The organism is Clostridiales bacterium, assembly GCA_015243575.1.
Classification (GTDB): domain Bacteria; phylum Bacillota; class Clostridia; order Peptostreptococcales; family Anaerovoracaceae; genus Anoxybacterium; species Anoxybacterium hadale.
The window spans coordinates 4,786,314-4,843,984 of the sequence record CP042469.1; the positions used below are offsets into that span (position 1 = coordinate 4,786,314).

Sequence of the window (57,671 nt, forward strand, 5' to 3'; positions counted from 1 at the left end):
CGGAAAATCCTGCCGTAGCAAGGCATTTCAAAAAATTGATCAGAGCTTATTTCGGAACCAATGCTGGGCTGGTCATCGCCAAGACCAACATTCTGAAAAAAAGCCATTATTATGAGCTGACCATCGATTCCGCAATGAATGCAGAACAGATCCTAAGAGAGACGGGAATCCTCATGGTTAGAGAGGGCTGCAACTATATCAGTGACGGAATTTATTCTGACTTAATCAAAACAAAGTGCTGCCGAAAAGCTTATCTGAGAGGGGTTTTTCTGGGAGCAGGAACCATCAGCGATCCTGAGAAAGCATATCATCTGGAAATCGTATGCAACAGCGAAATTCTGAGCAATGATGTGAAAAAGCTGGTCAACAGCTTCGGACTTCATTCCAAATCAGTGGTTCGCAAGAACAGCCATGTTGTCTATCTGAAGGAGGCCGAACAAATTATCGACTTTCTGAATATCCTTGGAGCCCATGGGCAGCTGCTGGATTTTGAAAACGTGCGGATCATGAAGGAAATGCGAAATAAAACCAATCGAATTAACAATTGCGATAGTGCAAATTTAGATAAAACCATAAACGCTTCTGCCAGGCAGATGGATAATATCAGGCTTATAGAAAGCGTCAGAGGACTTGCCTCGCTGCCGGAGAAGCTGCAGGCTGCTGCAGAGCTTCGATTGGAAAACCCGGAGGCATCGCTTATCGAATTAGCGGAGATGATGGACCCTCCCATCGGCAAATCAGGAATCAACCACCGATTTAAAAAACTGGAAGAAATTGCGGAGAAAATACGAGCTGTCCAATCATAATTGCTATGACATACATATTTTCTGCTGGAAAGGAATACTGTAGTTAGGGGTAGTCCGTTTTTTAATATGGTAGTAATATCGTTTTCTATCTATAAAATGGGGCGTGCATTTGCTGTAGACATGTCTCGGATATTCCCTGATTACTATCTATGATATTAGGAGGAAACGTGTATGAGAAAACAAAAGTACAAGGTCATATTGTCTCTTATTGTTATCTTGCTCCTGATTTGCAGTACTCTTACGGCTTTCGCCGCACCGGAAGGCGATGAGTACCCACTGCCTCGGAATGCGGTGCTGTATTCCGAGCTGAAGGATCGGCTGGAGCTGCTAACGGCAAAGAATCCGGCACTTATGAACTATGAGGTAATCGGCCGTTCCTTGGAAGGCAGGGAGCTCTACTTGGTCACAATTTCCGACGAAGAGGGAATGAAAAATCTGGACAAATACAAGGACTTTATGCAGGGTGCTGTCAATTCTCCTGAAAAAGCAAGGCAAGCGCTGAAAAACAGTGATATGCGGATTCCTGTATTCTTTAATGCGAGCATTCACGGCAATGAGACAACTGGAACGGATGGCGTACTGAAGTTGATTGAAAAACTTCTGACGGACAACAGCGCTGAAACAAAACAAATTCTGAAGAACTGTGTGGTTCTGATTAACGTTTGTCAAAACCCCGATGGAAGAGCCTCCGGACATCGTGAGAACGGGTCAGGAACCGACCTGAATCGGGACTATATCACCCAGAGTCAGCCAGAGGTCAAGGCTGTGGTAGATAACATCGCAACCCAGTGGTTTCCGACAGCAATGCTGGATCTGCATGGCTTCATGGGCAGTGACAACGTGCTGCTGGAACCATGTACCATTCCTCATAATCCGAATTATGAATATGATCTTGCTTTAAAATATGCCCTTCCTCATGCAGAGGCCATCGCTTCGGCCATCACAGCTCTGACGAAACGGGATGTGGATATCCCTCTCAAGGTGTGGGAAGATGGCTGGGACGATTATCCTCCGATTTTTACACCTCAGTATTTCATGTACCTCGGTGCCATCGGACATACTCTGGAGGTGAAATTCCCGAACCAGCAGGGCATTAATACCGCATATACTGCATGTTATGCATCTTTAAAATATCTATCGGACAATAAGAACAGTCTGTTGGACAATCAATTCCAGATTTACGAAAGAGGTGTAAAAGGGCTCTCGGTAGAAACGGATATCACGTTCCCAGAGGCTTACGTCATCCCCATGGATGCGGCCATGCAGCAGGATTCTCTGGAAGCGGCAAACATGATCACCCATCTTCTGAACAATAAGGTGGTGGTGAAAAAGGCGGATCAGCCATTTACCGCTGACGGCAGAGAATATCCGGCGGGAACCTATGTCGTTCCCATGAAGCAGGGACTGCGCGGCCTTGCAAATACAATGCTATGGAAGGGTGAAGATGTCAGCGTGCTGGTTGATGCGATGTACGACATTTCTGCCTACTCCTTCCCGCAGCTTTGCGGCTTTGATGCGATTGTTGTCAACAAACCGTTTGCGGCTAATCTGACAGCGGTTAAGGAGGCTGCTGCACCAGCAGGTTCCATGGCAGAGGGGAGCGCTGCTAACTATGCAATTGCGGTTGAAAACAACGATGCATACCGTGCCGTCAATACTCTTGTTAAGGATGGTATTCCGGTTTACAGAATGAGTGCTGCCAGCGGTTCCTATCCAACCGGTACTTTTGTCATTCCGGCAAAGAAAGAAGCAGCTGTGATGCTGCGCCAGCTGGCAGGTCAATACGCAATCAATGTTCAGGGTGTGGATAAGATCGAAGGAAAACTCCTCCCTGTGAAGCTTTCCAAAACAGCAGTTCTGGGAAATGACGGAGGCGTTGCAACCATGATGAAGGAACTCGGTTTTAATGTGACCGCTGTGCCTTATTACAAAATTAACAACGGCTATGACCTTGAAGCGAACGGCTTTACCAATCTGGTCATCAGTGGTACCCAGAGCTATTGGGATGACAGCTATGAGGCGACTGGTGTTACCTGGTCCCTGGACGAAGTCGGGCAGAAGGAGATCATTAATTTTGCCAAGGCTCATGATTTTATCGGCGTAGGCTATGCAGGAGCCAAAGTCAACGAAGCTGCAGGAAAGCTGCAGGCGAAATACAAATTTACCGGCTCAGAGCATGACGGACAGACAGCGGAAAACGGGATCTGCATCATAAATGGAAATCCAGACGATCCAATTACTTATGGATATGGAAATGGCAAGACGGTATTTGCTTATGGTCCGATTTGGTTTGATTCCGTTTCGGATAAGGCTGCGGTAGCGGCAAGCTTCAGCAAAGAGAATCTGTATCTGGCAGGGTTCTGGAAGGATCCAGCGGCAGCTTCGGGCGCTCCTGTCATTCTGCGGGATACAAATGCTGATTACGATGCAGTACTTTTTGGTATTGAACCCACCTTCCGCAGTTACACCCCATCGAGCTTCGGACTCATGGCAAACGCGATGTACTATCTCGGATATGATGAATAGATGCCTATCATAATTAGGCGATTTGATAGAAATGAAAAAAGGTTTGTTGCCGGGCGGTTCTTCTGAACCACCCGGTTTTTTATTGATATACAGCATATTTTTATTGATAAACGATAAAAATATATTGACATACAATAACCTGCTAGATATAATAATCCTGAAATCAGAATCTGATATAAAATCTTTTGATCAAAGGAAAGGAATCTTTAGAATGTGGAATCCCAATAAATCAGTGATTGCTTCATCCGTTTGCACGAAAATTACCATCGGCATTGTCATTGGCATCATACTGACCGCTCCGTATCTGGTAAACGGATATGTGGGCTATGCGGCGAAAGATCCGGCGGTGGTACGGCCGCTGATCGTTACCATCTATGCCTGTGCTGTGCCTGGGCTGATTGCCATGCTGTCTCTCAATAAGCTTCTTGCCAACATCAAGAAGAAAGAGGTTTTCATTGAAAAGAATGTCAAGCTGCTCCGTATGATCTCCTGGTGTAGTTTTGCAGTTTCGGGAATCTTGCTTGCATCGGGTTTCTACTATTTAATGTTTGTGTTTATTGCTTTTGCGGCAGCATTCTTCGGGCTGATTCTCAGGGTTGTGAAGAATGTCATTGAGCAGGCGGTGGCCATCAAAAATGAAAATGATTTTACGATATAGAGAGGGGGACTGGGCATGGCCATTGGGGTAAACCTCGACGTCATCATGGCGAAGAGAAAAATTTCGGCAGGGGAGCTTTCCGATAAAATCGGAATTACGCCGGCAAACCTCTCCATATTGAAAAACAATAAAGCAAAAGCCATCCGGTTTTCCACACTGGAGGAGCTTTGCAAGGTGCTGGACTGCCAGCCGGGGGATATTTTAGAGTATATCAAGGAGGATTAGAAATGAACGGGGAATTATCAGGGGGAACGAACGGAGTTATGAACGAAACAAAGCCGGGGCCAGAGGAGCCCATAAATGGAGAAAAGACGGGGGAAATGAAAGAGCCCCATACGTATTATGGGATTCGAAAGCCCGAGCCCATGCATTTTGAGACAGCGGATATCGTGCTGGCCTTCGGGATGCTTATCATCGGTTTTCTGTATTGGAATCTCATCCGGATTGACAGCCTGGGGCTTGGTGTAACCTTGTTTGCCGCAGTTTTATGGGGGGCGGCATCAGTATACTTCCGGATCAGCGGCATCAAGCAGACGCGAGCAGGTCTTCTGGCTTCCGGTGTCTTTCTCTTGTCTGCTGTGAATTTTGTTCTATTTGATATCACATTGATCAAGGGGCTTAACTTTATTTTTATATCGCTGGCCTTTGTGTTTTGGGTGCTGGTCACAGCGGGAAAACGCCTGGAAGAAAAGATATCACTGTATGCCATCAGTGATATGTTCTATCAGCTTCTTGTGATTCCCTTCACCAATTTTTCGGGCTGCTTTTCCGGAATCCGGCAGGTGTTTGCAAAGAGCAAAAGAGGAAAAGGGGTTTTGAGCGGCATTCTAGGAATTCTGATCTTTCTGCCTGTTCTGGTGATGGTAATTACCTTGCTGAGCAGCGCAGATGCTGCATTTGAGGGCATTATTGATCATATTCGGTTTTCTGTTTCGGAGAATCTATTTGAATATCTGTTTCAGATCATTCTGGGATTGCCGGTGGCCTGCTATCTTTATGGTATGCTCTATGGAAACCGCTATCAGAGAAATACCGGGAACGTTACACTGGAATCCGTTAACAAAAATCTGGATTTTTTCCGGTTTGCGCCAGGTGTTACCGTCTATTCTGCAATGACAGCATTGAATCTAATTTACCTTGTTTTCTTTCTGGCCCAGGCGTCCTATCTATTCTCTGCATTTGAAGGCAGCCTGCCTCAAACAATGACTTACGCAGAATATGCCCGGAGGGGATTTTTTGAACTCTGCGCAGTCTCCGCCATCAATCTGGCGGTCATTGCCGGGGCTCACTTGATCGCAAAGCGTGACAGGGTCAAGGTCTTGCGGGGAGAGACCATCGCTTTATGTATCTTTACCATTGCACTTCTTGCTACTGCAATGAGTAAAATGGGGATGTACATCAGCTATTACGGGCTGACGCAGCTGCGCGTTTACACCAGCTGGTTTATGGTTCTGCTGCTTGCATTCTTTATCATCATTCTGCTGCGCCAGTTCAAAAGTTTTCAGGGCACCCAGGCAGCGCTTGTCAGCTTTCTGATATTATTCATGGTGCTATGCTATGGGAATATTGACGGCCTCATTGCAAAATATAATATTGAACGGTATCAGGCGGGTACACTGGAGTCTGTTGATTTGGAATCGATGTCATATCTGTCGGATGCGGCAGTACCGGAACTTTATAGGCTCTATCAGGAAACTGAGGATGAGGGTTTCAAGAAGGACATTAAAGCTGCAATCCTGGGGAATCTGTATGAGGAGCACAGCGGATCGGTGGCTGCAGTCTCCTTCCGGGATTTTAATCTTCAGTCATACCAGGCTGACGCGATTAGAAACACACTGACTGAGGCAGGAGCAAATTAGAGCGTGTCTGAAAATAACGATTGAATACAGCATCGGTTGACTATGGTACTACTGGTCTTTTCCAGGCTCGCTTCTACGGGCAGCCGATGCGATAAGGAGAACGATATTATGAATGCATTATGGAATCCTGGAAGCTTGGTTTTCGGTCTGATCGCTTGGGGACTGCCAGTTTTCGCTCTGTTGCGGGACAACAAGGCAGGACGCAAGAATTGGTCTATGCTTTGTGCATTGAGTATCAGTGCCTGTTCACTGGCGATGAAACTGCAGCTGAATGAAGTGAAATACAGGGTGGATATGGAGGACTGGTCTGCGCTTGCAGACACATCCGGCGCTGTAGCCACGGTATCCTCCATTCTTTTTACCGTCACCATTGTTCTGAATGCCATCGTCTTTTTCGTATATTACGAAGCAAATAGGAAAAAGGATTATCCTTAGGCTCTTCCTTTTTTCTCTTTTTTTATCCGGACAAGGGGTATATAATGGAGATGAATCAGTACGTTAAGAGCGGCTGAAACCGGAAGTTGCGGTCTATGGCCGCGATGGAAATTCCGGTAGAGAGGAGTCTTCATGATTGAGCATAAAAATTTAATCCGGGTCATCTATGCGGACACTGACGCAATGGGCGTTGTGTATCATACAAATTATATCAAGTGGTTTGAGGCAGGCAGGTCAGAGCTTCTGCGCAGTATCGGTTATCCTTATTCCCAGCTGGAGGAGGAGGGCGTCATGCTTCCCGTGGCAGAATGCAGCTGCAAGTATAAGCTGCCTGCGGTCTATGATGATCTGCTTGAAGTCACATCAAGGATCTCTGAGCTAAAAGCCGCTACGATTACGCTGGATTATGAGATAAGAAGAGCGGCCACCGGCGAGTTGCTGGTGACAGGATGGACAAAGCATGCAATTACGGATCATTCCTTCAAACCGGTACGGCTGAGAAATAAGAACCGGGCACTGTACGATAGAATTATAGAGGGATAGATTCGGGAAAATTAGCAAGATAGATTGAAAAAATATAGCAAGGTAGATTGGCAAAATATAACGAGATAGATGGGCAAACAGCAAGATAGATTGGCAATTTATTAGGAAGGGCAGAATCAGCATAATTTTGGGAAGGTAGGTTCTGAAGATGGATATCCTAACACTTTTTGACAAAAGCGTCGAATTTCACGGACATCGGTGTCCCGGTCTTGCAATCGGCGTCAGAGCGGCGGCAGAAGCCCGGCGCATTCTTGAGATGGAACATTCCAAAGATGAGGAAATCGTCTGCGTAACGGAAAACGACGCCTGCGGTGTGGATGGGATTCAGGTAATCCTTGGCTGCAGCGCCGGAAAGGGTAATCTGATCTTCCGCATCAGAGGAAAGCAAGCCTTTTCCTTTTTCAACAGAAAAACAGGAAAGCATACGCGTCTTGTTTTGAAGCAGCTGCCTCAGATGGAAAACAGAGAAGAAAAACAAAATTATATTCTGACGGCACCATTTGAAGAGGTATTCGAGATGAAAGAGCCGCATTATTCTTTGCCGGAGGAAGCAAGGCTGTTCCAATCCATTGCCTGTGAGCGCTGCGGCGAGAAGACCGCCGAACCGTATATCCGCCTGGAAGAAGGGGAGAAGGTCTGTTTGGACTGCTTCCGGGAGTATCACAGAATGTAAGCTATAAGAATAAAAAGGTCAAGAAATGAGTATATAAATATTTGCAGGAAGGGAATGTGGGCTGCGATCATAAAATTGATTGCTTGAAAAGATGAGGATAAAGATATGAAATTGATAGATTCGAAAGGATGGGGGATAAGGATATGAAATTGATTGCTGTGAACGGAAGTCCGAGAAAAAACGGAAATACGGCAGTGCTTCTTCGAAATGCAATGCGTGGTGCTGAGGAAAATGGGGCAGAGACAGAACTTATTCATCTGTATGATCTGAATTTCAAGGGATGTATAAGCTGCTTCGCCTGCAAACGAAAAGGAAACCAATGCAACGGGGTCTGTGCGGTGAAGGATGGACTAAGAGAAGTACTTGAGAAAATCATTAATTGTGATGCCTTGCTGCTGGGATCTCCGATTTATTTTAGTAATGTTACGGGTGAGATGCGATCCTTTCTGGAACGGCTGTTCTTTCCGAATCTCTCTTATGATGAGGGGAAACTATCCGTATGTCCCAGTTCGATCAACTCAGCCTTTCTTTACACCATGAATGTCCCTGAGGAGCAAATGAAGCAGATAAATTACGAAGCCCTGTTCAAGCAGAATCAATTTCTGCTGCAGGTTTTAAATGGCAGCTCGGAGATCTTGCTTAGCCATGATACGTATCAATTTGATGACTATTCCAAGTATGATGCATCAAAATTTCATGAACCCCACAAGGCTAAGGTCAAAGAAGAGCAGTTTCCTGCTGATTGCCGGAACGCCTTTGAATTAGGGCTTCGGCTGACAAAGTAACGCTGATCCAGAAAAGTTGGAGTTTATCACAAATCAATTTTGTAATAAGGATCATCACAAAAAAGCACACGTCAGGGATTTTCAATCATCCCAGATGTGTGCTTTCTTGATTGCATATGCTCGATGGTACTGAGCGGCTAGCACAGTAAACTAATTCTCCCTGCCAACCGTGTATGCGCTTGAGATCCAGGCTAGATGGTTTAAGGGGTTGCGCTATCGTGCTTATCTAAATAAAAGGTATGAGCTCCCCAGGATTCGATTCAGCGCTGCCAAAGGCTGCTGCTTCGATCAATGTCTTTGTATAACTATTTTTCGCTGATTCAAAAATTTGGCGGGTAGTACCGTGTTCCACCACACGGCCCTCATTCATAACGTATACCCTCCCTGCAATCATTCGCAAAACAGATAAATCATGGGTGATAAAAAGTATCGCAAGACAGCGCTCCCGGCGGAGTTTCTCCAGCATATTCAAGATCTGATTTTGAACGACGACATCCAGTGCTGATACCGATTCATCGCAGATCAGCAAATCTGGGCGGGGGGCTAACGCCCGTGCAATTGCTACTCTTTGCCGCTGGCCTCCTGATAATTTTGCAGGCTTTCGGTCCAGGAGCTCTTTGGGCACTTCTGCTAAGGAAATCAATGCTTCAAGCTCGCTGAGAGGCCGATTGGAAGCTTTCAACGCAGATTCTAAAATATATCGGATGGTATGGGCAGGGTTTAGGGATGCATAGGGATCCTGAAAGACGATCTGGGCACGATTCGTTCCAAAGTATTTCACGGAGCCGGAATCAGCCTTCGTTAAGCCTACAAGACATCGTGCCAGCGTTGTTTTGCCTGAGCCGGACTGCCCGACGATGCCTACGCATTCGCCTGCGCACACGTCAATACTGACATCCGTCAGAGCGTTAACGGAGCCGAACTGCTTATTCAGGTTTATTGCCCTAAGCAGGGTATCACCGCCTGAATGAGAATCGGAGAAGGATTTCACCTGCAGAAATCGATCTGCTTCGATGAGCTCTTTTGCAGCTTCCGAACGGGGCTGTTCCGTTATCTTGAGAGCAGAACCCTCTTCTACGATTTTTCCATTCTCCATAACCAGAACGCGGTCGCATCTTGTTTTTGCAAGCCTAATATTGTGTGTGATGATGATCAGAGGCATTGCGCGAACGCTGCGGATGGAATCAATCAGGTCGAGAATTTCCTTTTGGGTGATCACATCCAGTGCGGTGGTTGCCTCATCTGCGATCAGAAGCCGAGGCTGGGTGGCAAGGGATGCAGCGATTACGATTCTCTGACGCTGACCGCCCGACAATTCGAACGGATATCTGTCTGCGGCATCTGCCGGCAAGCCAACTTCTTTTAGGGCAGATACAATATCAAAAGCAGCTTTTTTCTGTTTTGGTACGCCGTCCAAAATTTGTTTGCCGCATTTTTTCAATGGATCAAGGGCCGTGAATGGATCTTGCATTACCATACTGATGGCACTGCCTCTTATTTTTGCCCACTGCTTTTCTCGAGCATCGAGTGGAATGCTTTGTTCGTCTATTCGGTAATCTCCCAATGGCTTAGCCTGATTTGGAAGCAGACCGATCAGGGAGCGCATCATCATCGTTTTGCCGGAGCCTGATTGTCCGACGATACCGACACTTTCGCTGCCTCCCAGCTTGAAGTCAATGCCTTTTAATACCTCGTTTCCGCTGATTTGCACCCGTAAGCCGCTGATCTCTATTTTAATTGTCATCGAAACCGCCCCTTTCAAGAAGATAGCTGCCAATCAGATTAATGGAAACAGCAGTTACAATAATGATGATACCAGCAGAGAGGGACATTGCGGGGTTTTGTGATAGCAGCTCACGTCCGTCGGAGAGCTGACGTCCCCAATCCGCTTCTTTCGGGCCAACTCCAAGCCCTAAGAACGACAGGGAGGACATACTCATCAAGCCGTAAGCGATGTTTAGAAAGAAATTTACAAGGATCACCATCGCTATATTCGGGAAAATATGCTTTGCTAAAATATTAATGGTGCTTAGATTCAGCATTTTTGTCGATTCAATATAAGGTTTGGATTTTTGCTGTATCACCGCCGAGCGCACCAAACGAATATCAAAGGGGGAATACAGGATAATCATAACCAGGACGCTGACCCAGTATCCTCCGCCGATAATGGCTGCGGCAACAATGGCCAGTAGCATGGATGGCATAGACAGTGTTAAATCAGCATAGGCGGATACGATTTTATCCCAAAAGCCGCCGAACCAACCTGCGGTACTTCCCAGGACGAGGCCGATGATCAAAGAACCTGCTGCTATGCATAACGGCCCTATCATTGCGCTGTCAGTGCCTGCAATGAGCAGTTTCAAAACATCACGACCCAGGGCATCGGTGCCCAGAAGATGCCCCGCCGAACCGGCGGGCAGCTTGGCGTTTTGAATATCCAGGCTTAAAGCATCCGGCGCAAAAAGTGAGGGGAAAGCCATCCAAAGGACGATGATCAGCAAAACCAAGACCGATAACATGATCCTGACTGGCGGAAGCTTGAATTTTTCTACATTGATTGTGTTTTCCATTTCAGCTTACCCCCTTTGCTTTTTTATCGTTGCTCTGTGTCCTGTGGATTGTTGGATTAAAGAAATAAACTAAAATATCAACAAACGCGGATGTCAGGCAGATGATTCCCCCCAGCATGAGGGCGATAAACTGCACGACAGGAACATCCCGGAAGGTAACCGATGTGGTTAGCAGCACACCAAGCCCCGGGATTGAAAAGACATTTTCAATCAGAACAGTTGCGCCGAAAAGACTTGCCAGGACAAGCCCTGTGCTTGTTAAAACAGGTGCCGAGGCATTTTTCAGCTGAGAAAACACGATCTTCCTTGTGGGGATTGCCCGTGCACGCATAAATACAGCATAATCACTGGACACTTCCTTCAGCATGGCAGAGCGGGTGATTTTAATCAGCAGTGCAGAAACTCCTATGGTCAATGTGATTGCAGGCAAAATTAAGTGCCACAAAACATCGATCAAATTGCCCTCCTCACCGATGCCGTACATAGGAAAGATCCCAAACTGATAAGAGAAGACATAGAGCAGCACAAGCCCCAACGCAAAGCTGGGCGAGCAGGTGCCTACGATCGATGAAATGTCGATGATTCTATCAGTGAGTCTGCCCTTTGTGCGCGCTGACACCACACCCAGTCCAACACCGATGATGATGCTAAGCAGCAGGGATAACCCAACAAGCTGAAACGTAACAGCGGCATGAGGCGCGATATAGTCTACAACAGGGTAGCCCGCCTTAATAGAGTTGCCAAACTCAAGGGAAACCGCATCATGAACCCATCTTGTGTACTGGGTTAAAAATGGATCGTTTAGATGGTACTGTTCACGGATTTTACTCAGCAGCTCAGGGGTAACTTTTTTTGCACCCACAAGGGAGCGGGCAGGATCGCCGGGAGCGATATACAGCAGTGAAAAAATCACAAAAGACATAACCACCAACGAAACAAGGCACTCGAACAGACGTTTTGCTATAAATCTTGTTTTACTCATATACTGTCATCCTAGTTCATCTTCTTATAGGAACACACTTCCCGGCAGTTTTATTTTCTGCCAGGAAGTGCATCGGTTGATTCTAGTTCTATTATGTAGCCAATATCGTAAACGATATTGGCTGAGGTTACTTTTATTATGTGTTATTTTGCAAAGCGAAAGTTTTTGGGCCAGTTTTGGGACAGGAAGGTGTATGACGTGAAATTGTCAACTTCAATGGAGCTGTTGTAGGCAACTGCGGCTTCGCCCCACCAAATGGGTGCGTAAATTGCCTGTTCCTGTGCGATGTCAATGCCCTTCAACAAATCGTCAAGACCTTCCTCGGAGGATTTTTCATAAACCGCCTGCAAGTAAGGCTGAACGGATTGATCTGTCCAGTTTGCGGGGTTTGTGCCTTGGCCGGTTGTATCGAGAAACCATATTGCGATTTCCGCTGGGTCCAGCGTCGGCGGGCGGTAATCCATCCAGTCAATTCCCTTTGTACCAGAACCCATTTCGTTCAGCCACTGTTCCACAGGAATTTCCTGAACATCAACTGTAATACCAATTTCTTTCAGGGAATCGGCAATGACTAAGGAAGCTTTGCCCAAATCCTGATTGCTGTCGGGATAATAGATCGTAGTAGAGAAGGGTGCTGCGCCTGATAGGGCGAACTCCTCTTTGGCTTTTTCCATGTTATAGTCATAATGGGTAAGCGCTTTCAGCTTTTCTCTTGCATCATCTGCAGAGAGAACCGTTGCAAACTGCTCGGGCGCTGTGAATGCTGTTGCTTTTTCGGGGTAGCCGTCTTTGATGCTGTCGATAATTCCCTGGGAATCAATGGCGTAGGCAACCGCTTTACGAACGTGCTCGTTATCAAAGGGTTTTACGGTTAAATCAAAGGTCAAACCCACGTAGGAACGATCTTTATAGGTTTGGACTTTCGCACCGCTTACCGACTGATAATCACCGACCTGGCTGATGGGGATATCAAAGGCAAAGTCAACGTCGCCCTGCTTGAAGGCAAGAAGACGGGTTTGGTTGTCAGAGATGAAGTCGATTCTTACTTTTTTTACTTCCGGTGTGCCGCCCCACCAGGTGTCGGTGGCTTCCAATGTTACATGGGAGCCGGGAGAGAACTCAGCAACTTTATATGGACCTGATCCGAGCAGAAGATCCTTAGCAGAGCCAATTGCTTCTGCTTGTTCCGCCCATTCTTTCTTCGTTACAAACAAGCCGCCGTTATTGGATATGGACCAGATAAAGTTTGACTGCGCATGGGGCAGTGTGATCTTTAAAGTGGATTCATCAACCTTTTCTGTCGTAAAGCCTTCCGGATAGAAATAAGCGATGGAAGGAGACTGCTCAGGGTCGGCGCTGCGCTCAATTGAATATATAATGTCATCAATTGTAACGGGTGAGCCGTCGGAGAATTTAGCGTCTTTTCTCAGCTTGAAGGTCCAAACGGTGGAATTCTCATCCTCCCAGCTTTCCGCCAGCGCGGGATGAATTTTTCCATCCTCACCAATGGCCACTAGCCCTTCGTTGACGATCTGCTGAATGTAATACTGGATGACTGAGCCCTCCTGTCCTGCTTCCAGCAGGTTGATGGAGTCTGGTACGGCAATGACCAGTGTTTTATCTTTTGCCGCATCAGTGCCTGGAGCGTCTGAATTTCCGCAAGCAGAGAGGCTGATGAGCGTGAAGATTAAAACGATCACCGCAACCGTGCGAGTAAGTGATCTGAGGGTAAGTAATTTGTTTTGTCTTTTCATTTCTATTACCGTCCTTTTCTATGAATTCTTGTACGCAGTGCTTTTCATTGTTGCTGCAACATCGCTATGTAGTGGAATAAGTTCATATACACCAGTAAAAACATAGTATTCATATATGATATAATATATTGTTTTATTATATGGCTCGAATACCGAATTTGTCAAGTGGTTTGCAAGTATTTTTGAGAGGCAGCCCGACTTTTGTAAAACCTTTTCATAAGGTATTTATATTGTATTTATGTTTGGAAAGTGATGATTATTTCCTTGCGCACCATCTGGTCAGCTATTTTTTTCATTAAGCGGTGCCGTGTTTCTTGACAACGCCTCGCCATAATGCTACAATTCATATAAACATATATGATAACTATGATATTTATGAGGTAACATATCTATGAATGATCGTATCTTTAATACCTTTAAAGCCCTTACTGCCATTGATAGCCCATCCCGCGGAGAACGGAATCTGTGCGATGAATTAAAACAACGCTTAACCCTTCTAGGTGCAGAGCTTTATGAGGACCGTGCCGGTGAGCAGGTCGGCGGTGACTGTGGTAATTTATACGCATTCATAAAGGGTGCAGGGGAGCCGGTGCTGCTTTCAGCGCATATGGACACTGTCGAGCCCTCAAGGGGGAAAAGAGCGATTCTGCACGAAGATGGTTCTATCACCTCCGCTGGAGATACGGTTTTGGGCGCAGATGATATCGCGGGTGTTACAATCATTCTTGAAGCGATTACAAGGATAAAGGAGCAGGGAATTCCCCATCGCTCCGTTGAACTGCTTTTTCCTGTCGCAGAGGAAATTTACTGCGGCGGATCAAAATATGCCGAATATGACAGGATTACCGCAAAACAAGCATATATTCTCGATCTAAATGGTGAAATTGGGGAGGCAGCCTACGCAGCTCCCACTATATTATCTTTTGACATTCAAATTACGGGCAGGGCAGCCCACGCGGGCTTTGCTCCAGCTGATGGGATAAACGCCATTGCCGCTGCAGCGTCGGCTATTTCTGAAATAAAGCAGGGGACGCGAAGCGATAAAGCGACCCTCAACATCGGTAAAATTTCAGGAGGTATCCAGGGCAATATTGTTCCTGATTTGTGCGAGATAACTGGTGAAATCAGGAGTTTATCTCACGAAAATGCACTTTCCTTGTGGAGTGAGACTCAAAAAATATTTGTCCACCATGCGAAAGCCATTGGAGCTGAGATAAAAACTGACCATCGGTGTACCATTACTGCATATGAAACGCCCATGGAAAGCAGAACCGTTTTGGATTTCCAGAAAGCGTGCAATGCCGTAAATATAAAGAGCAGCATTCATTCAACAATGGGTGGTTCGGACAACAATAACTTCGCTCTTCATGGTATTGAGGGGCTTGTGATAGCCAATGCAATGAGAAACATTCACTCTACCAGCGAGAGTACCAGCATTCATGACATGGAAACGTGTGTTGAACTGATCATGGAAATTTTGAAAATCAATCATTGGAAAGAATAGGTGATATCATGAAAAATCCGTTGCACTACCAGCTTACCGAATACGATTGCGGACCCACTGCTATTTTAAATGCCATCAGCTTTTTATTTTCCAGGGAGGAAATTCATCCCGATATTCTGCGTTACTGCTATACATATACCCTGGATTGTTATAATTCAAAAGGAGAGCACGGAAAAAAGGGTACATCGAAAATGGCAATGATTTTTTTATCCAGCTGGCTCACCCAATACGGTAAGGTGAAGAATATGCCTATTGAATGCGAATTTCTAGCCGGTGATGATGTCCGTATCGACCAGAACAGCCGTATCGTCGAAGCGCTTCGGCAGGGCGGTGCGGTGGTTGTTCGGCTTCACTATGATGTGGGACATTATGTAACCTTAACCGGAATTGAGGGTGACTCGGTACTGATGTTTGATCCATACTACCGAAAGCGGCCCTTTGTAAAAGCGGGTATCAAGATGATTGATGGGAAGCCATGCGAATACAACCGTGTGGTGGATCTTTCGGTTTTCAGCAGCGGAAACCGCCAGCCCTATTCTCTCGAAATTCCGGCAAAGCGTGAGGCGGTGCTGATGTTTAACTCCAAGACCCGCAAGCCCGGCAAGCCAATTGAAAACCCCATAGAGTATTACTTATAATACAATTCTTAGCGCCAAAGTCTAAACACGGATGAAAGACGTCAACCGGTGCGTGCGCATGTACCGCGGCCAGTGGATTCAAGGTGATAAAAAACGGCTAACCCTATCACAGGGCTTAGCCGTTTTCTTAATCATATCCGCAAATCTTATTTGTATGATCCTTAACATAATATAATATGAGTTTTGGGATCGAAAGGTTCCAGTTTAGTTTTCTAAGATTTCTCCATTGGTGGTGAGGGTGACAACCTGCCATGGAATCATCTTGCCGCTGTTTCTCAGTGCAGTCACTGCTGCATTTTGAATGCCTCCGCAGCATGGAACTTCCATTCTGACTACAGTGAGACTCTTGATGTTGTTGTTCGCAAGAATCGCAGTCAGCTTTTCGGAGTAGTCTCCTTCATCCAGCTTCGGGCAACCGATGATGGTGATTTTGTTCTTCATAAACTGGTTATGGAAGTTTGCGTAAGCATAAGCTGCACAGTCTGCTGCAATCAGAAGGTTGGCTCCGTCAAAATATGGTGCGTTGACAGGAACCAGCTTAATCTGTACCGGCCACTGCTGCAGCTGAGATTCCAGCTGAGCCGGAGCTGCTGCTCCGTGGCTTGCTGATGCTGATCCATGTGCTGCCGCTGGTGCTGATGCGTGAGCGGCAGGGGTTGCCTGTGAAGCTCCGCTGGCTGAACCTGCATGTTGCGCGCCGTTGGCTGCTGAACCTGCTTCTGCGCTTCTTTTCAGCATTCTTGACATACTTCCCGGGCAGCCTGCGAAGGGTACTTCCGGTTTGTGCTGCGGATGATCATGATGAGGCGTATGTGCTTGCATTTTTTTCATGTTTTCTGCAACGGCAGCTTCATCAAAGGCAGCAGCTTCCCGTTCTACGAAGGTGATAGCTCCTGTGGGACAGGCAGGAAGACAATTGCCCAGACCGTCACAGTAGTCATCTCTTATCAGCTCCGCTTTTCCGTCGATCATAGCGATTGCTCCTTCGTGGCATGCACTGACACAAAGTCCGCAGCCGTTACATTTTTCTTTTTCAATATTTATAATAGTTCTGATCATCTTTCATTCCTCCATTATTTCACGATCTGCGTATCATTTCGCTGCAGATTTCTTTGAATCCGTCACTGCAATGCAGATGCTTTCCAATCTATCGTTTCATGTTTTCTTTGCTTTTATGGTTTAAGTATAGTAGAATCATACTATAAGTATCGTTGCATTTGCAACAGAGAGGTGATTTTTTTGAAACATAATATAAAAATTTTGATGAATTCCTCTTTATTTCAGGGGGTTTCCGAACAGGATCTTGAGGCAATGCTCAGCTGTCTCGGCGCCAACGAGCGCAAATACAAGAAGAACGATATTATCCTTCTTGCAGGAACCAGAGTAACTTCTGTCGGTATCGTTGCAGAAGGAAACGCGCAGATTACCCGTGAAGACGCAGAGGGAAACAGAGCAATCCTGTCAGAGCTTATGAAAGCAGATCTCTTTGCGGAAGCCTATGTGGCAGCGGGTTCGGCGGAAATTCCGGTAACGGTCATCGCAACCTCAGACTGCCGTATTATTTGGATTCCATTTCATAAAATCGTCGGAGCCTGCAGCACGGCCTGCGGTTTTCACCGCACCCTCATTGAGAACATGATGCGGGTCATTGCGGTAAAAAATATAATGATGAATGAAAAGATGCGGGTTCTCGCCTGCAAAACAACAAAGGAAAAGCTGATGACCTATCTTTCCGATTATTCGGAGCGAACAGGGAAGAATAAATTTAAAATTCCTTTCTCCAGAAATGAGCTGGCGGACTATCTCAGCGTAGACCGCAGCGCCATGTCCCGTGAACTGAGCAGACTCAGGGACGAGGGGTATTTGGAATACCATAAAAACGAATTTATTTTAACGAACCGCTGATTCATTCTGTGCGCCCATCTGCGCACAGAATATTAAATCAGGGATTCCGAAAGAAAGAGAGCTAGAGAAAATGATTGAACAGGGAAAAGAATATGAAATAACAATAGAAGATATGAGTCACGAAGGGCAGGGCATCGGCAGAATCGAAGGACTTGCCGTATTTGTAGACGGAGCCGTGGTTGGGGATGTGGTGAAAGCCGAGCTGACCAAGCTGAAGAAGAGCTATGCCTTCGGAAGACTTACGGAAATTCTTACACCTTCGGAATACCGGGTGTCGGCTGCTTGTGAGTATTTTGGCAGCTGCGGTGGCTGTTCCCTTCAGTCCATGAGCTATGAGGGGCAGCTGAAGCTGAAACAGAAGCTGGTTAAGGACAAGCTGACCCGAATCGGAGGGCTGGAAAATCCATTGGTTCGTGATACCATCGGAATGGACGTCCCAGAAAACTATCGGAACAAGGCCCAGTTTCCCGTAGGCATGCGCCAGCGCGGAACGCAATTGGGAAACATCTCAGGAAAACAGACAGGAAAGTATACAGAAAAACATGCGGGAAAACACGTAGGGAAAAACCTTGCAAAAGGCATGACTGGGGAAGCTGCGGTAGGGTTCTACCAGGCAAAGAGTCATCAGATCATCAATTGTGAAACCTGCATGATTCAATCGGCTCCTGCGGAAAAGATCGCGCAGGCACTGCGGGAATATATGAAATCCGATCATATTCCTGCTTATGACGAGAAAACCGGAAAAGGACTGATACGACACCTCATTGTAAAGACCGCCTTTGGAACCGGCGAGGTCATGGCGATTTTGGTGATCAACGGAAAAGGTATGCCCAACGGGGAGAAGCTGGTTCTCATGATGGATGATGCAATCAATGAGCTTCCACCGGACCCGCAGACCGGGATTGAGTACTCTCTGGAAAGCGTGGTTCTGAACATTAATAAAAAGAATACCTCAGAAATCATGGGGTCAGAATGTGTGACCCTTGCAGGTAAGCCGAACATCCTTGAAGAGGCCGGAGGCCTGAGTTTTGAAATTTCACCTATGTCCTTTTATCAGATCAACCCGGTACAGATGGTAAAGCTCTATGACAAAGCCCTTGAATATGCTGCGCTGACGGGAGCAGAGACGGTGCTGGATCTCTACTGCGGTGTGGGTACCATCGGACTGTACTGTGCATCCAAAGCCAAAAAGGTCATCGGAATCGAGTCGGTGAAAGCGGCTGTACTGGACGCAAATCGAAATGCTGTCATCAACGGCATCGTCAACGCGGAATATATCTGCGGCAAAGCAGAAGAGGAACTGCCGAGGCTTTTGAAGGAAGGCGTTCAAGCGGACGTAGTCATCCTTGACCCGCCCCGAGCAGGCTGTGATCCAGCTCTTTTGGATGCTGTGGCACAGGTCTGTCCGAAGCGCATCGTCTATGTGTCCTGCGATCCGGCGACTTTGGCCAGGGATGTAAAGATCCTTGGGGAACTGGGGTATGGGTTTGTTGAAGCCCAGCCAGTGGATATGTTTCCGCATACGGGGCATGTTGAGACGGTAATAAAGATGCGGAAATGTGGTTTGGGGGAAGAAAGGTAGCGTTTTGCCACAAGATGTTGTGGTTTTGAGGCAAAAAAAGAGCGAAAATCGAGCAAAAAAATGACCGTTTTTTATCCCGGAAAAAGGGCAAACCTGTAGATGCCAAAGAGAATTTCCGGGAAATGACTTAAAATAAGAGGTTTAATTCAGGCTGATAATATGATGCTGGAACTAAGCCTCTTTTTAGTATATTAATGGAAATATTTTGTCAGAACGTATATAATATAAGAAAAAGATGTAAGGGGTGAAGTTATGAACTCTGAAATTGTAATCTACCAGACCGAAGATGGTTTAACAAAAGTAGAAACTAACTTCGATAACGATACCGTCTGGCTCTCAATAGACCAAATGGCAAACTTATTTCAGCGTGTTAAGTCCACCATTTCTCGTCATATAAGAAATATCTTTGATGAAGGTGAGCTGATAAGAAATTCAGTTGTTGCAAAATATGCAACAACTGCGGCGGATGAAAAAACAAGTCCACTAAGCAAGGTGTTTATATGAAATCGTTTCGAAATTCAACAACAATTAAATATAGTTTGGAAATTGACGGAAAAACAAAAAAAGGAAAGATAAGGGCTTACATCCCACCGATGAACGAATTATCGAATTTTACGCGTGTGATTTTTTCTCAAACAGAACTTGAAGAATTGCTTTATTTGTTAAAGATGATAAAATTTTCAACTATGTTTCCAATTGAGAAAAATGAGTATGTCGACTATCAAGAAATGATGAGATGTGGTTTAATATCGAATAACAACCATACTTCTCCCCTAGATAATAGTGATGTGAAGACGCTATTTTATAATGCGGTTAAAAATAGTTTTTTAAAGGTAAATATGTCTGAACAAGGTTATTATTCATTTCGCGATATGGTTTTGGAAGAATTTGATGAATTCGATAATGAACTAGACGATATGTTTAAGAGAGAATATCGGAAAAGAGTCAGAAAACTGAGTTTGGACAAAAGACTCCGAATCCTTTTTACTCGAAAAAAGCTTGATAAATTGAAAGAAGAATTCAGAAAAGAAACATGGTTGATGCTTATTTCTTCCGCAAATTCCAATAGTAATGAAATTGCAGAAAAAGATTTTCCACAGAGGGCGGTAGCGTTATTAGAGAGTTTTGACCAAAAAAAATATGAAGAACTAATTCATGAAGTCACTAACGAACTAAATTTACAGTCCCCCAAGGTGTATAAAGAAGTCATTGAGTTTTTAAACGACGTTGATATTCAAAAAAACAGCGAAAATATCTTGGGATGGATAATTGATAATACTTGCTCCACTGAAACGGCATTTGAAAACATGAAAAGGGAGGCCGATTACATTACAAAGGAACTATTCTATAAATTCAGTATACATTTTTATCAAACGCACAGGAAAGCGATGAGTAGAGAAGAAAAAAGATTATTTCAGCTATGCTATTTTAGAAGAGAAGCTTTTCAATATCGTATTCCTGCATTGGATGATTTCATGCGCAGCTTTTGGAGTGGAAATATGCAACTTATTTTTTCTGGATTAATTATGAAAGACACCAATCCAGACTATGATAAAGATAATAAGATTTTAGAAGAAAAGTGGAAAGAGTTTTTAACTCTCTATCCACATGCTTTAAGCAATCAAAATCTGTTTAATCACCTCAAAGATGCAAAGAAAATAAAAGAAATGATAAACAGAAATTATTATGGCAAGGATCTGCAAATTCTTCATGCCTTTGTTGACGGGCATGAGATTGATACAATTATAGCCAAATTTGGATGTTCTAAAAAGTATTGTGTTGAGCTTATTGAAAGGTACAAAGAAGATGCAAAGGTTCAAAATGAAGCTCCTGCTATTATTGAATAAAGGCAAAACCCCTATCACTTTTGCCACAATTGTACTGTTATTTTTTTATGTGATGTCTTTGGTTTTTTGGATCGATAAGTTTGACTGGGAAACGGCCTCCTATATAACAGTCTTCTATGGTGTAATAGGTGTTTTCTTTTCGCTCTGGCAGGCAAATGCACAGAAGGCTGCGCAGAAAAAAGATATTGTTATATTGGAGCTTTCGCTTAGTGAAGAAATAGCGAATAACAGTATGCTTCAATATAGCATAGATGAAATTGATGGTAATTCTCCTGAAACACTGCATCAATTGCGGGAATGCATGCATCTTATAAATAAGATCTCACTTTTTACAAGGAAAGAATTAATAAATTTTGAAGAACTATATTTAATTTGTGGAAATGACTTAAAAGGAGTTGTATTAAGATGCATAAAAGTTATTGCAGATTTTGATTATGAAATTGAATTTATATCAAAAGATTACATATTAAGATACAGAGATGGCTTGATTGATCTATATAATAGAATAAGTAAAATTGATGATGACATTCTTTTGGTGCAAGACAAAGTAGACCATTTACTTAAATTAAACCCGAACCGGCTCACTGTTAAGTCGATCTAAAATTTATTACCTTGTAGGATTAAATCTGATATCAATTAAGCGTTTTGATCTAGCTATCTTAGTAAAACGGAAGCGTCTACATTATTTTTTAAAGCAGTGCAGAATAAAATGCATTGGGCAGCTCATGGAAAGACTGAAGCAGAAAAGATTTATATTCGGCAGATGCGGACAAGCCTTATATGGGGATGCTAAGCTTTAAAGGAGAAATTCCAACACAAGGGGACGCCCTGGTTGCTAAAAACTATTGTACTGAAGAAGAATTATCTGCTTTAAACAGTGTGGTTTCTGCTATTTAAAATTTACCGATTTGCAGGCCCGAAGAAGAATCCCTATGTGTATGGCGGATTGGATTGAAACGCTGGATGGATTTTTGAAATTGTCCAAGCATGAAATCCTGACCCATGCCGGAACAATCAGTGCTAAGACCGCTGAACTTAAGGCAAAGGATGAATAGAAGAAATATAAAGCTCTGCATTTGGCGGATGTTTCCAAAGCCGAAAAAGATTATATAAAGGCTTTGGAAGATATGGAAATGAAATTGCTGGGCGTGGGGAAAGTAAAATAAGATCGCATTAATGTGATTTTTGAAAAAGCAATTAAAAGGTATATACCATAAGAAATGGGGGCGATTTAATGCTAAATTGGCAATCGATAAATGAATTAGTGGACGGAGAGTATCTAGATAATGAATTAGGCATAATTCCACGTCACAACTATATCGTAGGGCTAAAAAACTATGTACTTGCGACATTAGAACAATTAATCGGAAATTTGAGTAGATCAAATATCAATGATGATATGATAAAGTTTTTGTGTGCGTCATTATATTCCGTTGCTCAAAAAGGTAATGAGCGTTATTTTGAAGTTTTAAGAGAGGTTCATGAAGTTACTGGTATAGAAGGAAATGTAGAAGATATAATCACAAAAGTTCAGGAGAATTATCAAAATAATACACTTACAGATCCTGAATCTATTGTTTTATCAGAAATAGCTTCAATGAATTATTATGAGTATTTAATGAAAAGTGATTATCAACGATGCGATTATGGTGCTATGCTTACTTTGTCCAGATTGGCATACCAAATTATACTGCAGGGCCTTGACAGATATATTGATTGCATTGAAATGTTTGTAGATACAGATGGACTATTGGCATCCTGGCAGTATGATTTTGCTGAAAAGAAAAATGAAAACATTTGGATTGAGTGGATACCACTTGATAAAGTTGATTTTTACTATTCAATTTATCATACTAACTGCGGTGGGTTATCCGAGAATTCTATGTGGGACTTGGCTTCCGCAGATTCAGTAGCTGAGCAATTTGAGAAGGATGATGGCAGAAAAACGGTTTCTTATAATATGCCTTTTAAACAATACTGCGGAGTAATTGAGCAAGAAATAAATGAGATTATACAACTCTCTGATATAAAAAATAAGCCAACAGAACATCTGATGTGGTATGACATGAAGAAATTTGTTATAGAAAACAAAGTGAAATTTGTTGAAGCCACATTTTCGTTTAACAAAATGCTTCAAGATCTATATTGGCCTCGAAATTTATCATCGCATGGAGAAAAAATTACAAAAGGGCAATATGAAAAGTTAAACTATTATAAAGATAGGCAGCTTTTCGAATTAATATCATGGACAAAATTAGAGCTTTTGGGTATAAAATTCGAACCAGTCTTGCCAGATAATCAATAGAATAACAAAATAAAATCACACAAACATATTATTTAGAAAGTAGGCAAAATAACTTTGGCAAAGCAAAAGATTTCAGAGCGGGAGAATAAAACAAAAATAGCTTATAATATAGTTGAATTTTGGCATACCATCGAGTTTTTAAACCAAGAATCTTTTCCTCAAGATACAAAAGAGAATAGAAGGAAAGTTGAATTAGCAATAAAAGAGCAACAAGGGGGAATAACAAAAGAAGAATGCAAGTTTTCTAAGATTGCATTGTTCTATAATCTGCCTTTATCCCTTGAAGTATCTGAACTTGTAAGGAACGACGATATTTTTTATGTGAAATATCCCAAATGCAGTAGTTCGCTACACTTGTGTATTGGAAAAATAAAGAGAGAGGTTCTGATTAGAAAGTTATATGAATCTTTAAAAATAAAAGATGACAGACCGGAAGATCAAAATGGTAAGATATGCCTTATTGGGTTAAAGGTTGACAAGGAGGGCTTTTATATTGAAAAAAGTCTTAGGATATCACCATTGGTATGGGGAATATACAATTGCATTATATCAGGAGGAAAGATAGATGGAATTGTAACAAGCAGAAATTATGAGAATGATATTAAAGAGTTTGAAGAGACGATAAGTAAAATAGAACCTTTACGGAGCACTCAAATTGAGGATTTATATAATTCTGTTGTAAATAAATATATGAATTCAATAGATGAAGATCTCATAGGAAGTGAATTAGAAGGCAGCTTTATTTATACAAGATATGACAGTGAGAAGACCTTTGAGAGAGAAGATGAAAAAGAGGAAGACATTAGTGAGCTTGTAAAAGGGTTTTACGTTGATGATTTGGAGATGGTAAAGCAAGTTCTTGAAAATAGCAAAGGGAATAGCAGTTCATTTTCACATATAGTGGACTATATAATAGGCGCTTACGAAGAAGACCAGGATCAAGGACCTATTTATAGGCCGAATCGTATTGATATCCGCAATAGTAAATTGCATATAGCGGAGTGGCTGTTTGCAGACAAATCACCTTCTGGGAAATGGCCATCAAAATTTAATCCGGCATTAATGCAGCAGGTTGCAATAAACATGGGGATTAGCGACACAAATCAAATTGGAAAAATATTTTCTGTGAATGGCCCTCCGGGCACTGGAAAAACAACACTGTTGAAAGAAATTATCGCATCTAATATTGTAGAACGTGCAAAAATTATGTGTGAATATGAAAACTCCGATGATGCATTTGAATCTCGTCTTTTTGAAAACGGGAATTACATAAATAATGGATACGACCAATATTGCAATAAGTACTATGCTTTTAAAGATGAAAAGCTATCTGATTTTAGTATGCTGGTAGCTTCGTGCAATAATGCTGCTGTAGAAAATATAACAAAAGAACTTCCGGATGGTGGAGAACTTATTTCTAATCTCCGGCCAGATACGAATGATAAAGAACAAGTTGCCGAAGGGTTGGAACAAATTATTAATCTATTTGATGTATCTAAAACTAGCAGTATAGAATCATACAAAGTATTTATTGTTGATGAAAACGGAAAAAAACAACCCCAATTTATAGAAAAGAGAGACATTTACTTTTCTTGGCTTGCACATAAATTGGTATCTCAAAGTCCTGAGACAGACGATTCTTTAGATATTAGTGAATGGGGACTGATATCCGCACCTATGGGCAAGTCGTCTAATGTAGGTAAATATTGTTTCAATGTATTGAATGAAATTATTGAGAGCTTTTACTGTACTAATGAAATGGTAACAAAACGTCATGAAAGCTATTTAAATGCCAAGAAAGAATTTTGTATACAATTTTCAAAAGTTGAAATGCATAAAAAAGAACTTGCGAGAATCAGTCGATTATCAGAAGAATATAAAATAAAAGAAAATAGTAATAAAAATAAAATTCTGATATCAGAAAAGAATATCAATCAGTTAACAGCTCTTGGGAAGATGTGTTTGGAAGAAATCCAAAAACTTAAAGGGGAAAACGCAGAAATAGTTAAAAATATCTCGATTGCTAAAAATAAAGGAGATAAATTACTTGAAGAACTAAAAATACATGATTGTAATTTGCAAGAATTCGAAAATAAGATCGAAAGTATTAAAAGCAACTTAATAAAGAAAGAAGATTCCAGAAAGTGGTATGAGATTCTATTTGGGAAATGGATGCAGACAGAAAAACTGCGCCAAATTTTAGAATTAAAAGAAGAAGTGAAAGCGAATAATGAATTGCTGGAGTTGGAAAAGAAGTTAAAGCTAGATAGTATTGATAGACATATTGAAGTCATAAAAGTAAAAGAAAAACATGAAAACTGTCTGTCAGAGAATTACCATAGTATTGACAAATTAAAAGAGAATTCCAGTACTTTAATTGATAATATTGCTACGGAAAATAAATCGATAGAAGATGTTCAAACAGATATTTTAAGGGATAAAACGGAATTGCATAATGTCTTAAGTAAGCATGGTAAAAATGCGAAGGTTATAGATGGCAAGTTTTGGGATGACTTTGAAAATAAGGATGAAAAAATTAGTACAAATATACAGACTTCAAATCCATGGATTACCCAAGAATATAATCGAGAGAGGGAGATGCTGTTTTACCTTGCGCTTCAATTACATAAGGAATTTATTTTATCCTCCAATGCTTGTAGAGATAACTTCAAAAATCTTGCAATGATGTGGAAGTACCGAGAGAATAGTAAAAAAGAATTATGCACGTATAGTCAAAATGATAAAGACAAATCATATAGCCACCTAATCAATACATTATTCTTACTTACACCGGTGATATCTACAACCTTTGCTTCAGTAGGTCGCTTTTTAGGAAATATAAAAGAGCAAGGACGCCTGGGGCTGTTAATTGTTGATGAGGCTGGACAGGCTTCACCACAGGTCGCAGTAGGCGCATTATGGAGATGTAAAAGAGCAATTATTGTTGGAGATCCTAAACAAGTAGAACCAGTTGTAACAGATGATGCAGATCTGATTAAGAATGCATTTACAGACGAGATTATTAGACCTTATATAGACAAAACTATTTCTGTACAGGAATTTGCTGATAGACTTAACTGCTATGGGTCTTATATAAAAGATTCTGTAAATGAAGAGGCAAAACCGATATGGATAGGATGTCCCCTAATTGTACATCGTAGGTGTGTCAATCCAATGTTTGATATCTCTAATGAATTGTCTTATGCTAGAACAATGAAAATGAAGACCGCAGAAGCTAAAAAAGAGGATGAATCTAAATTTGTAATGGAAACATCCCTCTGGATAAATGTGACTGGAGACGAAATCGGTAGAAAAAATCATTTTATTACATCGCAAGGAGAAAAGGCGTTAGAGATAATTGTTAGTAGCTTTAATAAACATAATGGGATTCCAGATTTATTTGTAATATCACCATTCACGACAGTTATTGAAGGGATCAAGCAAATGGTTAATCAATCAACTGAACTGAAGACACATAAAGAGGAAGTCGAGATTTGGCTTGATAATTACTGTGGTACCGTACATAAATTTCAAGGGAAAGAAGCAAAAGAAGTAATATTTGTTCTTGGATGTGATAGGAAAGCAAGCGGTGCGGTTAGGTGGGTAAAGCCTAATATTGTCAACGTTGCCGTGACTCGTGCTAAATATAGATTGTACATCATTGGTGATTATAATGTTTGGAAAAAATCCAAGATATTCACAATTACAAAAGACATAATGGATAATAATAATCTAGAACATACAAAAGATATCAACAAACAGCTACTGGGTTAGATTTCTAGAAATATTATTATGTTTAATAGGTCACTAGGGATGATTAGAGAAACATTTTTGTAATTATTTAATGGGGGTCTAAGGATGCATTCCAAGAAATATATCGATCCATTTTCTGAGAAATCTAAAAATATTTCCAAGCAATTTGATGATGCTACTGTTAATAAAAACGTAGAAAAATTATATAGCTTGATTGACCAAGCAAAAGAATTGGCGCAAACTGAAGATATTGCTTCGCAAGCACAAATTTATTATTCAATCGGAACTGTCTATGGTGATATTGCTAGTATTAACCAAACTTCTGATGAAGAATTGATAAAAAAGCAATTATATTATTTTCGGAAAAGCATATCACTCATCCAATTGAGTAAATTGCGTATTCCGGAACATCCGGACAGCAATTCCGGAAACATCCGGACACGAAACCGGAAGTATCCGGACACTTTGCCGGCTAAATTGATTGTAAAATAATTGCTGCTTTTCGGCAACAAATATTGTCAGTATTTAGAATTCGAGAGCGTCCCGCATTTTCTTGGCAGCCATAACTTCTCGCATAGAAATCTTCGAGTCAAGTTCGAGGATGTAGGAGTTATGGATGATCCGGTCCATGATGGCGTCGGCAATCGTCGGATCGGGGAAAAGCTCATACCACTGACCATGAGAGATTTGCCCGGCGAGGATCATCGAGCCTCTGTTGTAGCGGGATTCAGCAATCTCCAGTATGTCACGGCTTTCCTCAAGACTGTAGGATTTCAGCCCAATGTCATCAAGGATCAGAAGGCGGGTGCTTTGAAGCCCTTTCATAAATTTTGAGTATTGGTTTGAGCTTTTGCATCCTGGATTTCCAGAAGCAATTCCGGAATCCTGTAATATTTAACGGTATATCCTTTCCTGCAGGCATTGCTGCCAAAGGCGCAAATCAGATAGGTTTTACCGCATCCGGTCTTGCCGGTAGTGATGATGTTCAGCGATTTCTCAATGAAGTTGCAGCTTGCAAGCTCAAGTATAGATTGCTTCTCAATTGCTCTGTTTGCTGTGTATTCAATGCCCTCAATGCTGGCATTTAAGCTGAGGGAAGCATTCCGAAGCAGGCGTTTGATCTTGGAGTTCTTCTTGGCCATCCACTCTTTTTCGACCATAAGGCCAAGCCGTTCTTCAAAGGATAGCCCCAGATCAGAGGGATCAGGCTCGCTCAGCATCTGCGCCATGGCCTTCAGCTTCATATCCCGTAGTTTTTCAATGGTTTGATTGTTAAGCATTCTTTCCACCTCCGGCATACGTTCTGGCTCCTCGTAAGTTGGTATTTGATACGATCTTCTCAACTTCGGGGGATGCTTTCAACGCCTTTTGTCTGAGGATGATGCTGAAATATTTGTAGGTGCAGGTTCCCTTGTCGATTGCCTCCTTGCTTGCTGCTTCGACAACTTCGGAAGGATAATCAGATGCGAGACGCAAGATGCCCATGCAGGATCTGTAGGTCTGTACCGGATACTCCCTGCTATCAAGAATATTGGCAATCAGATGCCTGGTCTTTGGCCCGATCTTTTCGGCCCATGACAAGTACCGTTCGGAGCTCCATCCGGTAACTGCCTTGTGGGATTCCGGCATATGCTCCGGCAACGTGGTATATCGTTTGAAAGTATTGAAGTTTCTCTTGTGAGCGGCAATCCGCTCGCCGCAGGCGAAGATTTCTATGACAGAAGCGGTTGCCCGTACTCTTGAGATTTTGCCAATGTTGGAATAATGGACGCTGTAGAAAAAAGCCCTGATATTCAACATGATAATTAAAAGCAACTTTAGCATCTGCCCAGTCGGCATACTCGTACCGGGCGGCGGGAAGCGGCTTTAAGGCCGGCTTATCAATGGCTTCAAAAGCTGTTTTCCGGTTCCCTTCAAGCTTTTGAAATGGCCGGTTTATCAGCTTGTCAAGTTCGATCGCTATGGCCTGATTGATCTCCATGACACTAAAGAATCGACGGTTTCGGAGTGCTGCTATGATACGCCTTGACACATTGCCGACCATATTTTCATCAGCGGCTTTGTCTTTGGGTTTCCTCGGCCTTGCCGGTACCAGAGCAACTCCGTAATGCCGGGCCATCTCGGTATAGCTGGCATTGAGAAGTGGATCCACGAGATCCGGTGTTTTAACCGCAGTCTTTGTATTATCGGGAATGACAACCCTCGGTACGCCGCCGTAATGCTCGAAGGCTCTGACATGAGCATCAATCCAGTTTGGCTGTTTCATATCCCCATAGGCATAAGCAAAGGGATATGCTGACGCCGGGAGAACCGACACAAATATATATGCAACTTTCTCTTCCCCTGTGGGAGCTTCAATGTATGGGATTGTGCTGCCCGCCCAATCTACCTGCATTGACTCTCCAGCTTTATGTTCAATATGCAGGAGATTTGGTTGGTTTTCTTAAAGCTTCGATACCGTTCGCAAAACTGGGTGTACATGAGGCCATCAGGATTATCCCGCTTGTACTCTTCCCAAAGGAGCATCAGAGTTACATGCTTCCGCTTCATCTCGCTGAAGATGTAATTCAAATCCGGCTCAGCAGCCACTTTTCTGACTTCTGCCGGAGGATAAATCAGGGACAGGAGTTCTTTATCGTTAAGATCGCAAGGCCAAGAGATTTTAGCGTTCTGAGCTCTCCTCAGTACATCGTCCACTGTTGATTTTCCGCAATTGCATGATGCGGCGATATCCCTTAGCGATAACCCTGCATCAAATTTTAGCCTGAGTATTTCTTTGACTTTTGACATGTCCAGCCTCCTCATACTTGGCCCTCCTTAAAGTGTGATACTTTAAGGATACCAGTTAATTTGTCTTGTCCGGATGTCGCCGAAATACGCAATATGGCGATGCAGGGACTCAACAGGTCAATGATCAATTGCAGTAGGATGTGGTTATTAACCCATTTAAGTATGTCTCGGTTGATTGGTAGGCCCGAAAAATGAGTATAGCTTTAACTCAGCTGTCAATGTTGAGTAGTATTTTTTCCTTGACGTGCCAAAAAGAATTTGTATTATACAGATAAGGGTAAGAGCTATTAATTTTCAGCCCTTACCCTTCGCTATTTCTTGATATCTTACATCAATTTTTAGAGTTTACACAAAACTTGGGATAGTCCCTAAGAAATCTTAGGTTGGATGCCAATCTCAAATAACGAAAAAGCTATTCTTCATAAAGGCTTCATTGTTTCTTTTGCAAGATCAAGAAATGCTTGTAGCATTGGCGAAACCCGCTTATTTCTGTGGTAAATTATTTGTGTTACTAAGTCAAAAGGAGCTCCTGCCCAATCAAGTTCTGCTAGCAGCTTCCTGTTTAGTTCATCTTCAACAGCAATCCGAGGAAGCAATGATATTCCCATTCCACTTATGGTCAGTTGTTTAATCGCTTGAATACTGCCAACTTCCATCATATATTTTGGGAAAAGCTTTGCATCATCTAGGCACTTTTCAAAAGCCTTTCGAAAACTACAGCCCTTTTGTGCAAGGATTGCATTATATGGAACGATATCTTCAGGAGAAATGTGGTTTTTTAATGATAGCGGGTGCCCTGGAATTGTCAATAAAGCTAAAGGTTCTGGAAATTCAAGGTCTGAAATGAATTCGGGAGAACCTATTTTTTGACCAATTACAAAAGCAACATCAATTTCATTTTCTCTTAACGCCGTTTGTGCGTCATTATAGTTCTTCATTTTTAGCACTATTTCTACAGCAGGATACCGCTCGTGGAATTCCTTTAATAGGAGCGGCAACCTTAAGGCGCATAGCGAATCACTTGCTCCAATCATAATGGTGCCTTTTAATTCATTTGATGAAAAGGACTCCTTCGTTTCATCATAAAGTTTAAGAATCTCTTTGGAGTAGGTCAGGAGTTTTTCTCCCTCAGGGGTCAAAAATATACGTTTACCTATTCTGTCGAACAAATAAACGCCTAATTCCTTTTCCAGTAATTGTATTTGAGAGGTAACAGAGGCCTGCGAATATCCCAAGTAAGCGGCAGCTTTTGTAAAATTATTTAATTTAGTCACAGTAACGAATGTATTTAATTGACGTAGTTCCATTTTTGACCTCTTTATCAATCAGTTATTTTAAACGTTATCATTAATAGCATTAGTTTTACAAATCATTATCTCCATGATAGCATGAAATATAGGAATTGCAAATTTATTATACGAGGAGGTAAAACATGAATAAAGTCAACATATACGAAGAACTTGCATCAATTAAAGAATATTGGTCTCAGAAAATAATCGGTGAAGCTAATGGACAATTATTTAAACTTGCAAAAGGAATAGGCGAGACAAAATGGCATTTACATGAAGACCAAGACGAGTTGTTTATCCTATACAAAGGTCAACTGACTATCCAGCTAAGAGATGAAAATATTGAATTGTTTGAAGGTGAGATGTTTGTTGTTCCCAAGGGGGTGGAGCATTGTCCCAAAGCCCATGAAGAGGTTGAATTTTTGATTGTTGGATTAAGTATTACCTCAAATCGGGCTGGAGGTAAACCAAATCTATAAATATATTAAACTGTTATGGGAAAAATGACCTCTTTGAGAGGTACATGCCGCTAAGGCCCCGCCAGCTTCAGGCGGCATTTTTTCACCGCTTCAAGGCATGTGGAGTGCGTGGTTTCTGATGACGAAATGTGGTTTAGAGGATAAATAAGGTAGTACAACCACTATATGCAGTGGTTTTGGGGCTAAAAATGAGTAAAAATCGGGGCAAAAAAGTGCATTTTTTGGCCCTGCTTTTTTGGGCGCTTCATAGATGACATTCGGTATTTTTAAGGATGGCGCTCAAGATTATATTTAAGCAAGAAAAAAATAAGCCGAAAATTTTATTATGAATTATGTTTTTCCAGAGCCTCATTAAACAACACTCTGTAACCTGGAGATAAAGAGATGAAAGTAAGGTTATACCACAATTCTTCACGGATATCAGTGCTTTTAACACACTATGTTTTATAATGCTCGTCCTTAGTTTCGGTAGTAGTCAATCGAGATGCCTTGAGGACACAAAAAAGATGACGCTTGACGCAGATACCTCCTTGGCGAAATACACAGCGGCAAAGCCTGCCCTATTATCGAGGGCAGGCTTTGCTGTAGTGTGGCGATAGGCATGAGGATAACGATGGTGTTAGTTCCTTCACAAAGCGTTTGATTCTTGTTGAATTTCGGAGAATTATTTTGATTGCATGTCTCTGTATTTTTCTGCAAGCATCACTCCGGCGGTCGCCGCATGCTCCGGTGTCAAATCACGAAATATCACAGAGATGGGTTCTTTCGGTATTCCTGTAATTCTGCTCAGTTCGTCTGTAAACACCTTGGCGATTTCTACTTTCTTTGCATATTCTTGTGGAAAAATTTCGATGGTTATTATTGGCATCTTCATCACCTCCTTTCAATGGGATGGTGCTTTAAGTTCTATACCTTAACATTTTTCATGATAGGGCTGATGGGTGGATTTTCAGCTGGTTTAATGTGGCTACTTTATCTTTCATCACGTTATGGACCGGTATGACGATCAACAAAAAGGAAATAGTCATTGATGCCAAAACCCCAGTCATTCAAAAGTAATGAGAGCCCAGTAAAGCAAAGCTGAGCATCCCGAAGATCATAGGTATCGTAAGCTAGACAAGGGTTTTGAGCACGGATCCTTTTGTTAATAACGTGTTATTTTTAGTCATAGGTCATCCTCCCGCAAGTAGAATGCTATTGCAACTATATCGTGAAAATTAAATCCACCATAGTGGATTTAATTTTCAAGCATTGCTTTTTAATTCATCGACTGCATCTATCGTATTCTTTAGCATAAAAGCAAGGGTTTCAATTGTGTTGCTTCGCTGTTCTTCTGTCATTCCCTTACTCAATATCGTTGTAATATTGGACATCCGTTCTTTGAAAACCGGGAGAAAGTCCTTTCCTTTTTCAGTCAGGAAAAGAAAGTTGTACCTTTTATCAGCCGAGTCCTGAACTCGATAAATATAGCCTTCTTCTTCTAATTTTTTGATCGCTTTCACCGTAGTTGCCTTATCAATTTGAATAAGCTTACTGAGATCCTTTTGCGAAATTCCTTCATTCCTGGCAATCTCACCAAAAAAGATATACTGGCCGCTGCCGATTCCATATTCACGGAGCTCGTGGCTTATCAATATTAGTAAATGTCGATAGATTGATGAAATATATCGTCCAAATGACTCTTGATTCATCGTCTCACCTTCCTTTTAGTATATGAACATGTAAATATTGTACGTCATATAGGATGCTATTGCAACTATTATTTTGTATTCATGCTTTTGCATCTACTTTTTAGCTTGATTTATGGACTTACCTGAGCGATTATCCTCTCAATAGAAAAAAGTGTTGAAATTTCATACATGCTTTCCAAAAGCGTAAAAAATAAGTGATATCATATTTTAAAAACCGGAAGCAATATTTCATCTACCAATAAATCGAGCCGGTTTGCGCCAGCACCCTCTTTGTGCAGGAAATTTTCAATACGAATTAAGTCAAAAGGCAACGTTAATGTCGCATCGCTGACCTCTTTTATTTTTTCCCCCCTAGCTTTTGCGGATTCAAGCAATTTTCGCATGGTTAAGATATTATTATTAATTGCGTTAACTTCAATCCCAGGTATTTTTTTATTATTTTGTCCCATCTCAAATAAAAACGCATTCATAATTTCCGGGCCGACTTCTGTGTAAATCCTTTGATAGAGTGTTAGCAGCTGTAATAAGTCTCCACGCAGGTTCCCAGTACTCTCTATCTTGTCAATCAATTCACCGCCGAGTATATTCGCCGTTTTATATATAATAATTTCACGAATTATGTCAAATGTTGTTTCCCAATGGCGGTACATTACAGTGCGGCTGGTTTTTGCAGTATGCGCAATTTTCTGAAATGTGAGATTGGCATATCCGACTTCCCTGATTATCTCTATAGTAGCGTTATAGATGCTTTCGTTCAGCGCATCACCGCGTCTGCGCATATTCTTGCCCGCTCTTTCCATTTCTATGACCATCCCTTCACAGTAGTTTGCAAAAATATAAGTTTTTAAGATTGTCCTTAATTCACAATAATATTATAACATAGCTTTAGAAAAAAATTAAGATACATATTGAACTTTATTTTAAGAGCGCGTATAATAAGATACAAAATGTACCTTAAAAGATAAAAGATAACCAAAAAATAATTACTAAAGGGGAATTATCAGCATTTCGCTGTTCAAAGATCTTCCGAATAGAAATAAGGCTTCAAAGGAAACATTCGGAGCCATAGAGCGCTGAATAGGGGGATTGGTTGAGTAAAGCTCATTGATGCTATAACTAAGTAAATAATAAGAAAGGAGTGTTACAAGAAGGAGACCATTGATAGTTTACATAGTGTATAGAAGGTATATTCAATTATTCGTATTGATGAAAGGAGATTAAAATGGACAAAGACGATATCAAACAAAACATAGAAAATAACTCTGACGTGAAAAATAATGGACGCAATTGGGTAATAGTCATACTTTTCCTGGGATGGATGTTCGCGTGTATTGACCGTAACCTAATGAGTATTTCTATGGTACAGGTTCAAGACGAGTTTGGCATTAATGCAACTACAACGGGTATGATCTTAAGCGCTTTCTTCCTGGGATGCATTATAATACAGCTCCCCGGCGGACTTTTAGTAGACAAATGGGGCGCCAGAAATGTGCTCCTTGTGGCCACTTTGGCATGGGCGGTCTTTACCGGTTTAACGGCGATTGCATGGTCCGTTGCGGCACTATTTGTTGTACGCGTAATATTCGGCTTTTTCGACGGTTTCTTTCCCAATGCAAGCTCCAAAACGATTGCTGAAACTTTCCCACTAAGACAAAGAGCCAGGGCAAAGTCTTTGGTTATGATAGGTGGCACAGTTGGGACGATTATTGCGGCTGGTGCAGGTGCTCCTTTGGTCGTTGCACATGGCTGGCGTATGACGTTTTTTTATACTGCTTTAATTGGATTGTCTATCTTCCTGCTTTATTTCTTTGGACTCAGAAGAAGTACAGCTGGAGGAGCAGCTGCTGCAAACACCGCAGAGCAAAAGCCAAATGTATCCGTAAAGTCACTTTTAAAGCAGCGTGTAACCTGGGCGCTATTCTTCACTGCTCTTTCAATACAGTTCGTTGGCTGGGGTGTTTCATCCTGGATGCCAATTTATCTAGTAAGAGCCCGTGGAGTGGATATTGAGACAATGGGGATGTTGGTCGCATTGAGCTCAGCAGTCATAATGCTTGCGGCACTTTTTGTCGGTTATCTGCTTGACAAAATTTCCGGTTATGAAAAATATTTCGCTATATTTGGAGGGTTATCAACCGCTATATTTCTTGTTTTATTAACTACCGCTTCAAACGCTATAATGGCTGTAATCTTCCAGACTTTAGCTTCACTGGGCTGTGTGTTTGTTAACATGGTCGTAATGACAAACCCGCTGAAAAGGTACCCGGTGGAAGCTGTCGGCACCGCTAACGGTATCATCGCTACCGGTTCCCAGCTAGGTTCGTTCCTGTCTCCATTGGTTATGGGAATCACGATCGATGCCAGCGGCGGTTCCTTTACTTCAGGCTTCCTGCTTCTTGCCGGTTTTGTGCTTATTGCTGCAGCAGCAGGCAGTCAGATTCCTGTAATCAAAGGATTAAACAAACCAAAGAATACAAATGTGGAAACTAAGGCCAGTTAAGAAACATAGAGATTTCTTAACGACGGCGTCTCTCGATTACTTCAATATATAGGAAGAAACCATATAGTTTCTTCTATATAAAATAAAAAATAACAAAACAGAAAGGATGATGCAAAATGGCATATCAGGAAAATCTACCAGACATTCAGAAAAGAGGTTTGAAGTCAGACTTTGAGAATTACAAGGAAAAGTACAAAGATATTTTAATGATGAAACGCGAAGATGGGATACTTGAATTGAAGTTGCACACTGACGGCGGTGTCTTTACGCACAGTTGGTTTTGGCACGAAGCATTCCCTGCTGCACTGTCGGAAATCGGCAATGATCCCGAGAACCAGGTCATTATTCTGACAGCTGTAGGCGACAGGTGGATGGGCACCAACCCTCATGTATGGGAGAAAACTATGCACGAGTGGGGCCCGGACGCTGTCAACAAAGCGAAATTTGAGACGACAAGGATATTGTCGAACATAGTATTCAATATCGACGTTCCGATCATCTCGGCTATCAACGGCCCCGGTGGTCATTTTGAGTATGCCTTGGCCTGTGATCTCACTATTTGTACTGAAAATGCAGTCTTTAACGATCTGCATTTCCTTGGCGGGTCATCGCCGGGAGACGGCCTGGGTCTTGCGTATCAACATATCATGGGTACCAAAAAGGCTGCATATTACTGCTATACCGGCAAAGATATCGATGCCAAAACGGCGCTCGAATTGGGTATGGTCAACGAAATTGTGCCCCGCGAACAGCTCCTTGATCGCGCCTGGGAAATAGCGAGATATATTATGGCACATCCGCGGGTTATGAGATATGTAACGCATGCACAGCTGATGCGCCCCTGGAAGAAGGCTCTTGTCGAAGACCAGGATATGCATACTTTCTCCATGACCTACGCGAATCTTCTTATTGAAAAACCGCCATTTGAATTTATAAAGGAAATGAGAAGTATAGGTAGACTGTAAACGATACATACAAAAACCATTACTACTGTTTTATTGCAGAGGCGTAATGAAAAATTCGCTTTAAGTGTACAAAAATACAATTGTATATCTGTATTTTACTGCAGATATACAATTGTTAATATTGATCAAAACTGTAGTAACGAAATATAGAGGTTTTCACCATGGTAAATAAGGAAAAGATATTGCCGTTTATCGAAGCAAAACGGGAGATGCTGTTTAATATAAGCGACACGATATGGGGATATGCGGAAACCAGATTCGAGGAATTCAAATCATCCGACCTATTGTGCAAGGTTTTGGCTGATGAGGGCTTTACCTTAACAAAAGGTATAGCTGGTATGGAAACGGCTTTCATAGCGAGCTATGGCAGCGGGAAACCGGTAATCGGTTTTCTGGGAGAATTTGATGCTCTTTACGGGTTAAGCCAGGAAGCGGGGATCGCGGAAAAAAAGCCTCTGGAAGGGGGGGGGAAGGGCCATGGATGCGGACACCATGCTCTTGGTGTCGGCGCATTGGCAGCCGCGCTTGCCGTAAAGGAATACATAGAGAAAAATAAAATTAAGGGAACAGTGAAGTATTTTGGCTGTCCTGGTGAGGAAATCGGCTGCGGAAAGGTATATATGGCAAGAGAAGGCTGTTTTGATGATCTTGATGCAGCCATCACGTGGCATCCTTTTAACTCAAACGGCATTATGAACAGTAATAGTCTTGCCACCTGCGCCGTACTTTTTAAATTCCACGGCATAAGCTCCCATGCAGCCGCTTCGCCCCATCTTGGAAGAAGCGCGCTGGACGCGGTCGAATTGATGAATATCGGAGTGAACTTCTTAAGAGAGCATGCCGAACAGGAAGTTCGCCTGCACTATGCAATCATTGATACCGGAGGGCGTAATCCGAATGTCGTACAGGCTGAGGCATCCGTCATGCATGAGATGCGTGCACCTAAGCTTTCACAGATAACGGATCTGTACGAGAGGATTGTAGACATAGCAAAAGGCGCGGCTTTGATGACCGGTACTAGATTTGATGTTGTCTTTGAAATGGCAGCATCCAACCTGCTGAACAACAATGTTCTGCAATCACTGCTGTATGAAAAGTTTGTGGAAGCAGGCTCCGTGCCCGTTGACGAAAAGGACATAGAGTTTGCGAGGAAGATTCGGGAGACATTGAACGAAAAGCAAAAGAAGTTTGATGACGGTCTCGCGGTGACTATGTTCAAAGCAGGCAGCGACGTCATATCGCAAATTTCTAACAAGGAAATCGTTGACATTATCTATCCGTACGATCCTGTTGAAACCCAGGCGATGGCTTCAACCGATGTGGGCGATGTCAGCTGGATCGTGCCGACAGCGCAGATTATGACAGCCTGCTATGCAAAAGATACAGCGGGGCATTCCTGGCAAATGGTGGCACAAGGAAAATCGAACCTTTGCCATAAAGGACTGCTGCAGGCAGGAAAAGTCATGGCGCTTGCAGGCGCGGAATTGCTGGAAAATACACAACTGGTAGAAAAGGCAAAGGAGGAGCATGACAGAAGACGAGGCGGAGAGACGTATAAATGTCCGATCCCTCCTGATGTCAAGCCTTTAGCATCAAGGTAACCCGGAAATTCTGTAATAAGAGGGGTGGAAAACCGCCCCACTTTTTAAAAATAAGGAATGAAGAACGCGGTTCCGTAATACGGAACAAATGACATCCAATAGAAAAAGGAGAAAGGATATGTCCAACAATTTCGAACTCATTGATGTTACGCTTCGAGACGGAAGTAATGCGGTTAATTACCAGTTTTCGGTTGAGGATACAGAGAATATTGTAAAGGGGCTGGAAAAAGGCGGTATAAGGTGGATGGAAATCGGCCATGGTCTTGGTCTGGGAGCGACCGAAAGGACAGCGATAAAGGCGCTGCACAGTGACGAGGAATACATTGCTTCGGCCAGGATAGCAGCCAAGGAAATGAAAATAGGATGCTTCTTTCTGCACACAATCGGCGATAAGTCCGATATTGACAAGGCGATTGACTGTGGGCTTGATTTTTTAAGAGTAGGTCCCAACGCAAACATGGAGGAGATCCGGGAAAGCGGAAAATATATTGAATACGCGAAAAGCAAGGGGCTTATCGTGCACTGCTGTATCCGGAAAGCCTATGCCGTAACGCCGGATGAATTGGCCCGGCAGGCCAAAGTCGTGCAGGCTTACGGGACAGACGCCGTTATCATCATGGATTCTGCCGGCACGCTGCTGCCAAACCAAACAAAAGAGTATATTTACGCGATGAAGGATCAGATGCGCGGGTGTACGGCTATGAAAGTCGGATACCATGCCCACGACAACCTTTCCCTGGCCGTCGCATGTTCTCTTGCAGCAGTTGAGGCGGGCGCCGACTATATCGATTCCTGTTTGAAAGGACTTGGGAGAAGTGCAGGCAATGCACCAACCGAGATTTTAACGGCTGCGTTAAAACGGATTGGCTATGACAAGGGAGATTTTCTGATATTGCAGGATATCGCCGAGGAATACATAGGCAGGAAAGCGTCGGAATCACTGGAGAGCATATCGCTTTCCTTTGGATACGCAGGATTCCATTCGGCGTTTTACGAAATGATAGAAAAGGCAGCCAAGGATTACCATCTGGATCCGAGGGCGTTAGTGCTGGAGACGTGCAGGAGAGAGAGACTAAATCTTACTGAAAAAATGATAGGGGATGTCGCTAAAAAAATGTCGGGTTTTTAAAACCGATATGTCAAAGGAGATATTTTATGAAGATCGCAGATAGAGTAAAAAAATTAAATTCATCAATGACGCTGGCGATCGCTGACAAAGCGAGAGAAATGAAACTCAATAATATTGACGTGATAAGCTTTGCCACCGGAGAGCCCGATTTTGATACGCCCGTTCAGATCAAGGAGGAAGCGATCAAGTGGACTCAAAGAGGTTATACGAAATATGTTGCTTCCGACGGCATCCCTGAATTGAAGGAGGCGATCAGGCAAAAGCTTTTAAGAGAAAACAAACTGGAATACGCAGCTTCTGAAATACTGGTCTGCAACGGAGCGAAACAAGCAATCTATGAGGCTTTTGGGGCAATCCTCAATCCCGGAGACGAGGTAATCATTCCGGCGCCCTGCTATGTCAGCTACATCGAACAGGTCAAGATTTTTGACGGCGTACCGGTGATTGTTCCTACGAAAGAGGAGGATAATTTCCGGCTGAAAGCAGAGGACATCGGAAAAAAGATAACGGACAGGACCAAAGCAATTGTGCTGAATTCCCCGAATAATCCGACGGGCGCAGTGATTCAAAAAGAGGAACTCCGAAAGATTGCCTGCCTCGCAGTGGAAAACCAACTTTTTGTGATTTCGGACGAGGTATACGAACTGCTGGTTTACAACGACAATGAATGCTTCAGCATAGCCGCTTTTGACGATGCGATAAAAAAGCTGACCATTACTGTAAATTCGCTTTCGAAAAGCTATTGTATGACTGGATGGCGGGTGGGATACGCGGCGGGAGATGAGGAAGTCATCAGCGCGATGTCAGACATACACGGACATATGACTGGCAATGTGAATTCGATCGCGCAGAAAGCCGGCGTGGAGGCAATTGCTAATTATCATAATTTCGAAACAATGATAGAGGAATATAAGCAGCGGCGGGACCTGATGGTGAAAAGACTGAACGGTATGCCGGGTATTCATTGCAAAAGCCCCGATGGTGCATTCTATACATATACCAACGTCATGAGCTACTACGGCAAGATTTTTGGTGACAAGGTGATTCGTAATTCATACGAACTTGCAGAATTTCTCCTGGAGCAAGCCCATGTAGCATGTGTACCTGGGGAGGCATTCGGCATGGATGGCTACATCCGGTTTACGTTTGCAATCGCGAGAGAACGTTTGATGGAAGGGCTTGACCGGGTCGAAAGCGCGTTGAAACTATTGCGGTGAAACGGTATGGAAACAAATCAATAATCTTCAAATCTATCGCCAGGAGGTCAAGTCATGAAAAGTATAACCGGTAATTTATTTTCAAATGAGGAGCTGCAGGAAATCAGATCAAAATTTAAATACGTAGATCGCGATTTCGAAGGGACAAAGAGCAATACCGCAGTCTTGTGTTGTATGGCCGCATCCAACATTTCCGGGCACATTTATGATATTAAAAAATATTTGAGAGAGCTCGAGAAATCAGAGCATAATAGGCTTTTGGGGAAAGCTGCTGATTGTTGGGAGGTCGGAAGTCCTTCACCGGCACATTATGCAGCAATTACTGAGGTCGTAAATTATGTAAGTGATCTCGGCTCTAAAATCGCAAACGGTGAAAGCAGCAGAAGGAGACTGTTTGAGCTTGGAATGAAACGAAGTGCCGATCATGAAAGAGTCTTGCTTAATATAATGCTTGAAGGGACTGAAAATGTTGCGGGTTTGCGTCAAATGAAAGGCTTGACAGTTAAGATGGATGGGCAGGACCTTAATACCAGAGATCTTATCCTTGGAATTGAATTTGATAATATGAGTTGTGATTTCACTGCTCCGTGCTCTCCGCGATCATGGGGGGGCGTTGGCGTGTATTGCAATGGTACGGGTACCGTTGAAACACTTAATGGAACTATTTTGGGCACGTATGAAGAATAAGAAGCGAACAGCTCTGGCCCGAGGAAAGAGGTTGGAAACACTTAAAAGGGATGGACTGCGATACAACGACAACGGAACTATAAAGCACATATTTATCAAAGTGATTGACAAACTGGAAAACAATGATATCTACGATTTCATCTTTGTTCCTGTACGATATGATCAGGCCGAATCTGCTCTAACTGCCATAAAGAATAATAAGAGCAAAACCATTGTCACCATGACTAACACCGTGGAATATGACCAATGGCTTGAAATTGTTGGGGACCGATTGCTCCCCGGATTCCCAGGTGCAGGTGGAGATATCAAAGACGGTGTTCTGTACGCCCAATTCGGTTCTGAGAAACACCAAGGAACCATCATTTCATGTTTCGCCATGTGGCAACCGCTATAGTCATCAAGCATTTCTATACGAATGGAGGCATGATGGATATTGAGACGGCAAGAAGTGAAAGCACTTTAAGAAAGATAGCCACAGAACTGAAACGAAATATTAGTCTGGTAGAGCAATCAGGAATCCCGGTAATCCCGTCGGAAACAAAGTCAATGGGAGAAATGTCAGAAGAAGATATTATATCTATGTACCGCCAGATGCTAAGCAATGATTTTACAATTGATATTTTGCTCGGAAACCATGCTGTAAGCGCAAAAACAGAAATTATGTTATTGGATGAGTTATTTCACAAAAAAATCCAGAAGTAAGGAATGGCATTAAAGCAGTAATCTGTTTTATTTAGCGCAACCGGATTCCAGTTAAAAAGAAAAACGATCTTCCTCCGCCAGGGGGTAGATCTGTCTTCTTTTTGAACTGTGGAAGGGTTCTGGTGAACCATGAAAGTGAACCTCTTACTCTAAGAAAAAACAAGGGCAGAAAAAGAATGCCAAATATACCTTCCCGCCAAGGGGGTACCTGAGGAGTATGACATCTTTTTTGCCCAGACTTTCAGTGGCTTCTGTATTAGGCAACATATCTACTGGATTCTATCAGTTGAGGGCAAATGAGGAATGTTAACCACTATGTGTAGTGGAACATATAAGTAAACAGGAATTTTTTGGAACCAAAATGATCGGAGGTTCGTCTAATTATAAAAGGAGTTGAGACTATTATGAAGAAGTCTCTATTAATATTTGCCGCTGTAATATTGCTTTCACTCTCAGCATGTGCAAATCAATCTAATAAGTTTTCTATTGAGATGCTTCCAAATAATATTGAACAAGTAACAGTAAGCCACTATCTTTCAGGTGAAGAAACAGAATGGACAATTAAGGGTGATGAACTTGAAGAATGGGAATCGTGGTTAGAGGGCCTTTCGGTACGGCAGATGAACTTTGAAGAAGGCAACACGCCGGGTGATGTTGACGGAGGAGAGGTCTACTCTTTTGTTATCAATAGCGACAAATCAAGCGTATCGTATGTCATAAACGGCCGCGATGGCTGTTATCTCTTATTTGAAAGCAAGTGGTATGCCGTATCCAATCCAACCAATCCGTTCTAAATCAAATTCCAATTTATTTAATTGGATATAACTGATTCCTGAAAATTTGCGGGAGTATTTTCTAACGAAGATACCCCCCCACTTTTTTTATGCCCTTTTTTAGGGACTCATACTAAAACGAATGGAGGAAATCAAAATGGCAAACGAAACAATTCGTATCTTTTTCCCTCTGAAGATTTTCAGTTATCCTCAGTATGACTGCTTGGAGGATGAGCGGGAGGTTATCTCGTCCAGGGCCGTCTGTGTCTTTACAAAGGGGAGCATTATATTTTGGCTATAGATGATAGTAAATTTTCTCATGAAAAGCTTGACAAGTAAGCATCAATGATGTATCATCAATGCATAGTCATCGATGATACATCATTGATGACTATGCATTGATATTCTGAGTCCATGTTCAAAATCAGGAACATGGTCTTGTCATTACAAACAGAAGGGAGATTTTAATGCAACCGGCAGAAGAATTACGTTATCTTATTTTAGCGGCACAGCGTGAAGGAAGCCGAATGTTCACCGAGCTTTTAAAGCCGCTGGACCTTACGCCTTCCCAGAGTGAGGTCTTGCGTGTACTCTATGACTATGAGCCTTTATCGATGATAGAGCTTGGCGATTTGTTGGTGTGTGAAACCGGCAGCCCTAGCCGTTTGGTCAATCGGCTTGTTGAGGCGGATCTTATTAAACAGGAGAAATCCGAAGAGGATTCCCGCAAGGTAAAATTGGAGCTTACACAGAAAGGGAGGGATGCCGTATCAGGTATCCGTGCAGTTGAGGAACAGATGTATGCTTCGATTGGTGTCCTGCTGGAGGGAGCTCCCGTACAGGAAATAATCCGGCTGCTCTGGAAGCAGGTCGACGGCAAACCGAGTGGCAAAGCATTGGCTCGCCGAAAAACGCAAAAGGTGCCTTGATTTTATGAAGCAGAGAGTTTATAACCCGGTGAAATTCCTATCGGACAATCAATTTTCAAATAGAGAGGAGAAGTGATCCATGAACGCGTTGATTATTTATTCCCATCCAAATACGAAAAGTTTTAATCACGCTATTCTCAATCAGGTAAAGCAGGGACTGAAGGATGGTGGGCATACCTTTGAGGTGATTGATTTATATGTTGACAACTTCAACCCTGTCCTTGTGTATAACGAGGGCATCAAAAGAAGCGAGCTTATGAATGATGTTGAGACAGCTCATTACCGGGAGCTTATCAAACAGGCCGATGAACTGATATTTATATACCCGATTTGGTGGTATGGCATGCCGGCAATTCTGAAGGGGTTTATTGACAGGGTATTTGTTTCCGGATTTGCTTATACATCTGACGGGAAATCTCCGAAAGGGTTATTAAGCAATAAATCAGCCTGGGTTATCTACACCATTGATTCACCGGCGTGGTTTGTCAAACTATTCCGGAAAAACATAGAATGGAAAACAATGAAGGATGCTATCTTAAACTATTGTGGGATTAAGCATGTAGAAAAAAGCATGTTAGCCGGCGTTAAGAAGAGTGACCTTAACAGAAGGCAGAAATGGCTGGAACTCATTTATCATAAAGCATGCAGGATTTGAAGCTAGGGCAAGGAAAAGGCTTTGAATAAACCGAAATACTTTCTCCCCGCGTTCCCGGCAAAAGAGATGATGAAGTTTGTTGGGCGCATATAATGAACTTTATTTTGAAGTAAAACCTGTAGAGCCATCCTATGAGAGCAGCATTGGGCAGAGGGGCATTGAGAACAGGGGCTTATGGCAGAAATGTTTATTACATATGTGGAAAAACTGTGGGGAACGTTTTCTGATTTCACTATTATTTTTAATACCTGTGAACATGATGAAAGGACAGTTTAAATTTGGCAAATGTTCTCTCAACCGGCGAATTAAAATTTTGTAATAATTAAGGGTCAACTGAGTTACAAATATATAGTAGCGGTTTCTGTTAGAACTCATAACGCATATGATGACCAAATCTTTTGAAAGAGGTGTTTTTGTGGAGTTTAACGAAGTTATCAAATTAAGAAGGAGTATTAGAAAATTTAAAGCGGAACCTATACCGGACGAATATGTTAATGAAATTTTAAAAGCCGGACGGCTTGCACCATCTGTTTCAAACATACAGTCTACGCGATATCTTGTAATAAAAAATCCCGAAGTGAAAGAGAAGTTAAATGAATATACCGTACCCTTTGTAAAAAGCGCACCTGTTGTGATAGTATGCTGCGCATATAAAAAGGCATGGAACGAACAAGAAAAAAGGTTTCTTGAGTTAAAAGAAATCGGGGCATTCAAAGATTTTTATGAAGAAACTAAGCAACAAATGGAAATATTAGAGAAAGAAGGAAAGGTTGAAAGAATGGCTAATCCAGAAATATTTAGTTACTATTTGTGGCAGCATGCCGCGATTGCAATCGACCATATGATGTTAAAGGCAGTTGACTTAGGATTGGGAAGTTGCTGGGTTGGTTTTGTAGACAGAGAAAAGGTAAGAGAACTAGTTAATCTTGATAACGATTATGATATAATTGCCCTGTTACCAATTGGCTATCCTAGCTATAACCCTGCACCAAGATCAAGATTTTCTGTTGATCAGTTATTGTTGAAAGAATTATAAGTTATTATGATGGTTATGTTCGACTCCTCTATCCGGTTCTTAAGCAGATAGAAGAAGATGGCCTGGTTACGAAAATAACTGAACAGGGGGAAGGGGAACCCTCCCCGCTATGTCTTTTCCATTACGCAAAAGGGCAGAGAGGAACTAATAGAATGTCGTATGAAACCTATTGAACAGACTCCTGGGCGGCTTGAACTGCTGCTCAAACTGACTTTTGCAAAAAATATTCCATCTGAATTTATGATAAAAGAACTGGAAGAAACTAAATACAAATATATGAAGTGACTGGAAGACGTTTTGCATTCACCCCTAATGGCAGTTGTACAATAAAAATACTACCTTCTCCGAGCTGGCTTTGTACTTCAATAGTTCCTTCACATAGCTCAGTAATTCTCTTGACTAAAGTTAATCCCAATCCATTTCCAGCCAATGAATGAGAGGTATCTCCCTGATAGAATTTGTCAAATATATGCCTCATGGTTTCATCACTCATTCCGTATCCGTTATCTTCAAGCCGGAAGGTAGCCTTTTGTCCGCTCCTCCATAGGCCCACTTTAATAATTCCGCCATTGTTCGTGTACTTGATGGCATTATCAAGAAGATTAACCCAAATCTGCTGAATTAAATTTTTGTCACCGAGTATTTCAATTCCATCTTCAAGTTTAATGTCAACGTGAAGATTTTTACCGCACCACTTCTGTTCTAACATTACAATTGCAAGTCTGATTTGTTCATCTAAACAATAAATTGTTTTTTCGCTTATAATCTCTGTGCTTTCTATTTTTGAAAGGTTAAGAACGTTAGTGGAAAGATGAACAAGCCGCTCTGATTCCTGCACGATTATGTTCAGGTATTCTTGCTTTTCTTCGTCGCTGGCATCACCCGCCTGTAATAGTTTGGCAAATCCACTAATTGAAGTAATGGGTGTTTTGAACTCATGAGAGAAGTTTCTCACAAAGTCGCTGCGTAGGGTCTCGATACCTTTTAATTCCTGAACCATCTTATTGAAACTCCAGGCAAGCGTATCCAATTCAAAGACGAAACTGCCGTTTACCATGACCGAGAAATCACCCTGAGATACCTTTTCGGTGGCTTTCATCATATCTCGGATTGGTTTAACAGAGCGCCGACTTAATAATGTTGCTATTACCACGCCCATAAAAATACTGATATATACCATTATGGAGATTGCTCGGCTTGGACTTGCAGTGCCATCTAAAGCCAGGATACCTATTTTGATTAGCAAATAAGCAATCAAACCAGCCGATAAAATGGACAAAAGCATGACCAGAAAAACTAAGGCCACCAAGGAAACCGCAAGACTGATTTTCGGGGGAAGCCACTTTTTTATTCGTTTCATACGCGCCTCACAATCTTATACCCCAAGCCGCGCACTGTCACAATTTCAAAATCGGAATTGTCTCTGAATTTATCGCGCAGTCTGTTGATATGGACATTCAGGGTATGTTCGTCTGTTTCAGTCTCCAAGCCCCAAATTTCGTCCATTAGTTGATTGCGCGTGAATATCATATCGGGATAACTCATGAGCTTAAAAAGAAGTTGAAATTCTTTCTTTGGTAAAGCAATCTGTTCATCTTTCCATGAAACTGCAAGCGTATTGTAGTCCGCTGTGGTTTCGCCCATGACGACTTTGTGTTCGCTGGTAATTCGCGCCCGACGCAAAAGCGCCTTTATTCGGAACAACATTTCTTGTTCATCAAAGGGTTTCGTCATATAATCATCAGTTCCGGAAAGAAAACCTTTATGTTTGTTTTCCGTATCTTGATTAGCGGTTACCATCAGGATTGGGATGTTTTCGCCAACATCACGTAATTGTTGACATAACTCATAGCCATTCAAGCGAGGCATCATCAAATCCAAAACAATCAAATCAAATCGCTGTGTTTCCATCTTGTCAAGTGCTTCAAGGCCATCATTTGCAGTACATGTGTTATATCCGCCGCGCTTTAAAACAGCGCACATTAGTTTCTGAGTATTGATATCATCTTCGACAACTAAAATATCGAACACTATATTCACCTCCATTTGCAATAGTATACCACCTATAAAGTAAACTGAACATAAACGAATTTCTGAGTAAAAATTGAGGTTTAGTTTATGTTTAATGATTAAAGTGCATTATCGCGTCATTTAAGATATAGACGCAAAATGAAAATCGCAAAAGGAGTAAAGCAAATGGAAAAAACAAGTAGCTGTTACGCTGCAATACAGATGGACAGCCTTACAAAAAAATTCGGTGATTATCGCGCCGTCAACGATCTTTCACTTGATGTGAATCATGGCGAAATATTCGGGTTTCTAGGTCTGAATGGGGCAGGTAAATCGACCACAATCAAAATGATGCTGTCATTGCTCAAACCCTCGTCCGGCAGTATCTACATGTTGGGGAATAAAGTTGACTCCGGAAGTCACAAGTTATGGGAGAAAATTGGCTATTTAGAAGAAGCAACTTATTATCCAGGGCTTACAGTAATAGAAAATTTAGACATTGCCCGCCGGATGCAAATGATATCTGACCGTCAATCAATTACTCGCGTGATACAGAAGCTCGGTTTAGAAGCTCATAAAAATAAGAAAGCTAAAAATCTTTCTCTGGGAAACAAACAGCGGTTAGGGTTAGCAAAAGCAATGATCCACAATCCAAAGATTTTAATTTTGGATGAACCCATCAACGGACTTGACCCCGCTGGTGTCGTGGAAATCAGGGAGATGCTTTTCGATTTATCGAAAAATTTGGGGGTTACTGTTTTTATATCAAGTCATCAATTGGAAGAACTTTCAAAATTGGTTGATCGAATTGGTATAATCCATGAAGGACAGTTGATTCAGGAAATCAAAATGGCGCATTTGGAGCAGTCTTTACAAAAACATATGGTCCTGGATGGCCGCGACAAAAATGCAATGAAACAGATACTCTCGAAACATAGATATCGTTTTGAGGAAAGCACAGATGGACGCTTGTTCCTTTCGGAAGGCCCCGCGACGGAAGAACCCGAAAGATTGGCCGAACTGCTGGTTGGGTTGGGTCAGCCCCCAACCCAACTAAACATTGTTACCGAAGATTTAGAAGGTTATTTTTTGCGAATCATACAAAGCACAAGGAGGGTACACGGATGAAGATATTATCATTTGTACATTGCGAGGCTCTTAAGGTATTGCGTTCAAATGTTTTTTGGATTGTTGTTGTTGCATTTGCCACAATGCCAATAATGCTTGGTTTAGTCACATATATCAACGCTGCTGGTACGGGCTGGGCGCCTTATTTAACTGATTTACTTGGTTCCATTACTGCTCTTTTGGTAATTGGATTTTCTTTCACCGCCTGTTGGGTTTTCGGACGGGAATATACAGATAAAACGATTAGTGAATTGCTTGTAAAGCCAGTATCTAAACTATATGTGGTGCTGTCAAAGTTTATTGTAATTTTTCTCTGGGATGTACTGTTGGCCACCTTCATGTTTGCGGTTGTGTTTCTTATGGGAATACTGATTGGGCTTAATGATGGGTCAGGATTGCTTATCGTGAATAGCTTTCTTGCTTTTATGGCAACGTCACTGCTAATTATGGTTGTCAGCACAATAAGTGCCCTGTTGGCGAATGTTAGTAAAGGATATTTAGCCCCTATTGGGCTTGCGTTCCTTATTGTGATCATTTCCAATGTCGTTGCGCAGGCTGGGCTTGCCGCTTACTTTCCCTGGACGATTCCGTCATTGTTCATTTCGAATGTTCCTCTTGGCTTCGCCAGTATCGCCATACTTGTTATTACGGGGATAACGGGGTTTGTCGGAACAGTAGCATGGTGGAGGTTTGCCGAACAGCAATAGATTCAATCAAGCTTTTTGCACAATAAACATGGGTTATAAGCTTCATACCCCACCGCCAAGGGGCTACCAGTCTCAGTTGGCATCTATTTTGACCGTTCAAGGCACGTTGAGTGCGTAATAATGATGAAGAATAGTGGTTATGAGGGTAAATAAGGCAGGAATACCACTGCATGTAGTGGTTTTGAAGCTAAAAATGAGCAAAATACAGGGTCGAAGACTGCATTTTTTGACCTTGTTTTTTGGGGCGTTTCATAGATGACATTCGGTATTTCAGAGTCCATGCTTGAATTTCCCATAGCTGGACAATAAAATGATAAAGGATAGTATAGAACACACAAACAAAAAGGAATTTATCGCAGACTTGAGCGAATATTCCTGCCTTGAAATTTGACAGGTTGATATGCGGCCAAATTACTAAGTCAAAGTTATCTATTGATAGTTTTAGAGCATTGGTTACGACAAGAATACTTGTTTATCTAACTGATGATATCTATTGTAAAGAGGATGAATTTATTAATTATTTTTCAAATGAATTTGTATGTAATAGGATAGGTGGAGGAAACATGGAATTTGGTGTATTAAGTGCTTCGGCAAATATGAAAACAAGGGACTTAGAATAAACAAATTCCAATCTATCAATGATTTAATGAGGATAGAGGTGACCTAATGGCAAAGTTAGGAGTGATTACAATAAGTTTGATTGATATGATGCCCGATGAAGTAAAGAAAAAATTGCACCGGAAAACGTATAATGAAAACGAAACGATTCTTTTTGCAGAGAACGAAAACAATTATGTTTATTTTTTGATTGAGGGAAAAGCCGAAGCCTATGTACCGAATCTGCAAGGCTCCTTTGCAACTATACATCTTTATGAACCCGGAAGTTTTTTTGGCGAGTTGGAACAATTCTATGTTGGTAGGAAGCCAGTTGAGATTTCTGCTATGACGCCCTGTGTTGCGTATGCGCTTCACAGGGAGGACTTCTTTGACTGGATGAAAAAAGATTTTGAAGTTACAAAGTTCATAATAAGGGAAATTGCATATAAGCTAATCATAAATAGTGAATACATCGAGGAAGTTTCGCTTTTAACAGTCAAGGAGCGACTGTTGCGCTGTGTGGCTACCCACTATCGCCGGGGAGATATAGACAAGCTCACCAAGGAGCAGATAACAAAGGAAACCAAAGCTCCAATGAGAAGTATCAATCGGGCGATAGCGGAGTGTGATAGGCAAGGGATATTGTCTTATAAAAATCAAGAATTATTAATCTTGGACATAACAAAATTGCAAAATATACCTGGTTAAATGCCAAACCTCCCAATAGCCCATTCCTCGGTGCATGGACTTATTGGGAGGTCTGCTTTAGCATCTGATGTTAGTTGATTAAGCTGTACATACAGGCATCAAAAAACTGTCCGTTCTTAAATACAGATTTTCTCAACACGCCTTCCATTACAAAACCGCATTTTTCTAAGACTTTACAGGAGCCTTTATTATAAGCGTAAACTGCCGCATAGACTCTCGCAAGATTGAGTTCTTCAAATGCGAAGCGGCACATTTCTTTGACAGCATCGGTGACAATCCCTTTGCCCCAATACTCTTCGGCCAACCAATAACCGATTTCTGCGCTCTTTGTGTTAACATCTTCTCCCAATGTTAGACCGATACCACCAATAGCTTGATTCTCATAAAAGATGGCACGGTTAACTTGCTTATTCTCCGGGGTATTCATACAAAACTCTATAAATTGCCGCGCATTTTCTTCTGTATAGGGGTGCGGGAAAATATCACGCAGGTTGTCTGCGATTTTTTTGTTATTGGCGAATCTGATCAAATCACTGACATAATTGTAAGACCATTTTTTTAATTCCATCGTCCTCCTCCTCTCTCATTCACTAAACAAAAGAAACCGATCTAAGCCGATTCCGCTTATCAAACATCGTTCTTTTTTACTTCCGAGCATTTGGCAAATCCAATCAACAAATCCACCATCACCAATCATAATTTTTTCATGCTCAGTTTCCATATATATCTGAAAATTGATGCCTTGATAATACTTGTTGTCTACATCGTCATAATCAAAGGAAAGTGGCGTATCAGGAAATGCTGTTTGTACAACCGCAGTCATTTTGTCAAAAAAGCCATCGCCGTCTGTGTACCCGCCTCTTTTCCGTAAAACGATGGATAACTTTGCATTGAAGTGTTCTTGAAGCAACTCTTTATAAAAATTCAAGTGCTTCTTGAGTAGCTCTTTTTCACAGGCATAAGACCCTATATCTTTCCCCGAAGACACCATGCAAAAAAGGCCGAAATGGGCAAAAAAACCTTTACCTGAAAACGCTTGTGCCCGAACAGCTCTTACGGTTGTAGCATAATGCAAAGGGGGCGTATTACTCTCCGTCCTACGCTTTAGTCTGTCAGCAATAATGATAGCCATCATATTAGAGGGGTCGGACAGTGTTTCCGTACCGCGCAATGCGCTTACAACATTGTATTGGTCTACGCAACCAAAAACGCTACAACTGCCAAGGGGCGCAGAGGGCGAAAGCAGAACAGTTTGCATATCCATTTTCTGTGCCGCGTTCAATAGCTGTGTTTCTAAAGCATGGAATTTGGCAGGGTCAATATCACTGGGGGTAGAGAAACGGTTAACTTGATACGCCTTTAAGACATCCACAGGGGAAAACTTATCCGTTTGCTTTTCAAACAGTTCTAACAACAGCGAATTTAAGTCTGCCTTTGAAAGAGAAAGAAGTTTATCTATTATTTTTTGATCTCCAATTTGCGCCAAAATTCTATCTAAAATTGTACTCATATGACACCACTTTCATTATTGATCTTAATTTTATACATCCTAATTATAGCCCTGTTAGGTGCGTTTATAAAGGCCAACTGACCAAAGTATCATCAGGATATATTATTTGTTCCTCCACTAAACAGAAAGGATAAATTCAAAGGTTAAAATTCTAAATATGTTATCAATTACTATGGGGTAAATATAGGTGAATCCAACAGTACCTCGGCTGAGTCACGCACTGTCAATAAAATGGAACGATATTCATCTAAAGTAGCCAATAACGGGAAACCTTGTATAACTGCGTTTTTATCAGGGGTTTTATGGAAGAAAACAAAAGGACCCTGTTTTTTGGGGCGTTTCATAGATGACATTTGGTTTTTCAGAGTCCATGCTTGAATTTCTCATGACTGGGCAATAAACTGATAAATATAGTGCGCCCATTGGGCTATCCGGCACTTAGTGGCAACTTTTTGTGTATCCATACAATCACTCCATTCAAGGTTGAAAAAGTTGACCTACTTTTCCAACCGTATTCCTATTATGATTGTACAAGTTTTTCAACTGCGAATTTAGGTGACGCTGCGTTTGACGCTTACTGATATGGCCTAATAACTATCGACTTATAATACAAAGTTGATATCGTATAGACCAAGGAGGCTTCTAATCTTTTGCTCAATTAGCGCAATTGTGAGAAAATATGAGGGTCAAAATTCAACAAAATACGACAATTACGCCAAATATGATACAATTACGCCACGGACGGTTTTCTTCCGTGGTTTTTTGTACAATAAATGGGAGTGCAGAGTGGCAAAGCCACATTTTGTATAATGTAATCTAAGAGTTTAGCAAGAGGGGAGTGATTTTGAAGGTGAGAGAACCCAGTGACAGAACTGCAGAGGTAAAGGCAGCGGTAGGTAAACTTGATATATTGCAAAGCGACTTTTGTGATGCCTTTGAACAGGATGAAGGCCGGTTATTCTCAAGCAGAGAATGCTGGTACTGCAAATATGGGGATTTTGGTATTGATACCGAGCACCCTACGGAAAACAGTGTATGCAGATACGAGAAGAAAGTGTGAAAGTTCAAACAGGTATTGATACCATAGATTTGACTTTATCTAGATTTTAAATTAAAAAATAGCAATATTAAATAATAGATAGGAGGAGACACGATGAGATTGAAACGAAGCTTAGCCACATTGATGATTATGGTATTAGTGTCGGGGTGTATTCCAATGGAGACATATGCTCAAGGAAACAATATGGGCCTTGACAGAGATAATGCGATTCGGATGGACTATGACGGCATATCATTTATCACAACAAATGAAAATAAAGATGAAAATGAAAATATAATACCATACTACTGGTTCGAATTAGTAGCTGGTGTCAACGATAAGTATTATACGATTAATTTTGAGAGAAATTCAGATGCAGGTTCAACCGATCCGGTTGATCTTACTGCAACACCCTATATAACAGATGCTAAAATATTTGACGCAGCAGGGAATGAATTGCCTGCTACATGTGCACCAGGAGAAACAACGGTACTAAAACCAACTGATAAGCTTGAAAAAAATAAGGTGTACTACATACAAGCATTTTTTAGTTCGAACGCTCAACATATTTACATGACAATACCGGGTGAACGGTATATAAGACCTACCAAATCGTGGGAAATCACTTATAATCTCAATGGTGGTACCGGCACGGCACCAGTAGACTCTGAATGGTATTTTAGCTCAGACACACTGGATTATTATAAGGTGTATTCACCCGATAACGACCCTACAGCACCAGCTCAAGGGAGTATGGTAGCACCAGCAGGAGCTACGTTTGCAGGATGGAAAGACGGAACTGGAAAAGCGTATGCTTCTGGTGATAAAATTGCCAGCACCACTGATGTAGTATTGTATGCCCAATGGACAATCCCGAGCAGCTCAGCGGATGCTAATTCCACCGTCTATACAATCGATGACGTAAACCATACCGTTGCAGGTGGTTCTTCAAGCATTACGACAGAAGCCACGGTGCAACAAGTACTTGCCAACATTACTTTTTCGGAAAAAGCAAGTTATAAAATTGTTGCTTCAGGACAGGACTTGTCCTCAGTCAGCAATGCAGCAAGCGCAGCAGCTAAGGCAGGAACAGATAGAATCGTCAGTGGCGATCGGTTGGTGGTAATCGCAGAAAATGGCATAAACTATGCTACCTATACCATTACGGCCACAGACCCGCCAACAGCACCTACGATTGGCACGCTGGCCATTTCCAGTGACTTTACAGCGGGGAATAGTATCACACTCGGCGACCTTACAAAATATATCCCCACAGTGACGGCAAACAGCACCACCATCACTGCACAGGGTTGGCAGTCTTCTGTCACATCCGGCGGCAGCGATAGCTGGACAACATGGACGGTTGGTGGTGTCCTTCCAGTCGATACCTCAAGAACCTTTAAACTGCGATATTATGTGATCTATGACGGCACAACAGTGACCTCCAACGAGGTGACCCTGAAGGTGGTCGGAAACGCAACCACCCTTGCACTGGCAGCGTCTCCTGCAAGCCCACAGAGCACAGGAACGCCCATCACTCTGACCGCAACCCTCACAGGCTTCTTTGCCGGCCCCGGTGTAAAGGATCAAACCATAACCTTTAAGAACGGCAGCGCAATTCTGGGAACGGCAGCTCTAAATGCCGGTGGCGTGGCGACCTATAACTGGACACCCGACAGTGCCGGGACATATTCACTGGCTGCCGAATATGCCGCCACCGCTTACAACACTGCTGCCACATCAAGTGCGATAGCTTGGGAGTCAATAGCTGCGGCCACGGCACCCACCCTCACGGCAGGCGCGGTCAACCGCATAAACGATACTACGGCTACGGTTAAATTCACTTCAGATGAGGGTGGAACTTATTATTATAATATCGGCAGCGCTGTAACAAATACAAGTACCAACGGCACATCCTTCTCAGCGGGTGAAACAACCATATATCTTACTGACCTCACACCAGGAGCAAAAGATATTTATATTGTGGCAAAAGACGCGGAAGGAAATCAGTCTTCTAATACGTTTAAAATTACCATCCCGGCAGCGGTTCCAGTTACGAACTACAATATTTCGGTGGGAGATGTCCAAGTTACCAGCGCTAATGCAGGGAACGTCACAGGGGACGGCATCACCGGAACCGTCACTTACGACCCAACGGAAGGAATCCTTACGTTGAACAATGCAACAATTACAAAAATGAACGGCGGTGGGAATGCCATTTATAGCAGCAGCAACCTGAAAATTGTCCTCATCGGTAACAATACCATTAGAATATGGGATGGTAGTTCATCCATTAATTATTTAGCCGGGATTAACGTCAATGGAGAATTGAGAATTGAAAGCACATCAGGCGGCAGCATTTCTGTCTACAATACATTGGGTAAGATAGAAAATTATGGAATTAAGGCTACTAGTGGAATCACAATCGAAGGCTGCACGGTAAATGCTGCGGGAGGCATGGCATCCGGAAAAAGCGTAGGCATCGTGGTTACGAACGGAAATCTTTATATTAAAAACGCCACCGTCACTGCCGACAGCGGTACATCCCCCCTTAATGGATCGAGCTATGGCATAGACACTAGAAATGGATCTCTTGATATTGATAATTCCATCGTTACCGCTACAGGAGACGTGCGCGCATTAAATGTCAAAAATCTGACTCAAACAGTGCTTACGGAGACCACCTTAGTGACCGCCTCGACTTCTAAATCGTTCGAAGAAGCGGATGTTATCACACTTGAGAAGCTTCAAAGTGACAACTCATATAAGTACATCAAAATCACCCCACAGTATGTTCAAGGATACACGGGCATTCCTGCAAAAGGTGAGTTTACTCTTAAAACAACTGGTGTCAATGAAATTTATAACGCCGACCAACTAGCCTATGTGGCAAAGCAGGTCAATAATGGAGTTGTCGGTTGGGATAAAGCGAGCTATAAGATTATGAATGACATTGATTTGTCAAGTTATGCTAACTGGTCTCCGATTGGTAACAATAGTAAGCCTTTTACAGGGACCTTTGACGGTAACGGAAAAAAATTCACTGGTCTTACAATAAATACAAAGTATGATTATATAGGATTGTTTGGTTATGTTAATGAGGCAACAATCAAGAATCTTGTTGTCGAAAATCTATCAATATCAGGATATTACCTTTATAATAGTTCAAGAAGCAATGATCCACTCTCAGACCAAGTCGGCGGCCTGATTGGGTATTCTAGGGATTCTATCGTAACAAATTCCTATACATCAGGGGGGACTATCACAGGATTTCATAATGTTGGCGGCTTGATTGGGTATGCTGAAAATACTAACATAACATGTTCATATACAACAGTTGATGTCATAGGAAATACGTATGTTGGCGGTCTGATTGGTTATTTTAATTATTATGGTGGTACTGCGCCTACCGTGGAGAATACCCATGCAACAGGTGCGATTACTGGTAGCTGGTATGTCGGCGGCCTGATTGGATTCAAGTCTTCAGGTGAATTGAAAAAATCATATGCAAAAGGTGCTGTTACTGGCCAAACTTATGTCGGTGGTCTGATTGGGAAAACTTCTTTCGGTAGTGTAGAGAATACCTATGCAACCGGGAATGTCACTGTAGGGGATTTCCATGGTGCTATTTATGTTGGCGGCCTGATTGGGTATTTTGGTGACGGTAGTTTAACTAATTCCTATGCAATAGGGAAAGTCACTGCAGGGGCTGTTCTCGATGATGACTTTTATAGATATGTTGGCGGCCTGATTGGATTTAAGAAAGGGTTAAATTCTGTAACGAGCAGCTACTGGGATAAAGATACCTCAGGACTAGACAATATTGGGAACTTCTTAATTGATACCGAAGAATATTATGGTACACCCAAAACAACAGTTGAGATGAAAACACAAAGTACCTTTACGAACTGGGACTTTGATAAGATATGGGGGATTGAAGCTGGATCATATCCATACTTGAGAGGCTCCTGTTCAGGTTCAGAGGATGAGCCTGCTGACACTACAGCACCCACCCTTACAGCAGGTGTGGTCAACCGCACAAGCGAAACAACTGCAACGGTAAAATTCACTTCAACTGAGGGCGGAACCTATTATTATAAAATCGGCGGCGCGGTGACAAATACAAGTACAGGCGGCACAGCCTTATCCACGGGTGAAACAACCATAAACCTTACTAATCTCACTGCGGGAGAAAAAGTTATTTATATTGTGGCAAAGGATGCTGCAGGAAATACATCTCTTGCGACGTTTAAAATTACCATCCCCGCATATACCTACCAGGTCAGCGGAACTGTGAAGGACCACAACAGCAATGTTCTTTCAGGCGCGACAGTAAAGCTTATGGCAGGCCAAACGCAAATAGGGATTACAGTAACAACGGATGCAAATGGTGAATTTATCATT

Annotated in this window: 54 protein-coding genes and 3 pseudogenes (2 of these 57 cut by a window edge); 39 read left to right on the top strand and 18 right to left on the bottom strand. The window is 42.2% G+C overall.

The window, feature by feature from the left end:
• The 9 genes from whiA to FRZ06_21010 all read left to right on the top strand — a co-directional run.
• Positions 1 to 806: the 3' portion of a DNA-binding protein WhiA gene (whiA, locus tag FRZ06_20970; GenBank protein ID QOX65645.1), read on the top strand. 148 nt of this gene lie to the left of the window's left edge; the window shows 806 of its 954 coding nt (coding positions 149-954); the start codon falls outside the window, past its left edge; the stop codon is at positions 804 to 806.
• 171 nt (positions 807 to 977) lie between these two features.
• Entirely contained in the window at positions 978 to 3,332 is a 2,355-nt protein-coding gene (locus FRZ06_20975; GenBank protein QOX65646.1) for a hypothetical protein, read from the top strand.
• A gap of 211 nt (positions 3,333 to 3,543) precedes the next feature.
• Positions 3,544 to 3,990: a DUF2975 domain-containing protein gene (locus tag FRZ06_20980; protein QOX65647.1), complete on the top strand. Its 447-nt coding sequence runs from the start codon at positions 3,544 to 3,546 to the stop codon at positions 3,988 to 3,990.
• A 15-nt stretch (positions 3,991 to 4,005) separates the two neighbouring features.
• Positions 4,006 to 4,215: a helix-turn-helix transcriptional regulator gene (locus tag FRZ06_20985; GenBank protein QOX65648.1), complete on the top strand. Its 210-nt coding sequence runs from the start codon at positions 4,006 to 4,008 to the stop codon at positions 4,213 to 4,215.
• Between the two features lie 140 nt (positions 4,216 to 4,355).
• Positions 4,356 to 5,849 (top strand): DUF4173 domain-containing protein, encoded by a 1,494-nt coding sequence (locus FRZ06_20990; GenBank protein QOX66034.1) that lies wholly within the window; start codon positions 4,356 to 4,358, stop codon positions 5,847 to 5,849.
• Positions 5,850 to 5,954: 105 nt separating this feature from the next.
• The gene (locus FRZ06_20995; protein ID QOX66035.1) at positions 5,955 to 6,284 is read left to right on the top strand and encodes a hypothetical protein; all 330 of its coding nucleotides are present in this window, start codon (positions 5,955 to 5,957) and stop codon (positions 6,282 to 6,284) included.
• Positions 6,285 to 6,416: 132 nt separating this feature from the next.
• Positions 6,417 to 6,827 carry an acyl-CoA thioesterase gene (locus tag FRZ06_21000; protein QOX65649.1) on the top strand — a complete coding sequence of 137 codons (411 nt, stop codon included), beginning with the start codon at positions 6,417 to 6,419 and terminating at the stop codon, positions 6,825 to 6,827.
• A gap of 148 nt (positions 6,828 to 6,975) precedes the next feature.
• On the top strand, positions 6,976 to 7,500 hold the full coding sequence (locus tag FRZ06_21005; GenBank protein QOX65650.1) for a formylmethanofuran dehydrogenase: 525 nt from the start codon (positions 6,976 to 6,978) through the stop codon (positions 7,498 to 7,500).
• A 143-nt stretch (positions 7,501 to 7,643) separates the two neighbouring features.
• On the top strand, positions 7,644 to 8,285 hold the full coding sequence (locus FRZ06_21010) for a flavodoxin family protein (GenBank protein ID QOX65651.1): 642 nt from the start codon (positions 7,644 to 7,646) through the stop codon (positions 8,283 to 8,285).
• Between the two features lie 226 nt (positions 8,286 to 8,511).
• On the opposite strand, the gene FRZ06_21015 is transcribed toward FRZ06_21010, so the two are convergent.
• From FRZ06_21015 to FRZ06_21030, 4 genes are all read right to left on the bottom strand, one after another.
• A complete protein-coding gene (locus FRZ06_21015) occupies positions 8,512 to 10,029 on the bottom strand; it encodes an ABC transporter ATP-binding protein (protein ID QOX65652.1) in 1,518 nt (505 codons plus the stop codon).
• Positions 10,019 to 10,855 (bottom strand): ABC transporter permease, encoded by an 837-nt coding sequence (locus FRZ06_21020; GenBank protein ID QOX65653.1) that lies wholly within the window; start codon positions 10,853 to 10,855, stop codon positions 10,019 to 10,021. The genes FRZ06_21015 and FRZ06_21020 overlap by 11 nt, the downstream gene beginning before the upstream one ends.
• Position 10,856: 1 nt before the next feature.
• The gene (locus FRZ06_21025; GenBank protein ID QOX65654.1) at positions 10,857 to 11,837 is read right to left on the bottom strand and encodes an ABC transporter permease; all 981 of its coding nucleotides are present in this window, start codon (positions 11,835 to 11,837) and stop codon (positions 10,857 to 10,859) included.
• A gap of 143 nt (positions 11,838 to 11,980) precedes the next feature.
• Positions 11,981 to 13,591 carry an ABC transporter substrate-binding protein gene (locus FRZ06_21030; protein QOX65655.1) on the bottom strand — a complete coding sequence of 537 codons (1,611 nt, stop codon included), beginning with the start codon at positions 13,589 to 13,591 and terminating at the stop codon, positions 11,981 to 11,983.
• 391 nt (positions 13,592 to 13,982) lie between these two features.
• Here FRZ06_21030 and FRZ06_21035 point away from each other — a divergent pair, with 391 nt between their 5' ends.
• Entirely contained in the window at positions 13,983 to 15,095 is a 1,113-nt protein-coding gene (locus FRZ06_21035; GenBank protein ID QOX65656.1) for a M20/M25/M40 family metallo-hydrolase, read from the top strand.
• An 8-nt stretch (positions 15,096 to 15,103) separates the two neighbouring features.
• A complete protein-coding gene (locus tag FRZ06_21040; GenBank protein QOX65657.1) occupies positions 15,104 to 15,733 on the top strand; it encodes a peptidase C39 in 630 nt (209 codons plus the stop codon).
• A gap of 204 nt (positions 15,734 to 15,937) precedes the next feature.
• Here the strand turns inward: FRZ06_21040 and FRZ06_21045 are convergent, their stop codons facing one another.
• Complete coding sequence (locus FRZ06_21045; protein QOX65658.1) at positions 15,938 to 16,792, bottom strand: 4Fe-4S dicluster domain-containing protein; 855 nt, start codon at positions 16,790 to 16,792, stop codon at positions 15,938 to 15,940.
• 180 nt (positions 16,793 to 16,972) lie between these two features.
• On the opposite strand from FRZ06_21045, the gene FRZ06_21050 reads away from it, so the two are divergent.
• The 11 genes and pseudogenes from FRZ06_21050 to FRZ06_21100 all read left to right on the top strand — a co-directional run bounded on the left by FRZ06_21050 (position 16,973) and on the right by FRZ06_21100 (position 27,617).
• Positions 16,973 to 17,638, top strand: a complete 666-nt coding sequence (locus FRZ06_21050; protein ID QOX65659.1) for a Crp/Fnr family transcriptional regulator — start codon at positions 16,973 to 16,975, stop codon at positions 17,636 to 17,638.
• 70 nt (positions 17,639 to 17,708) lie between these two features.
• Positions 17,709 to 19,220 (top strand): 23S rRNA (uracil(1939)-C(5))-methyltransferase RlmD, encoded by a 1,512-nt coding sequence (rlmD, locus tag FRZ06_21055; protein QOX65660.1) that lies wholly within the window; start codon positions 17,709 to 17,711, stop codon positions 19,218 to 19,220.
• Positions 19,221 to 19,472: 252 nt separating this feature from the next.
• Positions 19,473 to 19,697 (top strand): annotated as a pseudogene (locus tag FRZ06_21060) (cell filamentation protein Fic).
• A 23-nt stretch (positions 19,698 to 19,720) separates the two neighbouring features.
• On the top strand, positions 19,721 to 21,067 hold the full coding sequence (locus FRZ06_21065) for a hypothetical protein (GenBank protein ID QOX65661.1): 1,347 nt from the start codon (positions 19,721 to 19,723) through the stop codon (positions 21,065 to 21,067).
• Positions 21,060 to 21,668: a hypothetical protein gene (locus tag FRZ06_21070; protein QOX65662.1), complete on the top strand. Its 609-nt coding sequence runs from the start codon at positions 21,060 to 21,062 to the stop codon at positions 21,666 to 21,668. Before FRZ06_21065 ends, FRZ06_21070 begins: the two co-directional genes overlap by 8 nt.
• Positions 21,669 to 21,722: 54 nt before the next feature.
• Positions 21,723 to 21,860, top strand: a pseudogene (locus FRZ06_21075) (virulence RhuM family protein).
• Positions 21,848 to 21,964, top strand: a complete 117-nt coding sequence (locus FRZ06_21080) for a virulence RhuM family protein (protein ID QOX65663.1) — start codon at positions 21,848 to 21,850, stop codon at positions 21,962 to 21,964. The pseudogene FRZ06_21075 and the gene FRZ06_21080 overlap by 13 nt, the downstream one beginning before the upstream one ends.
• A gap of 35 nt (positions 21,965 to 21,999) precedes the next feature.
• A complete protein-coding gene (locus tag FRZ06_21085; GenBank protein QOX65664.1) occupies positions 22,000 to 22,122 on the top strand; it encodes a virulence RhuM family protein in 123 nt (40 codons plus the stop codon).
• A gap of 179 nt (positions 22,123 to 22,301) precedes the next feature.
• Positions 22,302 to 23,372 carry a hypothetical protein gene (locus FRZ06_21090; protein QOX65665.1) on the top strand — a complete coding sequence of 357 codons (1,071 nt, stop codon included), beginning with the start codon at positions 22,302 to 22,304 and terminating at the stop codon, positions 23,370 to 23,372.
• Between the two features lie 54 nt (positions 23,373 to 23,426).
• Positions 23,427 to 27,146 carry a hypothetical protein gene (locus tag FRZ06_21095; GenBank protein ID QOX65666.1) on the top strand — a complete coding sequence of 1,240 codons (3,720 nt, stop codon included), beginning with the start codon at positions 23,427 to 23,429 and terminating at the stop codon, positions 27,144 to 27,146.
• Between the two features lie 84 nt (positions 27,147 to 27,230).
• Positions 27,231 to 27,617, top strand: a complete 387-nt coding sequence (locus FRZ06_21100) for a hypothetical protein (protein ID QOX65667.1) — start codon at positions 27,231 to 27,233, stop codon at positions 27,615 to 27,617.
• Between the two features lie 33 nt (positions 27,618 to 27,650).
• On the opposite strand, the gene FRZ06_21105 is transcribed toward FRZ06_21100, so the two are convergent.
• The 6 genes from FRZ06_21105 to FRZ06_21130 all read right to left on the bottom strand — a co-directional run bounded on the left by FRZ06_21105 (position 27,651) and on the right by FRZ06_21130 (position 31,222).
• Positions 27,651 to 27,950 (bottom strand): hypothetical protein, encoded by a 300-nt coding sequence (locus tag FRZ06_21105; protein QOX65668.1) that lies wholly within the window; start codon positions 27,948 to 27,950, stop codon positions 27,651 to 27,653.
• Positions 27,947 to 28,423, bottom strand: a complete 477-nt coding sequence (locus FRZ06_21110; protein QOX65669.1) for a hypothetical protein — start codon at positions 28,421 to 28,423, stop codon at positions 27,947 to 27,949. Before FRZ06_21110 ends, FRZ06_21105 begins: the two co-directional genes overlap by 4 nt.
• Positions 28,398 to 28,706, bottom strand: coding sequence for a hypothetical protein (locus FRZ06_21115; protein ID QOX65670.1), 309 nt, complete (start codon positions 28,704 to 28,706; stop codon positions 28,398 to 28,400). Before FRZ06_21115 ends, FRZ06_21110 begins: the two co-directional genes overlap by 26 nt.
• Positions 28,648 to 29,520 (bottom strand): IS21 family transposase, encoded by an 873-nt coding sequence (locus tag FRZ06_21120; GenBank protein QOX65671.1) that lies wholly within the window; start codon positions 29,518 to 29,520, stop codon positions 28,648 to 28,650. Before FRZ06_21120 ends, FRZ06_21115 begins: the two co-directional genes overlap by 59 nt.
• A complete protein-coding gene (locus tag FRZ06_21125) occupies positions 29,511 to 29,915 on the bottom strand; it encodes a hypothetical protein (GenBank protein ID QOX65672.1) in 405 nt (134 codons plus the stop codon). The genes FRZ06_21120 and FRZ06_21125 overlap by 10 nt, the downstream gene beginning before the upstream one ends.
• Before the next feature lie 419 nt (positions 29,916 to 30,334).
• A complete protein-coding gene (locus FRZ06_21130; GenBank protein ID QOX65673.1) occupies positions 30,335 to 31,222 on the bottom strand; it encodes a LysR family transcriptional regulator in 888 nt (295 codons plus the stop codon).
• 125 nt (positions 31,223 to 31,347) lie between these two features.
• On the opposite strand from FRZ06_21130, the gene FRZ06_21135 reads away from it, so the two are divergent.
• A complete protein-coding gene (locus FRZ06_21135) occupies positions 31,348 to 31,683 on the top strand; it encodes a cupin domain-containing protein (GenBank protein QOX65674.1) in 336 nt (111 codons plus the stop codon).
• A 664-nt stretch (positions 31,684 to 32,347) separates the two neighbouring features.
• Here FRZ06_21135 and FRZ06_21140 read toward each other — a convergent pair.
• The 3 genes from FRZ06_21140 to FRZ06_21150 all read right to left on the bottom strand — a co-directional run bounded on the left by FRZ06_21140 (position 32,348) and on the right by FRZ06_21150 (position 34,174).
• Positions 32,348 to 32,557 carry a hypothetical protein gene (locus FRZ06_21140; GenBank protein ID QOX65675.1) on the bottom strand — a complete coding sequence of 70 codons (210 nt, stop codon included), beginning with the start codon at positions 32,555 to 32,557 and terminating at the stop codon, positions 32,348 to 32,350.
• 370 nt (positions 32,558 to 32,927) lie between these two features.
• Positions 32,928 to 33,374, bottom strand: coding sequence for a MarR family transcriptional regulator (locus FRZ06_21145; protein ID QOX65676.1), 447 nt, complete (start codon positions 33,372 to 33,374; stop codon positions 32,928 to 32,930).
• 200 nt (positions 33,375 to 33,574) lie between these two features.
• Positions 33,575 to 34,174, bottom strand: a complete 600-nt coding sequence (locus tag FRZ06_21150) for a TetR/AcrR family transcriptional regulator (protein ID QOX65677.1) — start codon at positions 34,172 to 34,174, stop codon at positions 33,575 to 33,577.
• Positions 34,175 to 34,596: 422 nt separating this feature from the next.
• Here FRZ06_21150 and FRZ06_21155 point away from each other — a divergent pair, with 422 nt between their 5' ends.
• The 11 genes and pseudogenes from FRZ06_21155 to FRZ06_21205 all read left to right on the top strand — a co-directional run bounded on the left by FRZ06_21155 (position 34,597) and on the right by FRZ06_21205 (position 45,568).
• Positions 34,597 to 35,874 (top strand): MFS transporter, encoded by a 1,278-nt coding sequence (locus FRZ06_21155; protein QOX65678.1) that lies wholly within the window; start codon positions 34,597 to 34,599, stop codon positions 35,872 to 35,874.
• Between the two features lie 116 nt (positions 35,875 to 35,990).
• Positions 35,991 to 36,839 (top strand): enoyl-CoA hydratase/isomerase family protein, encoded by an 849-nt coding sequence (locus tag FRZ06_21160; protein QOX65679.1) that lies wholly within the window; start codon positions 35,991 to 35,993, stop codon positions 36,837 to 36,839.
• Between the two features lie 161 nt (positions 36,840 to 37,000).
• Positions 37,001 to 38,440: an amidohydrolase gene (locus tag FRZ06_21165; GenBank protein QOX65680.1), complete on the top strand. Its 1,440-nt coding sequence runs from the start codon at positions 37,001 to 37,003 to the stop codon at positions 38,438 to 38,440.
• An 88-nt stretch (positions 38,441 to 38,528) separates the two neighbouring features.
• Positions 38,529 to 39,569: a 4-hydroxy-2-oxovalerate aldolase gene (locus FRZ06_21170; GenBank protein ID QOX65681.1), complete on the top strand. Its 1,041-nt coding sequence runs from the start codon at positions 38,529 to 38,531 to the stop codon at positions 39,567 to 39,569.
• A gap of 65 nt (positions 39,570 to 39,634) precedes the next feature.
• A complete protein-coding gene (locus FRZ06_21175; protein QOX66036.1) occupies positions 39,635 to 40,786 on the top strand; it encodes a pyridoxal phosphate-dependent aminotransferase in 1,152 nt (383 codons plus the stop codon).
• 54 nt (positions 40,787 to 40,840) lie between these two features.
• Positions 40,841 to 41,473, top strand: a complete 633-nt coding sequence (locus FRZ06_21180) for a hypothetical protein (protein QOX65682.1) — start codon at positions 40,841 to 40,843, stop codon at positions 41,471 to 41,473.
• Positions 41,415 to 42,175 (top strand): annotated as a pseudogene (locus FRZ06_21185) (ketopantoate reductase family protein). The gene FRZ06_21180 and the pseudogene FRZ06_21185 overlap by 59 nt, the downstream one beginning before the upstream one ends.
• A gap of 404 nt (positions 42,176 to 42,579) precedes the next feature.
• The gene (locus FRZ06_21190; GenBank protein ID QOX65683.1) at positions 42,580 to 42,969 is read left to right on the top strand and encodes a hypothetical protein; all 390 of its coding nucleotides are present in this window, start codon (positions 42,580 to 42,582) and stop codon (positions 42,967 to 42,969) included.
• A gap of 446 nt (positions 42,970 to 43,415) precedes the next feature.
• Positions 43,416 to 43,877 carry a MarR family transcriptional regulator gene (locus FRZ06_21195; GenBank protein QOX65684.1) on the top strand — a complete coding sequence of 154 codons (462 nt, stop codon included), beginning with the start codon at positions 43,416 to 43,418 and terminating at the stop codon, positions 43,875 to 43,877.
• A gap of 79 nt (positions 43,878 to 43,956) precedes the next feature.
• Positions 43,957 to 44,532 (top strand): NAD(P)H-dependent oxidoreductase, encoded by a 576-nt coding sequence (locus FRZ06_21200; GenBank protein QOX65685.1) that lies wholly within the window; start codon positions 43,957 to 43,959, stop codon positions 44,530 to 44,532.
• Between the two features lie 415 nt (positions 44,533 to 44,947).
• Entirely contained in the window at positions 44,948 to 45,568 is a 621-nt protein-coding gene (locus FRZ06_21205) for an oxidoreductase (protein QOX65686.1), read from the top strand.
• 262 nt (positions 45,569 to 45,830) lie between these two features.
• Here FRZ06_21205 and FRZ06_21210 read toward each other — a convergent pair whose 3' ends face one another.
• Together FRZ06_21210 and FRZ06_21215 are read right to left on the bottom strand one after the other, a co-directional pair.
• The gene (locus FRZ06_21210; GenBank protein ID QOX65687.1) at positions 45,831 to 46,928 is read right to left on the bottom strand and encodes a HAMP domain-containing histidine kinase; all 1,098 of its coding nucleotides are present in this window, start codon (positions 46,926 to 46,928) and stop codon (positions 45,831 to 45,833) included.
• Positions 46,925 to 47,599 (bottom strand): response regulator transcription factor, encoded by a 675-nt coding sequence (locus tag FRZ06_21215; protein ID QOX65688.1) that lies wholly within the window; start codon positions 47,597 to 47,599, stop codon positions 46,925 to 46,927. Before FRZ06_21215 ends, FRZ06_21210 begins: the two co-directional genes overlap by 4 nt.
• 165 nt (positions 47,600 to 47,764) lie before the next feature.
• Here FRZ06_21215 and FRZ06_21220 point away from each other — a divergent pair, with 165 nt between their 5' ends.
• The 3 genes from FRZ06_21220 (at position 47,765) to FRZ06_21230 (ending at position 50,718) form a co-directional block, all read left to right on the top strand.
• Positions 47,765 to 48,706: an ABC transporter ATP-binding protein gene (locus tag FRZ06_21220; protein ID QOX65689.1), complete on the top strand. Its 942-nt coding sequence runs from the start codon at positions 47,765 to 47,767 to the stop codon at positions 48,704 to 48,706.
• Positions 48,703 to 49,413 carry a bacitracin ABC transporter gene (locus FRZ06_21225; protein ID QOX65690.1) on the top strand — a complete coding sequence of 237 codons (711 nt, stop codon included), beginning with the start codon at positions 48,703 to 48,705 and terminating at the stop codon, positions 49,411 to 49,413. The genes FRZ06_21220 and FRZ06_21225 overlap by 4 nt, the downstream gene beginning before the upstream one ends.
• Before the next feature lie 690 nt (positions 49,414 to 50,103).
• Positions 50,104 to 50,718, top strand: coding sequence for a Crp/Fnr family transcriptional regulator (locus FRZ06_21230; GenBank protein ID QOX66037.1), 615 nt, complete (start codon positions 50,104 to 50,106; stop codon positions 50,716 to 50,718).
• A gap of 70 nt (positions 50,719 to 50,788) precedes the next feature.
• On the opposite strand, the gene FRZ06_21235 is transcribed toward FRZ06_21230, so the two are convergent.
• Positions 50,789 to 51,286: a GNAT family N-acetyltransferase gene (locus FRZ06_21235; GenBank protein ID QOX65691.1), complete on the bottom strand. Its 498-nt coding sequence runs from the start codon at positions 51,284 to 51,286 to the stop codon at positions 50,789 to 50,791.
• Positions 51,287 to 51,301: 15 nt separating this feature from the next.
• Positions 51,302 to 52,228 (bottom strand): hypothetical protein, encoded by a 927-nt coding sequence (locus FRZ06_21240; protein ID QOX65692.1) that lies wholly within the window; start codon positions 52,226 to 52,228, stop codon positions 51,302 to 51,304.
• An 844-nt stretch (positions 52,229 to 53,072) separates the two neighbouring features.
• Between FRZ06_21240 and FRZ06_21245 the strand changes: the two genes are divergently transcribed.
• Together FRZ06_21245 and FRZ06_21250 are read left to right on the top strand one after the other, a co-directional pair.
• Positions 53,073 to 53,288 (top strand): hypothetical protein, encoded by a 216-nt coding sequence (locus FRZ06_21245; protein QOX65693.1) that lies wholly within the window; start codon positions 53,073 to 53,075, stop codon positions 53,286 to 53,288.
• A 93-nt stretch (positions 53,289 to 53,381) separates the two neighbouring features.
• Positions 53,382 to 57,671 carry the 5' portion of a hypothetical protein gene (locus tag FRZ06_21250; GenBank protein QOX65694.1) on the top strand. It continues 1,551 nt past the right edge of the window, so the window shows 4,290 of its 5,841 coding nt (coding positions 1-4,290); the start codon lies at positions 53,382 to 53,384; its stop codon lies beyond the right edge, outside the window.

Bases quoted from the DNA above. Each gene is read 5' to 3' on its own strand.
- FRZ06_21180 (QOX65682.1), top strand. From the start codon at position 40,841: ATGAAAAGTATAACCGGTAATTTATTTTCAAATGAGGAGCTGCAGGAA.
- FRZ06_21130 (QOX65673.1), bottom strand. From the start codon at position 31,222: ATGGAACTACGTCAATTAAATACATTCGTTACTGTGACTAAATTAAAT.
- FRZ06_21015 (QOX65652.1), bottom strand. From the start codon at position 10,029: ATGACAATTAAAATAGAGATCAGCGGCTTACGGGTGCAAATCAGCGGA.
- FRZ06_21155 (QOX65678.1), top strand. From the start codon at position 34,597: ATGGACAAAGACGATATCAAACAAAACATAGAAAATAACTCTGACGTG.
- FRZ06_21080 (QOX65663.1), top strand. From the start codon at position 21,848: ATGGGGATGCTAAGCTTTAAAGGAGAAATTCCAACACAAGGGGACGCC.
- rlmD (QOX65660.1), top strand. From the start codon at position 17,709: ATGATTGAACAGGGAAAAGAATATGAAATAACAATAGAAGATATGAGT.
- FRZ06_21175 (QOX66036.1), top strand. From the start codon at position 39,635: ATGACGCTGGCGATCGCTGACAAAGCGAGAGAAATGAAACTCAATAAT.
- FRZ06_21160 (QOX65679.1), top strand. From the start codon at position 35,991: ATGGCATATCAGGAAAATCTACCAGACATTCAGAAAAGAGGTTTGAAG.
- FRZ06_21190 (QOX65683.1), top strand. From the start codon at position 42,580: ATGAAGAAGTCTCTATTAATATTTGCCGCTGTAATATTGCTTTCACTC.
- FRZ06_21135 (QOX65674.1), top strand. From the start codon at position 31,348: ATGAATAAAGTCAACATATACGAAGAACTTGCATCAATTAAAGAATAT.
- FRZ06_21220 (QOX65689.1), top strand. From the start codon at position 47,765: ATGGAAAAAACAAGTAGCTGTTACGCTGCAATACAGATGGACAGCCTT.
- FRZ06_21045 (QOX65658.1), bottom strand. From the start codon at position 16,792: ATGATCAGAACTATTATAAATATTGAAAAAGAAAAATGTAACGGCTGC.
- FRZ06_21065 (QOX65661.1), top strand. From the start codon at position 19,721: ATGAAATCGTTTCGAAATTCAACAACAATTAAATATAGTTTGGAAATT.
- FRZ06_21100 (QOX65667.1), top strand. From the start codon at position 27,231: ATGCATTCCAAGAAATATATCGATCCATTTTCTGAGAAATCTAAAAAT.
- FRZ06_21105 (QOX65668.1), bottom strand. From the start codon at position 27,950: ATGAAAGGGCTTCAAAGCACCCGCCTTCTGATCCTTGATGACATTGGG.
- FRZ06_21110 (QOX65669.1), bottom strand. From the start codon at position 28,423: ATGCCGGAGGTGGAAAGAATGCTTAACAATCAAACCATTGAAAAACTA.
- FRZ06_20975 (QOX65646.1), top strand. From the start codon at position 978: ATGAGAAAACAAAAGTACAAGGTCATATTGTCTCTTATTGTTATCTTG.
- FRZ06_21005 (QOX65650.1), top strand. From the start codon at position 6,976: ATGGATATCCTAACACTTTTTGACAAAAGCGTCGAATTTCACGGACAT.
- FRZ06_21150 (QOX65677.1), bottom strand. From the start codon at position 34,174: ATGGAAAGAGCGGGCAAGAATATGCGCAGACGCGGTGATGCGCTGAAC.
- FRZ06_21085 (QOX65664.1), top strand. From the start codon at position 22,000: ATGTGTATGGCGGATTGGATTGAAACGCTGGATGGATTTTTGAAATTG.
- FRZ06_21125 (QOX65672.1), bottom strand. From the start codon at position 29,915: ATGTCAAAAGTCAAAGAAATACTCAGGCTAAAATTTGATGCAGGGTTA.
- FRZ06_21235 (QOX65691.1), bottom strand. From the start codon at position 51,286: ATGGAATTAAAAAAATGGTCTTACAATTATGTCAGTGATTTGATCAGA.
- FRZ06_21025 (QOX65654.1), bottom strand. From the start codon at position 11,837: ATGAGTAAAACAAGATTTATAGCAAAACGTCTGTTCGAGTGCCTTGTT.
- FRZ06_21240 (QOX65692.1), bottom strand. From the start codon at position 52,228: ATGAGTACAATTTTAGATAGAATTTTGGCGCAAATTGGAGATCAAAAA.
- FRZ06_21165 (QOX65680.1), top strand. From the start codon at position 37,001: ATGGTAAATAAGGAAAAGATATTGCCGTTTATCGAAGCAAAACGGGAG.
- FRZ06_21210 (QOX65687.1), bottom strand. From the start codon at position 46,928: ATGAAACGAATAAAAAAGTGGCTTCCCCCGAAAATCAGTCTTGCGGTT.
- FRZ06_21140 (QOX65675.1), bottom strand. From the start codon at position 32,557: ATGAAGATGCCAATAATAACCATCGAAATTTTTCCACAAGAATATGCA.
- FRZ06_20980 (QOX65647.1), top strand. From the start codon at position 3,544: ATGTGGAATCCCAATAAATCAGTGATTGCTTCATCCGTTTGCACGAAA.
- FRZ06_21225 (QOX65690.1), top strand. From the start codon at position 48,703: ATGAAGATATTATCATTTGTACATTGCGAGGCTCTTAAGGTATTGCGT.
- FRZ06_21010 (QOX65651.1), top strand. From the start codon at position 7,644: ATGAAATTGATTGCTGTGAACGGAAGTCCGAGAAAAAACGGAAATACG.
- FRZ06_21120 (QOX65671.1), bottom strand. From the start codon at position 29,520: ATGCAGGTAGATTGGGCGGGCAGCACAATCCCATACATTGAAGCTCCC.
- FRZ06_21040 (QOX65657.1), top strand. From the start codon at position 15,104: ATGAAAAATCCGTTGCACTACCAGCTTACCGAATACGATTGCGGACCC.
- FRZ06_21020 (QOX65653.1), bottom strand. From the start codon at position 10,855: ATGGAAAACACAATCAATGTAGAAAAATTCAAGCTTCCGCCAGTCAGG.
- FRZ06_21145 (QOX65676.1), bottom strand. From the start codon at position 33,374: ATGAATCAAGAGTCATTTGGACGATATATTTCATCAATCTATCGACAT.
- FRZ06_21035 (QOX65656.1), top strand. From the start codon at position 13,983: ATGAATGATCGTATCTTTAATACCTTTAAAGCCCTTACTGCCATTGAT.
- FRZ06_21200 (QOX65685.1), top strand. From the start codon at position 43,957: ATGAACGCGTTGATTATTTATTCCCATCCAAATACGAAAAGTTTTAAT.
- FRZ06_21090 (QOX65665.1), top strand. From the start codon at position 22,302: ATGCTAAATTGGCAATCGATAAATGAATTAGTGGACGGAGAGTATCTA.
- FRZ06_21170 (QOX65681.1), top strand. From the start codon at position 38,529: ATGACATCCAATAGAAAAAGGAGAAAGGATATGTCCAACAATTTCGAA.
- FRZ06_21195 (QOX65684.1), top strand. From the start codon at position 43,416: ATGCAACCGGCAGAAGAATTACGTTATCTTATTTTAGCGGCACAGCGT.
- FRZ06_21000 (QOX65649.1), top strand. From the start codon at position 6,417: ATGATTGAGCATAAAAATTTAATCCGGGTCATCTATGCGGACACTGAC.
- FRZ06_21030 (QOX65655.1), bottom strand. From the start codon at position 13,591: ATGAAAAGACAAAACAAATTACTTACCCTCAGATCACTTACTCGCACG.
- FRZ06_20990 (QOX66034.1), top strand. From the start codon at position 4,356: ATGCATTTTGAGACAGCGGATATCGTGCTGGCCTTCGGGATGCTTATC.
- FRZ06_20985 (QOX65648.1), top strand. From the start codon at position 4,006: ATGGCCATTGGGGTAAACCTCGACGTCATCATGGCGAAGAGAAAAATT.